This is a genomic window from Flavobacterium sp. FlaQc-47 (assembly GCF_044006475.1).
In the GTDB taxonomy this organism is placed as follows: domain Bacteria; phylum Bacteroidota; class Bacteroidia; order Flavobacteriales; family Flavobacteriaceae; genus Flavobacterium.
Genome location: NZ_JBIPCQ010000003.1, coordinates 749,730 through 807,400, shown reverse-complemented (window position 1 = coordinate 807,400; position 57,671 = coordinate 749,730). Strand labels below are relative to the sequence as shown.

Annotated in this window: 55 protein-coding genes and 1 other RNA gene (2 of these 56 cut by a window edge); 42 read left to right on the top strand and 14 right to left on the bottom strand. The window is 32.2% G+C overall.

The genetic code is table 11. From position 1 onward, the window contains the following. Together ACHRVX_RS13080 and ssrA are read left to right on the top strand one after the other, a co-directional pair. On the top strand, positions 1–102 hold the 3' portion of the coding sequence (locus ACHRVX_RS13080) for a serine hydrolase domain-containing protein (protein ID WP_395332902.1). The gene continues 1,101 nt to the left of window position 1, outside the view; the window shows 102 of its 1,203 coding nt (coding positions 1,102–1,203); its start codon lies off the left edge, out of view; it ends in the stop codon at positions 100–102. Positions 103–169: 67 nt separating this feature from the next. Further along, positions 170–565, top strand: a transfer-messenger RNA (tmRNA) gene (gene ssrA, locus ACHRVX_RS13075). Between the two features lie 309 nt (positions 566–874). Here the strand turns inward: ssrA and ACHRVX_RS13070 are convergent. Then, on the bottom strand, positions 875–1,747 hold the full coding sequence (locus ACHRVX_RS13070) for a hypothetical protein (RefSeq protein ID WP_395332832.1): 873 nt from the start codon (positions 1,745–1,747) through the stop codon (positions 875–877). A 39-nt stretch (positions 1,748–1,786) separates the two neighbouring features. Further along, on the bottom strand, positions 1,787–5,608 hold the full coding sequence (locus ACHRVX_RS13065) for a glycoside hydrolase family protein (protein WP_395332830.1): 3,822 nt from the start codon (positions 5,606–5,608) through the stop codon (positions 1,787–1,789). 417 nt (positions 5,609–6,025) lie between these two features. Here ACHRVX_RS13065 and ACHRVX_RS13060 point away from each other — a divergent pair, with 417 nt between their 5' ends. The 10 genes from ACHRVX_RS13060 to ACHRVX_RS13015 all read left to right on the top strand — a co-directional run bounded on the left by ACHRVX_RS13060 (position 6,026) and on the right by ACHRVX_RS13015 (position 13,359). Beyond that, on the top strand, positions 6,026–6,658 hold the full coding sequence (locus tag ACHRVX_RS13060) for a hypothetical protein (RefSeq protein ID WP_395332828.1): 633 nt from the start codon (positions 6,026–6,028) through the stop codon (positions 6,656–6,658). A 15-nt stretch (positions 6,659–6,673) separates the two neighbouring features. Continuing rightward, positions 6,674–7,339, top strand: a complete 666-nt coding sequence (locus ACHRVX_RS13055) for a hypothetical protein (protein ID WP_395332826.1) — start codon at positions 6,674–6,676, stop codon at positions 7,337–7,339. A 10-nt stretch (positions 7,340–7,349) separates the two neighbouring features. Next, positions 7,350–7,541 (top strand): hypothetical protein, encoded by a 192-nt coding sequence (locus ACHRVX_RS13050; protein WP_395332824.1) that lies wholly within the window; start codon positions 7,350–7,352, stop codon positions 7,539–7,541. Between the two features lie 157 nt (positions 7,542–7,698). Beyond that, positions 7,699–9,237: a hypothetical protein gene (locus ACHRVX_RS13045; RefSeq protein WP_395332822.1), complete on the top strand. Its 1,539-nt coding sequence runs from the start codon at positions 7,699–7,701 to the stop codon at positions 9,235–9,237. Positions 9,238–9,677: 440 nt separating this feature from the next. Beyond that, a complete protein-coding gene (locus ACHRVX_RS13040; protein ID WP_395332820.1) occupies positions 9,678–9,872 on the top strand; it encodes a hypothetical protein in 195 nt (64 codons plus the stop codon). Between the two features lie 58 nt (positions 9,873–9,930). After that, entirely contained in the window at positions 9,931–10,401 is a 471-nt protein-coding gene (locus tag ACHRVX_RS13035; protein ID WP_395332818.1) for a hypothetical protein, read from the top strand. A gap of 15 nt (positions 10,402–10,416) precedes the next feature. Continuing rightward, positions 10,417–10,974, top strand: a complete 558-nt coding sequence (locus ACHRVX_RS13030; protein ID WP_395332816.1) for a DUF6046 domain-containing protein — start codon at positions 10,417–10,419, stop codon at positions 10,972–10,974. Continuing rightward, complete coding sequence (locus tag ACHRVX_RS13025; protein WP_395332814.1) at positions 10,967–12,268, top strand: hypothetical protein; 1,302 nt, start codon at positions 10,967–10,969, stop codon at positions 12,266–12,268. Before ACHRVX_RS13030 ends, ACHRVX_RS13025 begins: the two co-directional genes overlap by 8 nt. Before the next feature lie 10 nt (positions 12,269–12,278). Next, positions 12,279–13,133, top strand: a complete 855-nt coding sequence (locus ACHRVX_RS13020; protein WP_395332812.1) for a hypothetical protein — start codon at positions 12,279–12,281, stop codon at positions 13,131–13,133. Positions 13,134–13,140: 7 nt separating this feature from the next. Then, positions 13,141–13,359 carry a hypothetical protein gene (locus ACHRVX_RS13015; RefSeq protein ID WP_395332810.1) on the top strand — a complete coding sequence of 73 codons (219 nt, stop codon included), beginning with the start codon at positions 13,141–13,143 and terminating at the stop codon, positions 13,357–13,359. An 88-nt stretch (positions 13,360–13,447) separates the two neighbouring features. Here ACHRVX_RS13015 and ACHRVX_RS13010 read toward each other — a convergent pair whose 3' ends face one another. Further along, on the bottom strand, positions 13,448–14,254 hold the full coding sequence (locus ACHRVX_RS13010; RefSeq protein ID WP_395332808.1) for a S24 family peptidase: 807 nt from the start codon (positions 14,252–14,254) through the stop codon (positions 13,448–13,450). Positions 14,255–14,538: 284 nt separating this feature from the next. Here ACHRVX_RS13010 and ACHRVX_RS13005 point away from each other — a divergent pair, with 284 nt between their 5' ends. The 24 genes from ACHRVX_RS13005 to ACHRVX_RS12890 all read left to right on the top strand — a co-directional run bounded on the left by ACHRVX_RS13005 (position 14,539) and on the right by ACHRVX_RS12890 (position 33,652). Further along, on the top strand, positions 14,539–15,114 hold the full coding sequence (locus tag ACHRVX_RS13005; protein ID WP_395332806.1) for a hypothetical protein: 576 nt from the start codon (positions 14,539–14,541) through the stop codon (positions 15,112–15,114). A 132-nt stretch (positions 15,115–15,246) separates the two neighbouring features. After that, a complete protein-coding gene (locus tag ACHRVX_RS13000) occupies positions 15,247–15,426 on the top strand; it encodes a hypothetical protein (RefSeq protein WP_394775416.1) in 180 nt (59 codons plus the stop codon). A gap of 297 nt (positions 15,427–15,723) precedes the next feature. Further along, positions 15,724–17,040: a DUF2586 domain-containing protein gene (locus ACHRVX_RS12995; RefSeq protein ID WP_395332803.1), complete on the top strand. Its 1,317-nt coding sequence runs from the start codon at positions 15,724–15,726 to the stop codon at positions 17,038–17,040. 141 nt (positions 17,041–17,181) lie between these two features. Continuing rightward, a complete protein-coding gene (locus ACHRVX_RS12990; RefSeq protein ID WP_035684757.1) occupies positions 17,182–17,607 on the top strand; it encodes a hypothetical protein in 426 nt (141 codons plus the stop codon). Between the two features lie 340 nt (positions 17,608–17,947). After that, entirely contained in the window at positions 17,948–18,292 is a 345-nt protein-coding gene (locus ACHRVX_RS12985) for a hypothetical protein (protein WP_395332801.1), read from the top strand. A gap of 40 nt (positions 18,293–18,332) precedes the next feature. Continuing rightward, the gene (locus tag ACHRVX_RS12980) at positions 18,333–19,307 is read left to right on the top strand and encodes a hypothetical protein (RefSeq protein ID WP_395332799.1); all 975 of its coding nucleotides are present in this window, start codon (positions 18,333–18,335) and stop codon (positions 19,305–19,307) included. A gap of 3 nt (positions 19,308–19,310) precedes the next feature. Then, entirely contained in the window at positions 19,311–20,051 is a 741-nt protein-coding gene (locus ACHRVX_RS12975; RefSeq protein WP_395332797.1) for a hypothetical protein, read from the top strand. Positions 20,052–20,169: 118 nt separating this feature from the next. After that, positions 20,170–20,631 (top strand): hypothetical protein, encoded by a 462-nt coding sequence (locus tag ACHRVX_RS12970; protein ID WP_395332795.1) that lies wholly within the window; start codon positions 20,170–20,172, stop codon positions 20,629–20,631. Between the two features lie 146 nt (positions 20,632–20,777). After that, a complete protein-coding gene (locus ACHRVX_RS12965; RefSeq protein ID WP_395332793.1) occupies positions 20,778–21,371 on the top strand; it encodes a suppressor of fused domain protein in 594 nt (197 codons plus the stop codon). A 19-nt stretch (positions 21,372–21,390) separates the two neighbouring features. Next, entirely contained in the window at positions 21,391–21,699 is a 309-nt protein-coding gene (locus ACHRVX_RS12960) for a hypothetical protein (RefSeq protein ID WP_395332791.1), read from the top strand. 26 nt (positions 21,700–21,725) lie between these two features. Continuing rightward, a complete protein-coding gene (locus ACHRVX_RS12955) occupies positions 21,726–22,037 on the top strand; it encodes a hypothetical protein (RefSeq protein WP_395332789.1) in 312 nt (103 codons plus the stop codon). Positions 22,038–22,057: 20 nt separating this feature from the next. Then, complete coding sequence (locus tag ACHRVX_RS12950; protein ID WP_395332787.1) at positions 22,058–22,516, top strand: hypothetical protein; 459 nt, start codon at positions 22,058–22,060, stop codon at positions 22,514–22,516. A gap of 385 nt (positions 22,517–22,901) precedes the next feature. Continuing rightward, positions 22,902–23,384: a M15 family metallopeptidase gene (locus ACHRVX_RS12945; protein WP_395332785.1), complete on the top strand. Its 483-nt coding sequence runs from the start codon at positions 22,902–22,904 to the stop codon at positions 23,382–23,384. Between the two features lie 3 nt (positions 23,385–23,387). Further along, positions 23,388–23,858, top strand: coding sequence for a hypothetical protein (locus ACHRVX_RS12940; RefSeq protein ID WP_395332783.1), 471 nt, complete (start codon positions 23,388–23,390; stop codon positions 23,856–23,858). A gap of 4 nt (positions 23,859–23,862) precedes the next feature. After that, on the top strand, positions 23,863–24,195 hold the full coding sequence (locus ACHRVX_RS12935; protein ID WP_395332781.1) for a hypothetical protein: 333 nt from the start codon (positions 23,863–23,865) through the stop codon (positions 24,193–24,195). A gap of 245 nt (positions 24,196–24,440) precedes the next feature. Then, the gene (locus tag ACHRVX_RS12930) at positions 24,441–24,728 is read left to right on the top strand and encodes a hypothetical protein (RefSeq protein WP_213306519.1); all 288 of its coding nucleotides are present in this window, start codon (positions 24,441–24,443) and stop codon (positions 24,726–24,728) included. Next, the gene (locus tag ACHRVX_RS12925; RefSeq protein ID WP_395332779.1) at positions 24,715–25,017 is read left to right on the top strand and encodes a hypothetical protein; all 303 of its coding nucleotides are present in this window, start codon (positions 24,715–24,717) and stop codon (positions 25,015–25,017) included. The genes ACHRVX_RS12930 and ACHRVX_RS12925 overlap by 14 nt, the downstream gene beginning before the upstream one ends. 168 nt (positions 25,018–25,185) lie before the next feature. Beyond that, positions 25,186–26,259: a hypothetical protein gene (locus ACHRVX_RS12920; RefSeq protein ID WP_395332777.1), complete on the top strand. Its 1,074-nt coding sequence runs from the start codon at positions 25,186–25,188 to the stop codon at positions 26,257–26,259. Positions 26,260–26,272: 13 nt separating this feature from the next. Then, positions 26,273–26,896 (top strand): hypothetical protein, encoded by a 624-nt coding sequence (locus ACHRVX_RS12915; protein WP_395332775.1) that lies wholly within the window; start codon positions 26,273–26,275, stop codon positions 26,894–26,896. A gap of 59 nt (positions 26,897–26,955) precedes the next feature. After that, on the top strand, positions 26,956–29,361 hold the full coding sequence (locus tag ACHRVX_RS12910; protein ID WP_395332773.1) for a fibronectin type III domain-containing protein: 2,406 nt from the start codon (positions 26,956–26,958) through the stop codon (positions 29,359–29,361). A gap of 161 nt (positions 29,362–29,522) precedes the next feature. Then, entirely contained in the window at positions 29,523–29,990 is a 468-nt protein-coding gene (locus tag ACHRVX_RS12905; RefSeq protein WP_395332771.1) for a phage holin family protein, read from the top strand. A gap of 200 nt (positions 29,991–30,190) precedes the next feature. Continuing rightward, positions 30,191–31,417, top strand: a complete 1,227-nt coding sequence (locus tag ACHRVX_RS12900; protein WP_395332769.1) for a hypothetical protein — start codon at positions 30,191–30,193, stop codon at positions 31,415–31,417. Beyond that, on the top strand, positions 31,408–32,436 hold the full coding sequence (locus tag ACHRVX_RS12895) for a hypothetical protein (protein WP_395332767.1): 1,029 nt from the start codon (positions 31,408–31,410) through the stop codon (positions 32,434–32,436). The genes ACHRVX_RS12900 and ACHRVX_RS12895 overlap by 10 nt, the downstream gene beginning before the upstream one ends. Before the next feature lie 166 nt (positions 32,437–32,602). Further along, positions 32,603–33,652: a hypothetical protein gene (locus ACHRVX_RS12890; protein WP_395332765.1), complete on the top strand. Its 1,050-nt coding sequence runs from the start codon at positions 32,603–32,605 to the stop codon at positions 33,650–33,652. Between the two features lie 43 nt (positions 33,653–33,695). Here ACHRVX_RS12890 and ACHRVX_RS12885 read toward each other — a convergent pair whose 3' ends face one another. The 5 genes from ACHRVX_RS12885 to ACHRVX_RS12865 all read right to left on the bottom strand — a co-directional run bounded on the left by ACHRVX_RS12885 (position 33,696) and on the right by ACHRVX_RS12865 (position 39,378). Further along, positions 33,696–34,952, bottom strand: coding sequence for an MFS transporter (locus ACHRVX_RS12885; RefSeq protein ID WP_395332763.1), 1,257 nt, complete (start codon positions 34,950–34,952; stop codon positions 33,696–33,698). Positions 34,953–34,971: 19 nt separating this feature from the next. Further along, positions 34,972–35,199, bottom strand: a complete 228-nt coding sequence (locus ACHRVX_RS12880; RefSeq protein WP_395332761.1) for a hypothetical protein — start codon at positions 35,197–35,199, stop codon at positions 34,972–34,974. Positions 35,200–35,205: 6 nt separating this feature from the next. Further along, complete coding sequence (locus ACHRVX_RS12875; protein ID WP_395332760.1) at positions 35,206–35,802, bottom strand: TetR/AcrR family transcriptional regulator; 597 nt, start codon at positions 35,800–35,802, stop codon at positions 35,206–35,208. A 206-nt stretch (positions 35,803–36,008) separates the two neighbouring features. After that, a complete protein-coding gene (locus ACHRVX_RS12870; protein WP_395332758.1) occupies positions 36,009–37,463 on the bottom strand; it encodes a glycosyltransferase in 1,455 nt (484 codons plus the stop codon). A 505-nt stretch (positions 37,464–37,968) separates the two neighbouring features. Beyond that, entirely contained in the window at positions 37,969–39,378 is a 1,410-nt protein-coding gene (locus ACHRVX_RS12865) for an APC family permease (RefSeq protein ID WP_395332756.1), read from the bottom strand. A 353-nt stretch (positions 39,379–39,731) separates the two neighbouring features. On the opposite strand from ACHRVX_RS12865, the gene ACHRVX_RS12860 reads away from it, so the two are divergent. Together ACHRVX_RS12860 and ACHRVX_RS12855 are read left to right on the top strand one after the other, a co-directional pair. Then, positions 39,732–40,169 (top strand): hypothetical protein, encoded by a 438-nt coding sequence (locus ACHRVX_RS12860; protein WP_395332754.1) that lies wholly within the window; start codon positions 39,732–39,734, stop codon positions 40,167–40,169. 69 nt (positions 40,170–40,238) lie between these two features. Further along, the gene (locus tag ACHRVX_RS12855; protein WP_395332752.1) at positions 40,239–40,643 is read left to right on the top strand and encodes a DUF5958 family protein; all 405 of its coding nucleotides are present in this window, start codon (positions 40,239–40,241) and stop codon (positions 40,641–40,643) included. A 60-nt stretch (positions 40,644–40,703) separates the two neighbouring features. Here the strand turns inward: ACHRVX_RS12855 and ACHRVX_RS12850 are convergent, their stop codons facing one another. The 4 genes from ACHRVX_RS12850 to ACHRVX_RS12835 all read right to left on the bottom strand — a co-directional run bounded on the left by ACHRVX_RS12850 (position 40,704) and on the right by ACHRVX_RS12835 (position 48,024). After that, a complete protein-coding gene (locus tag ACHRVX_RS12850) occupies positions 40,704–42,146 on the bottom strand; it encodes a LysM peptidoglycan-binding domain-containing protein (RefSeq protein ID WP_395332750.1) in 1,443 nt (480 codons plus the stop codon). 475 nt (positions 42,147–42,621) lie between these two features. After that, the gene (locus tag ACHRVX_RS12845) at positions 42,622–44,886 is read right to left on the bottom strand and encodes an aconitate hydratase (protein ID WP_395332748.1); all 2,265 of its coding nucleotides are present in this window, start codon (positions 44,884–44,886) and stop codon (positions 42,622–42,624) included. 46 nt (positions 44,887–44,932) lie between these two features. Continuing rightward, on the bottom strand, positions 44,933–47,713 hold the full coding sequence (locus tag ACHRVX_RS12840) for a bifunctional aconitate hydratase 2/2-methylisocitrate dehydratase (protein ID WP_395332746.1): 2,781 nt from the start codon (positions 47,711–47,713) through the stop codon (positions 44,933–44,935). A gap of 95 nt (positions 47,714–47,808) precedes the next feature. Further along, positions 47,809–48,024: a hypothetical protein gene (locus tag ACHRVX_RS12835; RefSeq protein WP_395332744.1), complete on the bottom strand. Its 216-nt coding sequence runs from the start codon at positions 48,022–48,024 to the stop codon at positions 47,809–47,811. Positions 48,025–48,450: 426 nt separating this feature from the next. On the opposite strand from ACHRVX_RS12835, the gene ACHRVX_RS12830 reads away from it, so the two are divergent. Together ACHRVX_RS12830 and xrtN are read left to right on the top strand one after the other, a co-directional pair. Next, complete coding sequence (locus ACHRVX_RS12830; protein ID WP_395332742.1) at positions 48,451–50,949, top strand: XrtN system VIT domain-containing protein; 2,499 nt, start codon at positions 48,451–48,453, stop codon at positions 50,947–50,949. Further along, positions 50,949–52,190 carry an exosortase N gene (gene xrtN, locus ACHRVX_RS12825; protein ID WP_395332740.1) on the top strand — a complete coding sequence of 414 codons (1,242 nt, stop codon included), beginning with the start codon at positions 50,949–50,951 and terminating at the stop codon, positions 52,188–52,190. The genes ACHRVX_RS12830 and xrtN overlap by 1 nt, the downstream gene beginning before the upstream one ends. A gap of 49 nt (positions 52,191–52,239) precedes the next feature. On the opposite strand, the gene ACHRVX_RS12820 is transcribed toward xrtN, so the two are convergent. Further along, the gene (locus ACHRVX_RS12820) at positions 52,240–53,193 is read right to left on the bottom strand and encodes a MoxR family ATPase (protein ID WP_213302119.1); all 954 of its coding nucleotides are present in this window, start codon (positions 53,191–53,193) and stop codon (positions 52,240–52,242) included. 79 nt (positions 53,194–53,272) lie between these two features. Then, positions 53,273–54,703: a peptidylprolyl isomerase gene (locus ACHRVX_RS12815; protein WP_395332738.1), complete on the bottom strand. Its 1,431-nt coding sequence runs from the start codon at positions 54,701–54,703 to the stop codon at positions 53,273–53,275. Between the two features lie 540 nt (positions 54,704–55,243). Here ACHRVX_RS12815 and ACHRVX_RS12810 point away from each other — a divergent pair. Both ACHRVX_RS12810 and ACHRVX_RS12805 read left to right on the top strand, forming a co-directional pair. Next, complete coding sequence (locus ACHRVX_RS12810) at positions 55,244–56,686, top strand: alpha-amylase (RefSeq protein WP_395332736.1); 1,443 nt, start codon at positions 55,244–55,246, stop codon at positions 56,684–56,686. Between the two features lie 156 nt (positions 56,687–56,842). Beyond that, positions 56,843–57,671 carry the 5' portion of a peptide chain release factor 3 gene (locus ACHRVX_RS12805; RefSeq protein ID WP_213302128.1) on the top strand. The gene runs 761 nt beyond the window's last position, so only the first 829 of its 1,590 coding nucleotides appear in the window; it begins with the start codon at positions 56,843–56,845; the stop codon falls past the right edge of the window.

Sequence of the window (57,671 nt, the reverse complement as noted above, 5' to 3'; positions counted from 1 at the left end):
ATTATTGCTTTATCAAATAAAATGACAACAAAAACGTATGCGGTTCGTAAACTGGCTCCTATTTTTGGCGATTATCCGTTTAAATTCAAGGATGAAGAATAATATTATTTTTCTGAAAATTTTATTACAAACATAAGTTCAAATAGTATAAATTTGCAAACTCATTTTTGGGGTCGACTGGTTTTGACAGCAAGTCGAATTGGAAAGTAAGCACGTCGAGCATTGAGACCTTGCTCGTAAATATAAGATCTTACAATTTTACACGGCGAAAATAACTACGCTTTAGCTGCATAATCTGAATTATAGTAAGATTAGCCACGTCCCTATCAGATAGGGAAGCTGGATTCTCCTTGAAAGCCTTGGTTTGTGGCGGTCAGTCCAGGAGAACCGTAAAAATAAACCTAGATTTCCATGAGCTTCGGGTGGATATCGAAATTAAGAAGATAAGTGTTGAGTGGTTGTTCCTGACCTAGCTCAATAACGAAAATCCAATCAGGAAATAAACGTGTAGAAAGCTCTTTAGTTGCTTGTTTGGACCCGAGTTCGATTCTCGGCGACTCCACAAAAAGGGATGATTGAAAAATCATCCCTTTTTTTTCGTTTTAATAACGAAGCTTTCAATTTTTCTATCTTCAAATTACCAGACATTCTGGTACGATTACTCCAAGTCTTTTACATTCTTCTCTTTATAATAATTACCGATCGCAGTGATAAAGTCACAGGAAACCATCAAGTTTTTAATCCTGAACTTTGGAGTTCAATGTAATTCTCTGATATATATTGGCGGACTGTTTTTTTACCAGTAAGATCTGTTCTCCCATAAAGATTCATTTCAGATCGTTTTTTTAGGACAAGACATCATCGATATCGAGAACTATGGTAAGTATAAGTACTCTTTATACTCTATTTTATTATTGCTGTTTTTATAAAAAATGTAATGATTTTCACCACCTTGAAAAATCATATCTATTTTTAATGTATCCCTTAATATCCAATTATAAATAATCTTCGCATCATTAGACTCTTGTTTAAAATTTTTCTGTGGTAATTTTTCCACTAAATCTTTTTTCAGGTAATCCGGTGATTCATTATAAAATATTTCATATGCCTTATTAAAAGTGCTTTCATTACATACACATGTTTTGTTTAAAGGATCATCGTATATGGATATTCCATTATCGTTTTCCTGGCATTTAAAAAGGAGTTGTTGATGCTTTTCATTTTTTTTAACAAACTGCATATATTTTCCAGAATACCAAACTACTAAATTATCTCCAAAAACGTATATTTTATTAAACGGAGGAGAGCACTTTGTGGTAATTGTTCCTCTGAATGTGTTTAACTCAATCTTAAATAAATCATAGATTTTTTTATGTAAAATTTTCATTTCATCTTTCAGTGTGTGATTATAAAAATGTCCCTCTACATAATATTCTAAGTTATGTATGGTATCAATTTCAAAATATGTATCGCAATTTTCATCACCTAAGATAAACTCACCATTTAATAATTCGAAATTATTAATTTGATGATTTTCAGAACTTGTATTTGATGATTTTTTAAGTTCCCATTTCCCTTTGTAATTTGATAAATTAAGGCGTTTGACCTTACCTTCATTATTTAAAAGATAGTTTACTTTGGTACTGTCATCTTGCTTTATAGTTAAAGTTTTACTATCATTATCCTGATGTTTACAGCTTACTAATCCAAGTAAAACTAGTAGTGAAATCTTTAATTTTTTAATCATTTTTTTTAATTTAAACGAAAATACATTTTTTTAAAATTACTAGTGCACTGAATCGTAAATTCCTTTTGAAAACATATCTCTTTCCTGTTTTCTTCTCTTAACATTTTGAGAACCAGTTTCTATCTCAGAAACAGCGGAAGCATAATTATTAGAATTAATATATTGTATTAAATTAGGAGCTTTAAATGCCGGACCTATATTATAAACATAACTAACCAAAGCATCGAATTCATACTGATAAAGAGGCATTTTTATTTTGTTTCTAACTGCTTTTTCAAAAATTAAAATATCTTTCTCAAATAATTTACTAGCCTCATTCTCAGAAACTCCATTTTTAAATTTATCTTCAGAAGCGCTGCCATCACATTTACCGTCATGTATTTTATGTCCATAACCAATTGTACAATTTCCTTCACTGTTATTATCTCCATCATTGTCATACATCTTCTTTTTAAACGATTCCCAATCTTTTATAAATTGTTTACCTTTATCACTTAGCCTTAGAGATTTTATTTCCCTTCTATCTCCTTTATTTATTTCAAATGTATTTTTATATCCTTCTAATAAAATATCAATTGAATCCAATAAGTCATCTCTGCGTTGAAAAGGTGAACCATTAAATTTATCTGTAAGCGGACTATTCAAATTTTCTCCCTTTTCAGCAGAAAAAATTTCAAAATGTAACATATATATATTTTGCCCTGTTATAACTGATTTTCCTTGTAATTTTCCTGTTTTTCCAATTACGCTTTCCTGCTTGATTATATCACCTTTTTTAACTTTAATACTATTTGGTTTTAATTCACCATATCTAGCAATAAATTTTCTTCCATCTTTCAATTTATGTAAAACTGTTACTTGATATGTTCCTGCATAAAAATCTCTAGCTTCCAGTACTTTCCCATCTGCAATAGCGACAACTTTAGTATTAGGTTCCGTATACAAATCTCTTGCCGCATGTTTTCTGTTCCCACTATCCCTATTAGAATCAAAGGTTGCTTGATTATGTCCATCATCATCTGTCCAATTATAGTTTTTACCCCACTTGGAATTAGTATCATTAATTGGTTTTTCTAGTAATGGAAAGATAATTTCCATATTCTTTTTGGGTTTAATAATAGCACCCACAACAGCATTCAACCCATTCTCCAAATAAAATTTAGATTCTACACCTTCTATTTCTACATAATACGAATCCGTCATTCCAAATAACGGAGTTATTGGACGCCATTTTTTGTCTAGAACAAATGTAATAGAAGCTTCTCCTTCGCTCTTAACAATAGTTTTCATTTTCAGTTGTGAGTGTTGAGCATCTCTTCTTCGAACTTTTAATACCACTTCGCTTCCTACCATGTTTAAGGTTTTAATTATTCCTTTTACGGTCGCTCCATAAGGTACCTGAATGAATGGATTCACACGAATTCCATCATACTCAAAATAAACATCAAGAATTTTGACATCAGTTGTAACAGATAAAACACTATCAGACTCGTAATTAGCTGGTGTTTTAAATAGATATGGCTTCCCATTTTGAATGCCTAATACTTTGAATCCAATTTTAGCATTTTTTCTATTTTGGAATCCAATATGTTTCCTGAAATCAGAATCAAATTTTATTTCCTTAAAAATCTCACCATTTTCATTGGTTATTACATCACAATAATAATTTGTTTTTATTGTATTTAAATAGAAATATATCCTAACAGTCTGATTACCATAATAAGGAATATTTGCTTTTATCCAATTGCTTTCCCCTGAAAAACCAGATTCTTGTTTTTTACTTCCGCCACTGAAAGTCCAGTAAGCTTCGGTTAATTGTGGTTGCTTTACTTCCAATTTAAAAACAGACTTCGCTTTGCTGCCTTTTTGAATGTCGCTGTAAGCTTCTACAATATAATGCCCCACTTTTTGTGGAATCGGCACATTATAATGACTCCATTGGTGGAGGTATACTTTTTCAGGATCATTATTTTTAGTCATAATTACAGATCCAGGAGAAAGATAGGGTTTATTATTAGCATCATAAATCATCCATTTCACATCTTCTTTTTCTGCATCTGTAGCAGGATTTATTTTAAAACTTTTAGCCTCTAACGTGATCGTTTTGCTTAGATCTCCCAATAAAAACACGTTATTGTTTGATGTTTTTTCGGCTTGAACAATACTCGTGACTTCATTTTTAATTACTGAAATTACAGATTCCTGTGTTAATACATATTGATCTTTACTAAATACTTTAATTTTATATTCACCTAAATCAGGCATTGTAAGTTTGATAATCCCTGTTGGGTCTAATTCTTGTTCCTCTGAAATTTTGGTTGCTCTATTGGCAGTCTTGTTTTCTAACTGATAGTAAAGTTTTAACGGATTTAATGTTTTTACTTTAGTGTTTTTCAGGGCTACTTTAAACAATTGCTCTTTTAAAGAAGCTCGTGTGACACCTTCTTTAAATGGAGATTTAATTACAATTTGCTGGGCAATTATTTCTAATTCTACAAAAGTAGATGTCGATGCACTTTTATTACCATTTATTGTAGGTTTGTAGCCAAAGGCATCAATTCTATAAACGCCAGCTGTATCAAAATTGTAATTAAATGAAGTTCCTTCGTTTTCAAAAACAATTCCTTTGTCGTTTTTGTTTTTAATATTACGGACAATCCAATTGATATTTTCCTTTTTATAAAGGTTTTGGTTTACAAATTTTTCATCAAGGAAAAACTCCAGACTTTCTCCAATAATAAATGACTTCGCAACAGTATTTTTAATTTTTAGCGCACCCTTATCTACGGCACTTCCTCGAATATCGTCATTACTTATTTCCCTCAGGAATACATAAACATCCTCTTTTCCTATCGAAGCATATAGTTTGTCTGCACTTAAATTTGGGTATATTTTAGTTTTAGTGGTTATTGTGATTGTATTTGGTAACTCATCTAATCCATGTACTTCTTTCAGCAATAAAAATAGCTCATCATATTGCTCAAAAAGGTTAGCAATATTCGTTGTATCGTCGCTTAATTGTTTTTTAATTATTTTCCAACGTTCTTTATTTACAGAAGAAATTTGGTCATTGAGTATGTTTGCATCAATTGACTCAATCATTTTTTTACGCACAACTTCCCAATTAAAATTTTGGGTCTCAGCTGAGGGATTTGATTGTTTAAGCGTAGCATACATTTGTGTAAATAATATATTATCTGGTTTATCATTAAAATCCTTAGCTGTTGCTCCTTCATCAAAAGCCTTTGAAATACTTGTCCAATACTCAATTCCAATACTATCATTTGCTTTTCTAGCAATATCTAATTCCTTTTTGATTGCTGCTTTAATAATTTCCAGAGTTGGTTCAACACTGTTTTGTTGAAATGTTTGAGGAATCGTGATAGTTTGCTGTGATGCAACACTCCCATAAGTTTGAGCCGTTGTGCCCCGACTAAAATTCAGTGTATTGTTTTCTACTCCTAAATTCGAAGGAGTAATACTGGCGAATGCAGAAGAACTGGTTGTTGTCTTTCCAATTATATCAGTAATGCCTCCTTCGATCAGGGCACTTGAATTTAAGTTGTTATAATTAATAGTTTTTCCCTCTGAATCCGAAGAAGTATTGCTGATCAATTTGATTGTTTTATCATTGGTATTGATAGCGCCTTCTCCGGATAAGGAATTAAAATTATTTGCAAAAAGAGCAGCATTTTGATTTTTTTGCTCCTGCCACATTTGTACGATATCTTTTTGCTCACTCATTTCTTTTGAGACTTTAGCTAACTCTTTTATAATTGTTTTAGTTAAGTCTTCTGAGCTTTTTATATCAGCAGTATTTTTTATTGAAAGATTAAAATTGTGAATTGAATTTTTACTCATCGCTAGTTGTTTTTCTGAGTGTAAAAGTACTATCAAAATTTGCGTTTTCTAAATTTAAAACTGCTTGTATTCAGTAGTTTCAGTAAGTTTTCATTCTGCTGAAACTACTGAATTCACAGGGCTTTTTTTTGTTCTTTTTCTATTCTTCCAACTTACTTTTACACTCTCAAAAAAGTAAAAATTATGCAATCTTAATTTGCAAATACTGCTGGTATTTAAAAAAAAAACAATCACCACTTTATATTAATCACACTAAAACAATAGCCATTATGGATAATTTATCTTCAAAAGGCATAAGAAAAATGCCTAAAATTCCTGACAAGACATTCTCCTATTTTGGATCAACCAATAGAAAAATCCAATTGAGGGAATTCATTAAATCAATAATTTAATTATACAATTTAAAAGCAGAAAAAAATGTCTATACAAAAATTAAACACTATAAAACAATGGTTTAGAACCGGATTAAAACCAACAGAAAGTCAATTTTGGGATACTTGGGATTCTTTCAGACATAAATATGACAAAATTCCCGTAAAAGATATAGAAGGGATTGATAATCTATTAGAAGGAGATAAAATTATTCCGTCTGGACAATTTTTAATCTTTAAAGTTAGTCCAAATACAGCTGATGAATTAGAAATTGGTGATAGTGTAATTGGATATTGTGAAGGTAATTTCCTGAGCGAAGCAACGTATTATGGCGGAGATACAAGTTTGATGAGCAGTTTTACTAACTCTAAAAATACTGTAGGGAAAATTATTTCATTCAAAGCTAACACTCAATATTACGGTGATGTTATTACTTATCAACTTAATCCTGAAGTATTACAAAGATCTTATAGCTGCGGTGCATATAACGGAATTTTTATCCTGTATAAAAGACCCGGAGAGCTCGATTTTTCAAGTTCATGGCCTAATGGCTCATATCCGGAACTATGGGTATCATGGTTGGAATTAACTCCAGGTACTATTATTAAATTAACAGATACTCTGGGTGATTTAGACGATTCTATAGAATTTATAATACCAAACGAAAAAATAAAATAAATATTAAAAAGCAAAATGAAGAAAGCAATTATAATATGCATATTAGTCATTGGGATGATGGCAAATGCACAAACCAAAAATCAGATTACAACTAAACCATTACAATTGAACACAGTAAACAAAGGCTTTACCAACGATAGTATACTTGTATGGGGGGAAGATAAAGTTGTGAAATTTATACCTAAAAGTGAATTTAGTTTAGGAGCCACTCCAAACATTGATCTGGAAGAAATGATAACTAAAAATGGTACTGTTACCGGAAAGCAAACTTTTAAATTAGAGAGTAATGATCATATAACTTCAACCTATATGACGAATAATGAGATGGGATCACAGAATTCATCTGGAAAAGTTTATTTAAGAAACAATGCTTTGTCTTTTTCTTCAGGAGGTTCCTGTATTCAATTATCAAAATCTACAAATCAAAGACCAAGCACACAAACCTTTGTGACAATGCCAGATAACAACGGACAATTGGCTTTAAGAGATGAGTTTGCGTATGACAGTTCTGCCACTAAAGCAATATCTGCAACAAATTTAAATTCAGACTTTACAAATGCCCCAAATGGTTTTAAAGTTAGAACGCAAATTGAAGACCCATCTGACCCATCAAAATTTATCATGTATGAAAAGACTTCTACAGGATGGATCCAATACTCCTTTAAAACAGTAAATCCTTAAAATCAAAAATATGAACAAAACAAAAATTGCAGTAATCGTGAGTTTATTAATTGTCTTAACAGGATTCATCGACACGAAATTGGATCTATTGAAAGAAGCAGGATTTTCATTGGTAACGATCAATAGAATCAAATTACTTGGATTGTTTCTATCAGCCGCTTTAACTGGCATTACCCCTTTATTTTCGAAAGAAAAAAAGTAAAACTGATTACAAAATGAACGAATAAAAATTTAAAAATTAACCTAATCTTTATTTAAACAAATACGCTCAAAATTTTAAAAGAATAATTTTTTCTAAAAATCTTGGGTGTATAGAAAAATATTGAATTTATCTATTAAATATAATTAAAGACAAAAACATGGCAATACAAACATTAAATACAATAAAACAATGGTTTAGAACTAGTTTAAAACCAACACAAACTCAATTTTGGGATACTTGGGATTCCTTCCGTCATAAAGACGACAAAGTTCCCGTACAAGATATTGAAAATTTGAGCGAATTGCTTTCAACTAAGACTGAAAAGAATGACTTTAAAACCATTAACGGCCAGCCAATATTAGGATCTGGAGATCTGGTTATTAGTAATCAAACCTCAACTTTAAATGAAATTTTAGCTTCCGGAAATGACGGATTTGACAAAACAATAAGCCTTTGGAACGGACAAGATCAGGTTACCGGTATGGCGGGAGGATCAGCAAATTATAGCTCTATCTCTTTTCAGAAAACTGGTGGCATGTCATTTAATGAAGTTTATTTTCAAGATTATAATAGTAGATCACAATTAAACTTTGGAATTAATGGTGATTACAGTGGTAGAATTGGCATTACAAATCTTGATGCAGCTGAAGGAGAATATTCTTCCTTTAATAAAGAAACTACAATAAATTTAAAGTTGGGAGATAATAAAGTTAACTACACTTTTAATAACATTAACAGACCTGCGGGATCTTACGAAGTAGCCACATTAAGCGATATAGCCGAGGGAACACCCGTTTCTAAAACAAAGTCAGGTATTATTGATAATACATCTTTGCAAGAACTTGGAGGCGCTGATAAATTAATCAACGGCGTTAGAATTGGTCAGGGCGAAGGCACCGGAACTTCCAATACTGTTTTTGGTGTTAATGTGTTATCTGGAAATACGAGTGGTTCAAGTAATACCGGTATTGGTTTTGGAGTATTAAAAACAAACACCACCGGAGAATCAAATAGCGGATTAGGAGAGTCCGCCTTAAATGCAAACACAACCGGATCTTACAACGATGCCTTTGGAGGATATGCATTGAACAAGAATACCACGGGTTATGCTAACACTGCAGTTGGTGGATACGCATTAACAGAAAACCAAACATCTCAATTCAATGTCGCAATTGGTTGCAATGCTTTATCAACTATGGTTTCAGGATTAGGGCAATCTACTGCAATTGGAGCATATTGTATGTCTGATGCTACAAGTACAGATAAAAATGCCGCTATTGGTACCTACGCTTTGCGTTACAATACAACAGGATTTTCTAATACAGCTATTGGCCATACTGCCATGGGACTTAATACTTCTGGAAATTCAAATAATGCATTTGGTAACTATTCTTTGGGAGCTATAACGACAGGAGCAGCTAATATTGGTATTGGAAAAGCTGCAGGAAGATATATAACAACAGGAAACAGCAATATTTACATAGGATCAGAAGGAGTTTCAAGTGATGCTCAAGCTTCGGGAATCATCAATATCGGAAATAGATTCATTTCAAAAGAATCAAAAATATCTCTGATTGGTACACTAAATTTAGGAATTACACCGGTTTACGAAAATAACTCAACTGCTTTAGCAGGCGGTTTAATTAAGGGAGATGTTTATCGTACACCAACAGGAATATTAATGATTGCCTATTAATTTTTCTATTGATGTAAGAAAATAAAAAATAGTTTTATATCATAAATCATATTCCTTTCTATTGATACATCGAAGTTTACCAAAGTGCTTAAATGCTCTTTGGACTTCGATGTATTTTTATTAAATGCGAAATGCAAATTATTTGAAAGCGTAAATGTTAAAAGATTAAACCAGACTTCAACTTAATAAAAATTAACAGTAATCAACTAAAAAACAAACACTTAACCATATTTTGTTTCTACTGAAACTACTGAAAACGAAGGTTCAGTTTTTCGTTTTTCACACTCTTCTGCCCTATTTTTACATACTGTAATTTTCAATAATAGCCTCTGTTATATACACGGAAATTACCTCATACTTTCAGAATATTCAGAAGGTCCAAACCTCAACTTTAAGATCATTCTTAATTATCATATTAACAATTAAACATTTAACCAATCATGGATTATACACCAAGAGATTTAGGAGAAACACCTAAAATACCAGACATGAGTAATTTCAAAAATCCTTTGGGACAAACATCTAAAGCAAGCATTTTTATAGAGAGCTTCAATATTACACCTCTAAATGGTTCCGAGAAAAGTGAAAGCCTTTCTGAAGCCATAAGAAAAGAAAGCAGGGATAGCGCTATTTAAATATTCAGGAAATCATCAAACTTATTTCAGCTTAAACAAATCTTTAAAAACTATAAAAATGCCAGACGAAATAGCCATCCAAAAATTAAAAGAAAGATACGGTACGGTTTTAAAACTTACTTCAGATGACCAATTTATCACTACTTACTGCAAAAAACCATCCTTTAATACCTTTTTAAACTACCAGAATAAATACAAGGATAATCCGCATGAAGCGATCTTGTTTTTATTTAAGGAATGTGTATTGGATAATGAAAATTATGATGACGACTTCATGCTTTCTGCCGGAAATTCTATTGTAAACATAATTAAAAAGGACAGTGAATTCACAATTGATGCAACGCCCCAAAAAGATGAATTCAAAAAATCAGCAGCACTTATCAGATCAGCTTTTCACTTAGATCCTTATCAATTATCCATAGATGAGTTTTATAAGTTACTCGAAGAAGCACTTTGGTTACAAAAACATACCGAAAAAAGAATGGAGAACACGCTTATGACTGCATTTGCACAAACATTTTCAAATTAAATAAAATAAATAATTATGAAATTCAATTTTAACGTAAACGAAATTTTAAACACTAAAGAAACCGAATATACCGGAATTAATTATAACGAATCAGAATCGAAAGATTTTATTATTGATAAAACCGGAGGCGAATTTAACCTGAGGGTTTTTGCTCCTTTAGTTTTTGAACCTCTTGTAAAAAGCGATCTTAATTTACCAAGTCTTCGCATCGACGCTGTTACTGTAAATCTAAATCGTTCAAAAATCATTAAAAAAGAAGGAGTTGAAGGAAGAGATTCAACAATTAAAGAACATATTACAAATGGCGATTTTAGTATTTCGATAGAAGGATTAATCGCTAATGAAACCGGAGATGAATATCCTAAAGATAAACTTTTCCTGTTGAAACAATTCTTAAATGCCCCCTATTCTTTAAGAATTACTCATGCAATCCTGAACCGTTTTGGTGTTTATGAATTAGTGATTGATTCCTATTCAATTCCTTCTATTTCAGGGACAAAAAATATTCAAAAATTCACTGCCAGTGCCACATCAGATGAAACTGTAGAACTAATAATCAGAGACAATGCTTAAACTAAATGCCAAAATTAGAGTTTACGAAACCATAGGACTTATCCCCACGCCTAAGTTTTATGAATTCACCTATGTGAAAAATGTAGAAATAAACAGTTCGTACAAATCCCTTACCGATACGGCAACTATTGTAATGCCTCAAAAAGTATATACTGATACAAAGGGATTTGATCAAAGCTTATTTGCAAATGCAAGCGGTGAACAAAAAACAATTCACGACTTTTTTAAACTGGAAAATTTTATAGAAATATTTCTGGGTTATGATGGCAATTACAAACCTGCATTTAGAGGTTATATTACAGGAGTGCAATCAGATACAAACGCAACCATATCTTGTGAAGATGCGATGTACGCCTTTAAAAAAGTAAAAGCGGTAAAGAACGATGATGTTCAGGACAAAAATGATGTTTTGAATATTGTGTCAACAAATCCAACTACAAATGTTGAGAATTTTAATCCTAAAACTTTCTTCGAAAGAAGAATCAAAGAACTCAATTTACCTTTTAAAGTAAATGCCCTTGACGAAGAATTAGGAAATATCATGATTAATAGAAATCATAGTCTGGCTCAGGTTTTTGAGATGCTAAAAGACAAAGGAATTTACACGTATTTCAAAATCGAGGATCTAGCGCCAGTACTTACGATTACCAATAATCCGCAAGAACATACAATATCTGAATTAGCCGGTTTTATTGATCGAAATTTCATTAAAAGTCCGTTAGCAGGCACACTTGTCAAAAAATTAATTAATCAGGGACTTAGTCTTTTAAGTTCTAAGCTAAATAAAATTGTTCAAACCGTTACCGGAGGTTTTTTAGGAAGAGCCACTTTTAGATTTCGTTATAATATTATCGAAGACAAATTAGTAGTTGTAAAGGAATCCACTAAAAACACCCGCATAAGAGTTGAAAAATACTTTAAAAATTCAAATACACCAATTTATATTGAACTGGGCGATCCAAATGGTCAATTAATAAAAACACATGTTTTGCATAATGATTCTGATGATTTACCTAAAGATCCTACAGCTTTTGAAAATGCAGCAACTAAAGTAGCCTCAGAATTGTATCAATATGCCGCTTTAAGGGCAATGGAATCTAAACCTAGCGGATTTGAAGGCTCTTTTCTCACATTTGGCGAACCGTTTGTGCGTCCTACAGATAAAGTAATTCTTGAAAACGCAAAGGATAAAGAAAAAAACGGAACATTTCAGGTGGAGAAAGTTGAACGAAGCTACGGCGAAAACGGCTACAGACAAAGGATTTTTATAGGCAGAAGAGTAGAAGTAATCTAAAAAAACACAAATGGGAAATATAACAGATTTAATAAAAGATGTTGCCGGTAAAAATCAAATTATCGAAACTTTTGCGGCAAAAGTCATCGAAATAAATAAAGAAACAGAATCACTTCATAATCCGGAAGATGCGTACACTGTAAATATTATGCGAGCTGATGGTGCAATCATTAAAAATGTACGATTGAAAGCTTCAATTCTGGATCTGGAACAAGGAATTGTTACTATTCCTAAAAAAGACAGTTGGGTGTTAGCCACAATTATTGATGGAGTCGAAACGAGAGCTTTTGTTTCGCAGTTTTCTGAGGTCGAGCGTACTTTTATTCGCTTTAAAAATGAGCAGAATCAATACCTGGAAATCAATACTAATGCAGATAAATTTCAAATGTTATTCAAAGACAAAGAAGATTCTACTTCAACTTCGACACCTGAATACAAAAATATTGCGCAACTGGAATTTAATGGCAATCGATCAGATTCAAACATTAGCACAACATTTTATGATGCTGATGGTAAAGAAATTTCTAAAAACATCTTTACTGTAAATGAACAAAAAATTAGTATTAATGATGGAAAAACAATCTTTAATTTAAAAGATAAGGAAGCCAAAATCACTATCGAAGATGGTTTTGAAGCTATAATTTCCGATGTTAAAACTTCATTTAAAAAAGACAGCTTAACTTTTGAAATGGATGATAAATTTAAGATTGATGTTGGCGGAAAAAGCTTAAAAACAAAACTGGAAGAACTGATAGATGAAATAGGTAAAATCACCGTGACAACGCCGGTTGGACCATCTGGTCCTCCAATTAATTTACCTCAACTTACACTATTAAAAGGAAAACTAACAGAACTTTTAAAATAATAAAATTATGGCTTTAAATAAATCACTTTTAGAACAAGCAATAAAATCTTTTTTAATTGAAGAGAAAACAAAAAAAGATGATGGTGCTTCATCCATAGACAACATTGCAGCAAAATTAGCCACTGCTATTGACACATTTGTCAAATCAGGAACCGTCACGACCACAGTAACCACAACTGGTTCGGCATCAGCGCAAACCGGAACAGGAACCGGATCTATTTCCTGAATATTTTTGAATTAGTGTTAAAACCCCTCTTACTTAATCGCAAGAGGGATTTTTTATTTTACAGCAAACGGCAATTTTTTTACAAATCTTAATTCAGCTTCTTCCTCAAAGCCTCTTCCATTTCATAGAATTTACTTTCGAGATCATGAATCTTTTCATAAATATTAATTGGATCGGGCATTTGCTTAGACGCGTACATACTTGCGTACCAAACTTCCAGAATATCTTCGGCATAAATAGAATACATGGGGTAATTTCCGTCTCTGTTATCTGATTTCAGGATTAATTTTCCGCTTTCCCTGATTCGGTTTAAAACTCTTTTTACCACCACTCCATCATTCTTGCTGATGATAACATAAATTCTTCCGTCGAGAATATCATCAAAATTATCGACATATTTTCCAAACAGATAATCGCCGTCATGTATTGTAGTTGACATCGAATTTCCTTTTATTTCAAAACACCTAAAAGTTCCGTTTTTTAACATTGGCATACTAAAAGATGGAAGACTCTCCATGTATTCCGGATCAGCATATCCGTCTAAATAACCGGCTCTTGCTTTTACTCCAACAAAATTAATATTTTCTTCACCGTCTTCATTTACGGTAATAATCTTTGGAAGCTTTAAACCAACTTCTGTAGTAGTTACTGCCTGATTGATAAACATTTGATCACTCTCTCCAAAAAAATAATCCGGATTTACATTACAATGAGTGATTATACTTTGAAGCAGGTCAAAACCTGGTTTGGTTTTCTTTCTGTCTCCATCTGCCTGCAATCTGCCAATTGTGATACTATCTATTGTAGTACTGGTTACTCCTATCAACTTTGCAAATGAGTTATTATTTAAATTCATCTCATCTATAATACGTTTTATCTTAGTATGTATTTCCATGTTGTATTGCTTATATTTTTATTGTGTAATATGTTTTGATTAACATAAAACATTCCACTATATGTTGCAAAATTAAATAATATATAATAAATAATTGCAATCTTTTACAATTATTTTACAAAATACCTGATATTCAATACATTTGTAATTAGTTTCTTATTGAATTACTTTAATATCGAATCAAATTAAATAAATCATATTACTGAAACTATTGCATTTTTTAGTGTAATATGTTGTATATTTTAAAACATATGTTGTATATTTGTAAAAAAATAATCCATCATATGATTCTAAAAGACTTTTATACCGAAAAGAAGATCGCAATCGAAAATGAGCTTTCTACGTTTGCACCAACCGTACATTTATACAGTGATGCTATTTTTAAAACTGAAATTACTGCACCTGTAGTAATGTTCAAATACGATACAATAACATGGGAAACATCATCTGAAAAAAACTATAAAGCAGATGTCGCTTTTTGCCTTTATGTTGTACTTCCTGTTGGAACTATTTCATCAACAAGTTATGAAAATGTATTTGAAATTGCACACAGGATTGACAAAGCCGTCTTGTCAAATACCGCAAGTAATTCATTTATAGATACAAATTCAACATTTAAAGTTAGAGAAAAGCAATGTAATAACGATGATGTTCATTGGGATAAAAACGATTACTTTATTTGGGAGATAACATACAAAACGACGTTAATAGAAAATATCCTAAAAAAGAAATATATCCTATTTAACAACGGATTAAGTAATGAAGCTCTTGAAGAACTTGGATATAATTTGACATCAGACATAATAGCAATAAACCCTAATCAGGTTGAAGGCACTATAGATTTAAATACCACAAAATAATCCGGTTAAAATAATGAATTAAAATTGTCAAACTTAAATACCACACTTTTAAAAAATATGACATAAAACTACAGACTCAAACAATACCACCTATTAAAATAAATCAAACCATACTTTTTTAAAATCCCAAACATGAAAAGAAGCAGAACACTATTAGACAAAAGGAGAGATTATGTGATCAACTACCTAAATAGAAATCAAGCTAAACAAATGAAAGTTGTAGTATCTGAACTTTCGGATAGTTTGTTCCTTACAGAACGCACTATTTATACTATAATTAATGAAGGGCTTGCTACAGAAGCCAGAGCTTAAAGCACTGAAACTACTGGTTTTGAGAATAAAAAAAATTGGAAAAAGCCATCTTAAGACTTAAATTTGTACACGATGGGAAAAGCAAATTTACGTCTTGGCCAAGAGTAAAATCCAATTAAAAACCAGCTTACAAAAAACGTCCAAAAATACCAATCTGCTTTTTGGATTCTACAATACGAATACTTTTTCAACACATTAAAAATTAGCAACAACTACAAGTTTAACCACTTGTTACAGCCAGTCTTTTGTCATTTTTTAAGCAAAAACAAATTTTAAACATTTAAAACAATTTATATTATGAGTACATTAAACGATGTGGTAATTACCAAACTATCAGGCGGATTAGGAAGAAGAAATCCGGAACAAGACATGGTTTCAGGATTACTTTTTGACGGAGTTGCCACTACAAAATTAACAGTGAACAAAATTGAGCGTTTGGTTTCATTAGAAGATGCTGAAGCTTTAGGTATTACTGCTGATTATGATGTAGTTGGACAATCTGCTTATTATCAAATTCAGCAATTTTTCAGAATGAATCCTTCCGGAGATTTGTATATTATGGCAACTACAGGAAGTTCATATCAGGATATCGCGGAAAAGGCGATGAATATGCAAGAGGAGGCAAATGGTAATATTCGCCAAATGGCAATTATTTTTAGTGGCGAAACATCATTTGAAGCAACAAAGGCCACAGTTACAAAAGCACAAACGCAAGCATCTCTTGGTTATAAAGATTATATGCCTTTTGAAGTAATTTTAGAAGGAAAAGGTTTTGATGCTGATACAGCTACAAGTTTAGCCGAATTAAATGCAGAAAATGTATCTGTAGTGGTAGCTATGGATGTCGAGAAAGCATTTGAACAGAAGTTATTTAGAGAAGACGATAATACAGTTTACAATCTCGCTCCCGGGGAAAAATTGGCACGAATAGAAGATACAAATGTTTTTAACGTGATTACTACTGAGGGCTACAAAGAAGAAGATGGCGCTTTTCTTCAATTTCTTTACAAAGAGGTGTACAAAAACACAGCAGCAGTTGGATTAGCTTTAGGAGCTGTATCAAGAGCAAAAGTATCTGAAAACATTGCATGGATCGAAAAATTCAATCTTACTGGTGAAGGTTTTGCAAAAGCAGGTTTTATTGGCGGACAGGAAATTAAAACTCTTGGAACTTTAAGCGAATTAAACGAGAAAAGATACGTTTTCACGAAAACACATACTGGTTTGGCTGGTGTTTATTTTAATGACAGTCACACTTGTACAACCGGTACATCTGACTTTGCTTATGTAGAGAACAACCGTACAATCAATAAAGCAACTCGTTTATTGCGTACCGCTTTATTGCCAAAATTAGCTTCTCCGGTTTTAGTTGACATTGATGGTAAATTGCCACAATCTGTTTCTAAAAACTTTGAGGGTTTGTGCAGAAGTGCTTTAGAAGGAATGGTTGCAAATCAGGAAGTTTCTGATTTTGATGTGTATGTTGATCCAAAACAAAACATTTTAGCCACTTCAGAATTAAGAGTAAAAGCAGAAATTACTCCTATTGGAACTGCCCGTAAAATTATGGTTGATTTAGGATTTAAAAATCCTTTTGGAATCGACAAAGCATAATTATTAAGTCCAATATAATTTTCAAATAAAAATAAAAATTCACCAATTATATCGCCACAAATTCATTTGTTACAAACGCAAATGATTTAAGGTGATAGTTCCTGAACGTTATCGGGATTTCTAAAAATAAAAAAACTACATATGAATAAATTACCATTAATTAACGGACAACAACACAGCTGGTCATCTATTGAAGTAAGTATTGCAGGTAATATCGTTACCGGAATTACAGCAGTAAACTATAGCGATTCAGTATCTAAGGAAAATCATTACGGAGCCGGAGATATGCCTGTACACAGAGGTAGAGGAAAATATGAGGCAAAAGCTTCAATCACTTTATACAATTATGAAGTAGAAGCAATTTTAGCCGCTTTACCAAAGGGACAAAGATTGCAGGATATCAATCCTTTCAGCATCATTGTGAGCTATCTAGACGACAGCAATGAAGTAATTACACACACGGTTAGAAACTGCGAATTTAACTCAAACAGCAGAGGAATTAGCCAGGGAGATACTAAAATCGCGGTTTCTTTTGATTTGATCTGTTCTCATGTTGAGTGGAACTAATCTGCATAAATTACCACTACTAAAACCATAATACCCATTCCCTGTATCTAAAACCGACTAAAAAGAGAAAACCATTATCAATTGCGTCATGCAAAAAGGAGTTCCAGGAACATGATTTTTGTTTGCAAACTTATTATACAAGCTCTTTATTAGTCCGTTTTTAGTCAGGGAATCTTCTTCAGGAGGCTGCTTCGAGAATATTCAACTCCAAAACAATAACTCAGGCAGTCTCTTTTTTTATCATCCAGTCAACGAAATAATTCTCATTTCAAAGACTTTATAAAAACATCATTACATCAGAATTCAACTCTTCAATCATAAAAAATAAAACCGTTTTAAAATGGAAAAAACAATCTCAAAAACCGTAGATGTTCTTGACGGAAATATCACTCAGGCTCAGTTAAATCAATGGAAATACAAACACAAAAAAGTAGTCAAACTCACGATTGCAGATGATGATGAAACTATTTTATTTGCGTATTTCAAAAAACCGGATATCGCTATTCGTTCGGCCGTATTACAAGCTTCAAAAATGGACGAATTTAAAGCTCTCGAAGTATTATTTAAAAATTGTTATTTGGGCGGCGATGCCAAAATTGAACAAGAAGACGATTTACGTCTTAATATTACCACAGCATTCTCAGATCATATTCAGCCAAAACCTGTTAAAGTAGAAATACTATAATAAACACCTTTTTTTATCCTTTTTCTGTAAAACCAAAATCATGATTAAAACCCATAACATAGAACTAAATGACACAAGCCCTTCAGAAATGACAAGGTTTAGACAAATTATGCTCAACATTTGGCGACAGCAGATTGAGGATAATAGGAATGCTGTAGAGATGGAGAAGTTTCTGATAGAGCGATATGAATCTCCTAATTTACTCATTAATAATTCAAAAGAAGGAAGCCCCATATATGGGCTTGACGGTGAGTATTTAGGAATAAATCTAAACACTCCGAAAAATAATGATTCTGCTTTTCTAGGAGAAAAAGATGGTAAAGACGGATTTAAAAATCTTCGAAAAATTACAGACAATCATACTAAATTCATACAAAAGGCATCAACTGTATATGGAGAAAGTTCTGCTTATAAATCAGACATGACAGAAGATTTAAAGAAGGAAATGTTTGCAATTGCTTATGTTTTAGAGCGAAATACTGTTGCATATGGAGAGAATAGCGAATTAGCCAAAAAATTCAGATCTACTTCAAAAGAAAAAAGAAATGGAACTAAAATGCAATGTGGGATAGCTGCAGAAATAAATGTTTTAATTAATGGATTTGATTACAGTTCTGATGCTGATGCATGGGATGGTCAAGAACAAGCTTTGTTTAATTCTGAAGATTATCGCTTTTCAACAGGAAAATTTGAGTTACATAAAAATACACTTGGATGGAAAATTTCAGAGGAACATTATAAAATATGGTCGAAAAATATTGGCAGGAATTTTGATGCTCCTCAAATTAGTTTTACGGCATATTTTGACAAGACATCTGCCACGGAATTTGATAAGAGATTTATTAAAAATCATAAAAATCATAAAGAAGGCAGAATTAATCTTAAATCTACAGCTGTATATAACAAAACTATTTTTTGGAAGACTTTAAAAGGTAAAGATATAATAAAAGCTTACCCTTGGAATATTCCAAATCTCCCAGCCGAGCCTGGATTTTTAGATAATTTTAAAAAATAATTCATGAAAATTCAAAAACTTCTCTTTCTCCTAATTTTAGCAACAATCATAAGTTGTAATAAGACGGTAAAAAAAGATGAATCTAAATCTCTAGACAAAAAATCTACAGTAAAAAAACATTCTATAATTACTTTGACTATAGACAATGAAAAGATATGTGATTATTATTTTGATGAATCTAAAAAACTAGTTAAATTTCAGGAGCGCAGTAGCAATGGAAAATTGTATCAAGAAATTAATCTAGAATATAAAAATGGTAAATTTGATTACGCATTTTTCGGATCTGATAAAAAGGAGAAAGATGACTGGTCTTCCAATTACTATTCAAATATTGAATCATATAATGATTTTTTAACTACAAAAAATATAAAAATTGATAATCCTTTTATGCTTTCTAGTGAAGTAAGTGATATTGAAAAGTTAATGGCCAATATCGAGAGTTTTCAAAAAATAAGCAGAAATGATCAAACTATTTTCAAATCTAAAAAACTAAATCTCAATATAAGATTTAATCCATCTAAAATAACACTATTTATTCCCCTTAATTCTATTATAAGTAATTTCGAATATTTACTAGATAAAAATGGATATTTGATCAAAGAAACTATTATATTTAATGATGGTGTATTAACTGTAAAGTATTTTTACAACAACCAAAAGATAAATAAAATTATTTATTCTGTAAGATATAATGATGGAGAAATGTTAGTGTCAAATCAAAATTATATTTATCTAAAAAGCTAATGAACCTAAAATAAATCAAATGTAAAAGTTTTAAATAGATTAATTTATATACTTAATGAACTTAACAGAAATTCAAGAATATTTTTCAAATAGTTTGGTAGTATTCGCAAACAATGATATGATTAATCAGTATGTTTCAAAAGAAACATCAGATATTCTATACAATATTGGATTACCGAATCACACTACCTTTGGTGGAGATTATGAGTTTTTTGGAAATGTCGAATTATTAGATAAAAAGTTTTTAAAACTTGGTACTAAAAATACTTTTATTAATGAGCCATTCGGGTTATGTGTTGACATTGAAACTCAGGCAATAATAGGGAGAACCCATTATCGTACTGTAGGAATAAGAACATATACTATAAACAAGAATCTAAAAACATATCTGGAATATTTATACACATACATACGCTTTAGAAGTGAAGTGAAAATTCCTCAAACATTGGGACAATACCATTTACATCATGAAAAATATGCTCTGGAATTAAAAAACAGATTAATGGCTGTAGATAAAGATGACGTTAATACCGATTTTTGGTATAGTTCTATTGGAGAAATGGAATTGGGAGTTATCTAATAATTTTAAATACAAAATTTGGGTTTCAACTATTCTAAGTAATTCGAATTTGTGCTCAAAATCTCATGTATTTAAATAAATTCATAAAATAAAATAAGGCACTATGAATAATTTGCTTAATCTGGATTTTTTATATTTAAAATTTAATGAAAACTAAAAAATCTCAAATAAATATTAACCTTGCAAGAGCAATTGCAGAAGCTATAGGACTTAATCCGAAAGTTTACCCTCATTTTGATGATAATAATTTAAACAGTATAGATATCCTGGAATGTACTGATCCTTTAGATCAAAAAAAAAGTTTTTTTTGTACCATAGGTCTTTCAGATATTCCTGTGAAAATTCTAAATGATGAGCAAGATTTTGGTATAGAAATATTTATTGTTGCTAAAGACAAAAACGAATTTGCATCTACATTACTTTCGTCATGTTCTTTTTTTATTGGTAAAGATAATTGGGAAGCCAGACCCGGAACTATATTTAATGATCTCATAACATTATACGACAAAAACTTAGAGATGAAGCATATCTATTTTACAGAACCATTTTTATGGCAGGATAAATTAGAGCAAATATCATCTAAAATAAAAGAAAAAAATGTTTTGTTTCTACTCGCAGTTCCCATTTCAGAAAGTGAATTATTTTACAAAAATAAAAATGGAGATGAAGAATTTGAAAAATTACTTTTCTTAAACAATGATATTGATTTATTTGATTTCAACAGAAAATCTGTTATCTAAAAAACAAACTGCTTAATGAATGAATACAAAAGAACAAGTAATTGAAAACTTAAAAAGCTGGTTCAAAAAAACGAATGTACTTACCTACGACAAAGACATTGGCTTAAACTATAGAGAAAAAGAATTAAAAGGATTAAGAGACGGTAGCGAAAAAGAAGTTTTTATTGTCTCTTTTAAAACAGAAAGTGATATAGAATTTAATGAAAATGGTGAAATTACTTCATTATTCGAAGGAATGTATTGTTTTGCTTATTTTGATGCAGAAACATTAGAGTTGCTTTATATAATGAAAAAAGCAGGATACATAGAAGTTGATGGTTCTTATTAATCAAGCATTTAGTTTATGATATAATTATGAATACAAAAGAACAAATAATTGAGAACTTAAAAAATTGGCTTAACAAGATAAACGTAATTTCATACGAAGAACGTATTCCCTTAAATTGTTGGGACAAAGAATTAAAAGAATTAAGAGATGGAAAACAAAAAGAAGTTTATGTAGTAACTTTTAAAACAAAAAGTACCAATATAGAGTATGATGAAAACAATAAAATTATTTCATTTTTCGAAGGAATGTATTGTTTCGCTTATTTTGACGCATACACATTAGAATTGCTTTACATTAGTAAAAAAGATGGATATATCGAAGTTGATGGTTCTTACTAGTCTTTTTAAAAGAATAAAATATGGGAAATCATTTATACGAAAACGGAGACTGGATATTTATTAGTAATTCAACTATTAAAGAAAAAACTAATAGGGATTTCTATCCTGTTGATTTAGAATCTAAAAATAGAAAATGGGGAAGTAATAAAAATTTAGACTTAAAATATTCTATCGTTTTAGATCTATTAAAAGAAGTTGTTCCAGAAAAAGTTAATAAAAAAGGAATAATAGATATTGAATTTTCGAGGGAAGAAATTTCAGAAATAAAGACAATCTTTGAACGTGAAATAAATCACTTATTATCTATCAGAAAACTTGCAAAAGATGGATATACTATAATAGTTTTTAATAAAGAAATCAAAGTTGACACAAGAAATCAAGCTCAAACAGATGGCCGCCTAGTAACTTTTAATGATATTTATTTAATTGCAAAAGAATGTCTGGATAAAAACAAGCCAATGTATTTAAGTATTGATTAAATTCTATTACAAAAATATAATCCATTACAAACCCCTTTTTCAACTCTAGAAAAACGGGATTTTTTTGTCATTATCTTCTTTTCAAGCTATAAAACAAAGCTACAAAAAGTAAAATTTCTTCTACTGAAACTACTGACTTACAGCTCCCTATTATTTTTCAAACACGCTATTTCGGCGTATTTTTACAGTGTTCTTAAAGCTTATGTCACTTCTTAAATGTGATTCATAAAAAGAGGCTTTCTCGATTTATTTACCCGTTTTTCTTAACCGTAAATAAATCCTAAAACATAAATAATCTTACCTAATAATAAAAAAACCTAATTGTCTTTAAACAATTAGAAAGGCTTTTTATTCTCAAAATTTGAAATCATTAATACATACAAATATGGATCAAACAACAAAAAAACACATTGATTTACTTCATCCTTCGGTCAGGGACGAAGTTGCAAAAATCATCGAGGAATGCGATCTCGCTTTAACCGGAAAAGCAAAAGTTCGCATTACGCAAGGACTCAGATCTTTTCAGGAACAAGAGGATCTTTATGCTTTTGGCAGAACAAAACCAGGAAAAAAAGTAACGAATGCAAAAGGCGGTCAGTCCATTCACAATTATGGATTTGCCGTAGATATTTGCCTCATTATAGATGGAAAAATAGCTTCGTGGGATACGGCAAAAGACTGGGATAATGATCAAATTTCGGATTGGCAGGAATGTGTCGATATTTTCAAGAAATACAACTGGAGCTGGGGCGGCGACTGGAAAACTTTTAAAGATCTTCCGCACTTTGATAAAAAAGGGTACAGCGACTGGAAAGTGCTCAGTAAACTAAAACGCGATAGAAAGAACTATGTAATCTTATATAAATAACTGATGAAAGATTTAAACTTAAAACCTCTTGCCCTATTAATTGTCTTTTCTTTTGCGATTTCTTCCTGCACCTCAACCAGAACAGCCTTATTCGATCAATATTCTTATGAAAAAACAATTGAGTTAAAAGTTGAAACAACAAAATTAATCAATAAAGCGACAACGCCTTATGATTCTCATAAAGAAGAAATTGAGAATCTATTCCTGAATATCGAAAAATTAGCCGAATATGAAAAAAATAAACCCAATAACGAGATCACATTTGAGATGTGGAAAATTTTAACTGATAAGGAAAAAAAACTTTTGGCTGGATTGTTCAAACACTGGCAAACAAAAGGAATTTTATCTCCAGTTTTTCTGGATGAATCCAAAAAACAGGTTTTAGATGCTTTGGATTTATTGATTCAATATGAAAGTAAAAAAGACAAAGAATCTAAAGATGCGCTTTTAGAATTAATCAACCTCAACACCTAAAAACATGAATAACGATCTATTATTACAAGAACTAAAAAGTAAATTAAAAACTATTATAACAAAAAGTTATAAAGATATTCAACCCGAATTAGAAAAAGATCTAAATGTATTTTTAGAAACATCCAGAGAAAAACTGGAACGCTGGATTTTTCTTTTTTCTACCGGCGATATAACGGAAGAAGAATTAGAATGGCTCTTAAAAAGCCAACTTGATCTAGTCACATTGCAGGCATTACAAACAACAGGAATTTCAAAAATAAAACTGAATGCTCTTAAAAATAATATTTTAAAAACCCTTTTTAAAATTATCCTGGAACTAATAATTCCGGTTGTTTAATGTCATAATCCAAAGACTAAAAACAGGAAAAAAAACATCACAACAAACTGATTACGAGGTGATTTTAAAAAACACTAACTTACTGAAACTACTGATTAGCAAGCCTTAAAATCTTGGTTAAGGACAAATCATAGCGTATTTTTACAGTATCAAATAAAACATCATCTTTTTATTATGGCGCACTAATCTAAAGGTGATATTACTAGAAAAAGCATCTCATAAAAACAACAAATAATAAACGATATATGAAAGATTTTATCATCGAGGATGACTTGTTAATTATAAAAGGAGATTTTGCAATTAATGATGCAGATCAACAAAACATTGAACATTTACTATTAACTCAAAAAGGAAGTTATAAAGAATTTCCAATTCTTGGTGTTGGAATCAAAAAATACATCAACAGTCCGGATGCTACATCCAGGCTTAGACTAGAAAACGAAATAGACAAACAATTATCGTATGACAAATTCTATGTAAAAACATTAGATGTCAACGATTTACAAAACATTAAAATCGATGGGAACTATTAAACCACAGGAAAACCAAAACATTTTTGACATTTCTTTACAAGAATATGGAAGCATAGAAAAGGTATTTGACCTTTTAGAAGACAATGATCAATTCAATCTTACAGAAGATCTTTCTGTTTATCAGGATTTAAAAATAGGCAGAGAAGCCTTTAAAAAGGATATTGTTGAATATTACAATTCCAGAAAATTAAAACCCGCAACTGCTATTACAGACGAGGAACAATATTTACTGGATAATTTCTCCGGAATTGATTATATGATTATTGAAGATGATTTTATCATTTATTAGTCGATAATTTTTTAAATATCCCGAAAATCCCGGTTCTAAACTTCTTCTTTTTAGAAATCTCTAAAAGATAAACTACGCTCTGTAGTATTCACAAAAAAAAACATAAACAATTATCTATAAGCATTTTACACATGTCTTACAGGCTAAACTATATTAAAAAATTAAAATATGGCACGTACAATTGCTGAAATACAGAATGAAATTCTGGAGGAAAAAAAGAAACAATCCTCTTTAAGCGGCTTAACTGAGTCAAAGACTGCGATTTGGCAACTTTGGATCAATATTGTAGCTACTGCGATTTGGATTCATGAAAAAATAGTCGAAAAAAATGCGCTGATATCAAGACCTCACACGTTAAACTGGTATCGGGAACAGGCTTTAAATTTTCATTATGGAATTTCGCTTGATCCGGATATAAGTAACGGAATTTCGCTGATCTGGAAAGAAGGTTCTTATCAGTTTGACACTACAGGACTTACAGATACAGAAATAGAAAATTCTAAAATAATAAAACATTGTGCAGTAAGTGAAATTGACTTAGAAACGGTACTAAAACCTAACGCAAATATTGAAGAAATTTTCTCTGATTATTTTCATAATAAAGTTGGGGTCGTTTTTATAAAAGTTGCTACTGTAAGAGATGACAAAATTTCGAGAATTGATGTTCCAAACGAACTTTTTGCCTTTAAGGAATATATAGCGAAAATTAAAGATGCAGGAAATCAAGTTTATATCACATCTGATCAGGGTGATAATCTAAAATTAAGTCTGAATGTTTACATCGATCCTTTAAGCATTTTTATCAATCCAAAAGACATAGGATATTATCAGTTAAAAAGTTTAAGCAGAGATTTAAATGCAGAGGAACAAATCAAATTATCGAAATACGAAGAGGATCTGGCTGTTGATCCGTTAGATACAAGAAACGGTTCCTTAATCTTAAACAATAAGGAATTTCCAGTACTAAATGCTGTCAAAGACCATTTAAAAAATATCGAGTTTAATGGTGCTTTTGTCAAAACATATTTGGTTGATGCGATTCAGAAAGCAGAAGGAATTAAAATTCCAATATTAAAAAAGGTTGAAACCGGATGGGCAACTAATCCTAGTGATGAACCAAAGACTCTTACAAACGTAACAAATATTGAATATTTCATTCCAAACGCAGGTTATTTTGATATGGATACGCTTCAGGTTGAAGTAAACTATATTCCGTACACATTCTACCGAGATAAACAATAATCTAATATAAACAATGAATAAATACACCGTTTTAAAATGGGAAAAGCTATTGTTATGGCTCATCCCTCCTATTCTTAGAAAAAAAACCCATGTTGACTGGCTCGATGTTTTACTGACTCCGCTTCATACTATTTACGGAGAGATTCTTTATAAAATGCAGCATACAGGTCAGGTCATATATCTTGAAAAAGTACTGAACGATACTTATAATCCAACAAAAATTTACAATCCGAATTTAAGTACTGAACAAAAACGATTAGAGGAGTTAATATATATCGATGAATCGGTCAAGCCAACTTTACAATATGTATTTCTCCACAAAGAATATTACGAACCGGATGGAACTTTAATGATTCCGCAATTGAAAGTATATAAAAATCGTGAATATAAAAACAGAAACAAAAAGCCTGTTTATCTCGCTCATCTTAAAGATTATACCAAAATAACGTATGCCAATTTCAGAGTCTTTATTCCGCAAGCTCTAATAGCAAACCTAACGATCGTTGTAGAACCTAATAAAGATGGAACCGGACAAACTGAAGCTATTAAAGTAGCCAATATAGAATACCATAATCTGCTGAACTTCTATAAACTGGCTGGTAAAAGCTATGAAAGTTATTCTTATTCAAAAGAGTAAGATCAGAAGTAAACATTTGACATTCTAAGTATAAACAACAGACATTAAAACACATAAAAATGAAACAAATAAATTTTAGTCACGAAGGAGGATTTCCTCTGGAACAAGAAACTTTAGAAAGACTTCAAGCCGCTTACAGATCTGAGTTATTTGGAGCTTTAAAAGCGCATTTAAGCATTGACAATTATCAAAATTATATTGTAGCTCACGCAACAAACTCCACAAAAGGCTGGGCTATTATTCAGGAAGACGAAACTCAACTGCAGGATTCAGGAAGAGCATTGCCAATAACAGAGGGAATATTATATCCTGTTGATAAAGGCGAAAACACCGGATATCTTAAAACTACCAGAACAGGAACAAATTTAGTATATGGAACAGGAGTATCTCAAATTGCATATTATGACTATGAAGCAGCATATATAAGTGAATCTGAATTTGTGAGTGGAGTTTCTCAGGATAGCGATGCTCTAAAAATCTCTTATCATGATTTAGGAAATTTCAAAATAGTCAAGGATCTTAATGCAATTGAAGAAATTCTACAAGCAATAGAAGTTAACATTGATGCGATCGAAACAAACATCAATCAAATTGAGGCAAAAATTACTGAAATCGAATCTGATATTAATGTGATAAATCAAACGTATCTTCCGCTTGACGGCTCAAAGGCCATGAAAGGAGATTTAGATTTAGACGTTTATAAATTATCTAAATTAGATACAAAAGAAAGCGGTTTCGCAATTGTACGATCTGCCGATTTTAGATTGGGATCAATAACCAGAAAAGGGAAGTTAAATCCCAGCGATTCTACTGGACGAGCTTTATCAGACACTAGTGACGAATCTAAAACAAGTCTTTCTTTAAATTATCAATCTGATTGGCAAAATACAATTATTGGCGGAAAAGTACATTTAAATGATATAAACACATCAAATTCAACTGGTTCTTTGTTAGTTGTAGATGGGTCAAATCAGGTTACTAAAAGCAATTCGCTACTAGAGTTACTAAATCGCATCACAGTTTTAGAAAGTAAAATATCGACCGCAACAGCATTCCCAATTGGAATGATTGCCATTTGGGGACGTCCTGCAAACGAGATTCCTGATGGTTGGGAAGAGTATGTGCCATTAAGAGGAAGAGTACCTGTTGGGGTAGATATTTCAGATCCTCTTTTAAACAAAACCAGAAATCAAGGAGGTAGCAAAAACGCAGTTGTTGTTTCACATGATCACACTATTTCCAACTCAGGAAACATAAACGATGGGAAAACTGGTGATGAAATAACTGATAAAATAGCTAGGTGGGATCGAGGTAGTGGCTCTCTGTTAAATGGAATTGTATCAACAGTTGGTGAATCCGGAACGAATAAAAATATGCAACCATACAGCGTTGTTTATTTTATAGAATATACAGGAGTCGCAAGTGATAAAACACCGCCAACAACACCAAATTTAAAGCTATCAAATATTACCAATACAAGTGTAGATTTAAGTTGGACAGCTTCAAGTGATAATGTTGGTGTTACTAATTATCATATATCTATAAATGGCGGTTTATCATTTCCTGTAGGTAATGTTCTTACTTATAATGCTACTGGCTTATCGCCCAATACCACGTATAATTTCTATGTTATAGCACAGGATGCAGCAGAAAATTTCTCAGCAAATAGCAATATTGAAAGCGCAACTACAACAATAGTTTTTACTCCAACAATTCCCTTAAATATACAAGCCTATTCAGAAGGTCAAGGTCAAATAGGTGTGGAATGGGGGGCTTCAACTGATAATGGTGGTACGGTCAGTTATGAATTATTTAGAAAAACGATTGGCGGAACTTACAAGACTATTAAAAAAACAAATAGTACCTTTTATATGGATTCGGGTTCACCAAACACAACATATTATTATCAGGTAGAAGCTATAAATCTCCAAGGAGTTAGATCTGGCTTTGATGGCGAAGCATATGTAACTACAGATCCACCAGCAAGCTCATGTTTTGATGTAGAGTCATTGGTAACAATGGCATCAGGACAATCAAAAAAATTAAAGAATATTGTGGTCGGTGATAAACTTCAGGCATTTTCTTTTGCTAATCAAATCGACGAATCCGAAGGAGATTATATGTTATGGAGCGGAAAACTAAATGAAGCGACAAAAACAGAAGTTATAGTTGTAAACAAAACAACAAGTATACAACCCAATTATTATGAAATTAAAACCGCAGATACTACATTAAAAGCGACTGAACAGCATCCTTTATTAGTTACTGAAGATGGTGAAAATGTACAATGGGTATGCATCAAAAATGTGACCGAAAGTATGTTTTTAATTGATAAAACTGGGAAAACTAAAGCAATTGAATCAATCCAGTTTAAAGAAGAACCTCTTGAAGTTGCACTTTTAGATGTTGAAACTGTAGATAATTATATCATTTCAGGTATTGTTGCTCATAACAGTAAACCATAAATAAAATAATTAAAAATCTCTTGGGGTATAAAAACCCCAAAAGATTTCTTTTCAAAAAAACTATTAAAATCAAAAAACAATACACGAAAATTGCAAAATATATTTTTACAAGTTCAGCATTGCTTTGGCTATTAGATTAATAACAAATAAAAAAAATGATGATGGAAAAGATTTCAGAATACTCAAACGAAATGAAACTATTGCTGTATGGAATTTTTATTTACTTAGAAATTGATATAGAAATTGTTAAAGTGTTATTTTACCTCATGGTAATTGATACCTTTTTAGGCATTATCAAAACCATAGTATTAAATAACCCATTCAGCTTTAAAAAATTGGCACTCGGATTTGTATCCAAATTAGCCGTATTACTTATACCTACTGCTTTGGCATTGATGAGTATAGGACTTAATTATAACTTTAAATGGTTTGTAACCATAGTAATGGACTTACTTATTGTTAGCGATGGGATTTCAATTATCAGCAATATTATTGCTATAAAAACAAAAAAAGAAGTAGAAAATTTCGATGCCATGACATTGATTCTAAAGTCGGTTAGAGATCGTTTGATACAGCTTTTCAAAAGGCTTTTAATTACAATAGATCCTAAACTTCATATAGAAAAATAGATGAAAGAAGATGAAAAGTATAATTTCCCCAAGCCAACGCCAGAAAATCGTCTAGTGTTGGCTTTGGCATGTACATTATTTAAAAACACACACACAGTAACAAATTTAAATTACAATTTTCTATGAATTTTCTTGTTTTTAACAATCATATTGATAGTTTTGCGTTCTAGAAACAACCTCAAATTTAACCTACAAACCTTATGAGAAAAACCATTTCTTACTTTTTACCTTTTGCAATCTTCGCAGGTGTACTTTTTAGTTGCAGCGATGACGATTCAAAAGGTGATGACTACCAACCCAATTATTTAGCAACCATTGATGCCACTGCTTTACCACCGGAAAACCGCCCAATGAGTATGTTTGCAGACGACGAAAGTCCTGCTAAAATGTATGATAACAAAGACCGTTGGTTTCGTGTAAATGAGCCCATGCAAATCATCCAGAAAGGAAAAGATTCTGTACAAATTTCCCTTTATTCCCCAGTTGGACTTAGCAATGTAAAAGTCTATGCCAAATTAGCCAATTACGACAAACGTTTTTTAATGTTTGAGTTTTCAAAAGTTCCTGCATTTCATCGTTCTTTCCATCAGATTCCTTTGGTTGCGGAAAAACATGATTATATGTTAGAAAACGGAAAAACTGTCACTATTGATAAAATTGAAGGTTTTTCTTCAGGAGCAATCGAATTTTCGGTAGAATCTGATGATCCTTTATTTGCTAAATTCAAAAAAATAAAATCGGCGAGATTAGTTCAGTTCAGCGATCAATATCATAAAAATGAATATGGTAAATATTTACCTATGAATCCTGTTTTGGCTAAGGAAGCGATAACCATGATTATCAACTTTTCCTATGCTATAAGTCATCCTTTGTACTATGACACTTTCATGAATTTTGACCGATACAAAAAAGAACAGGCAGCAACCGCAGGAGCAGCTATAAATGGTGCATTAAATTGGCACGGAAATGCTGATGACGTCGATGGCGTTTACGATTATCTGACCAAAGCCCAAATTGAACAGGCTTATAATACCTACATTGATAGCCGAACTTTGAATATGGCAATGGTTGGCGGAGATTCTGCCTGGGGCGGAGGTCCTCTGGCATCGCAATGGGAATCAGATTATATAACCGGACACTGGAAAGGCGAAATGTCAATATGGTCACACGAATATTCACATCATAGCGGCTATAACCACAGCAGTAATTTAGCTAATAGTGGCGAAGGCGGTGGTCAACAGGGAATGTTAACTGATTTTTACAAATATCTTATAAGTCTTAATGATCTTCCTTTTACAGATCCTGATGTATTAAAAGGATATACAAAGACAACGTATTTAACCGGTTCTTATAAAAAACCCGTTTTTACAATAAATCCAAAAAACCCGTTTTTATTAAAATATAAAGGAGAAGGAAAATGGAACTAACCTACAAAACTATCATGAATAAAATACCGTTTTTACTATTGTTACTTTGCCTTTTTACCAATTGTAGTAAAGATGCAGAAAGTGAAGAACCAACGACTTACGATTATTTTTACCCAACAGATGAAGCATCGATTACGGCTGCTCAAATTGGAACCGGAACCGGGACTTTAGACCCGAAAGGAATCGCAATAGCAAACGAAAAATTATATGTTGCAAATGGTAATGTGCTTGAGATTTTCAATGCGGTAACTCTGGCACATATAAAAACAATCACTGAATATAAAAAAGGAACCACTACCATTCCTTTAACCGAAATTACTTCTGTTGCTGTTGATAATGGAAGAATTTACATTGGAAGTCGCGAATCCAGACTTTTTGTAATAGATGAAAATACAAATGCCGGAATCAGTACTGTTGGAAACGGTCAATGGTGGCAAACTTTTGTGCACGTTTTTGATGTTGTAGTAAAAGATGGATTGGTTTTCGTTAAGGAAAAAGAAACGTCGATTAAGGTTTTTGAAACTTCGCAAATAACGGAAACAAGCGACTGGAAATTAAATCCTATTGCTAAACTAAATACATTAGAGGGGTTTGATCAAATCTATTCAATGGATGTAGAAGCAGGAAATCTTGTTGTTGCAGGAAGAGATGCAAAAAGCTATTTGTATTATGACATTGCTGCTATTAAAGCGAATGCTGCAAGTTCACTTACCGAACCCATAAAGCCTGTTTCCTCTACTTTTATTGCTAAACCTACTGCCATTAACTTTAGCAAGGATTTTGCTGTAACTTCAGAAAACTCAGGAAATGTAAATTACCTTCGTTTATATCCTAAGGCTGATTTCATGACGCGTAATTATTCGGCTAGTGTAAATGTTTCTGATATTATGGGTAAAAATCCTTTCGGAAGCATTGTAGGTATTGCACAACTTAACGATCGTCTGTTTTTATCTGATAACACCAATAAAACAATCAGAGTTATAAAGCTTAACAAATCGACAATTGCTGAGCAGAATTAGTTATTCTGAACCTAAAAATAAACCTCTGAAGTTTCGGCTTTGGAGGTTTTTTTATGAGATTATAAAGCCTGAAAAATTGAAACCGAAAGTATTTTATAAATGATAAAATTCATTTTAAATTTCTACTTTTAAGAAGTATATTTTTTCAATATATTTCACAAAGCTTATGCTAAAAAAATACAGCGCTTTACTTTTATTTACTGCAATCGAAATTTGTATTGCCTTTATAAGTTTCAATAATTACATCAGGGATAATTCAGTTTTACAATCTGTTTTTACTGCTTTATTTTTAGTTGTACTACCTGCATTTTATTATTTTCTAACTCATAAAAAAGAAACGGAATTTACTTTCTGGTTTGTTTTTTATTCTGTTTTTAAGCTTACTCCTTTTATATTTCAGATGGAAAATAATTTTTTTGAAGTAATTTTTCAGTTGAAAATTTATTTCAACATTGCTTTTCTGATTTTCTTAGTATGGAAAACTTTTCAATTTATTCGAAATTTCAGAAAAGCAATCAAACAAAAAGATACTATTGAACAAGACGAATATTCTATTATTTCAGAATCTCTAAAAGAATCAATTCCATTCAAAAAATTAGGAAATACAATTGCTTTTGAAGTCTGCTCTTTCTATTATTGCTTTATAAAATGGACAGGAAATAAAAACAATCAAAATAATTTTTCAGGATATCAGGAAAGTGGTGTAACTGCTCTTTATATTGGTTTGATGCTGGCTTCGGTTTTTGAAGCGATTGGTGTACATGTATTTTTAATTTCGCGAAGTAAAACTGCTGCGCTTCTTTTGCTTGTGCTTCATTTCTATTTAATTATAAATTTGACAGGCCACTTAAAAGCTATTTTCTTCAGAAATCATCTTATTTTATCTCAAAAAATCGTCATTCGTTACGGACTTTTTGATACTTTGGAAATCCCATTAGATTCGGTTACCTCAATACAAAAATTTGAAGGAGATTATGAAAAAAGTAATCAGCTTGTAAAATTTGCATTATTAGGAAAATTAGAACCTCATAATATTTCGATTGAATTAAAAAACAATATTAAAGTTCATTTACCATTTGGAATCACAAAGCAACCCAACAGAATATTATTGTATATAGACAACGCGAATGACTTTATTAAAACTATAAAAACCAATACAGAAGAGAACGAAACTCTTTTTAAAACAAAAACGCTGCAAATAGAAAAAAGCATGTAAAATTACTATTTCACATGCTTTTTATTTTTAATCCACAACTAGTTTAGATTTTTATTTCTTTGGCAGCAGCATCTTTCTTTTTTGCTAACTGATTTACTCTCCACATTAATAATATGGTCGAAAGCGTAATAACAGCAATAACATATCCTAAAATATCATAGTTTTCTAAGGGAGATGATTTTGTTTTTTGATGTACAATAAAACCTGCACAAACAGCTGCGATTCCGCCTGCAATTTGCTGTAATGATGAGGTAATTGACATATATGCGCCGCGATCTTTCATTTCAGGAATAGCAGTATTTAATGTCGTTGCCGGAATCATACGACTCATAATTCCCATAAATAAAATCATATTGATGACTACAATTTCCCATAACGGAATTGGATTTAGATTCGTGTAAATTAAAATCATAATCACAGAAATTACAGATCCTGCGGCAAACAATTTAAACTTGCTTACCTTATCACTTAATTTCCCTACTAAAGGCATGATAAAAAGTACCGATAGTCCGGTAAAGAAGAATACCATTGGTAATTCGAGATGGCTAATATGAATATTGTTGACTAAAAAAGCAGTTCCAAAAGGCTGTAACATAAAACCTCCAACAGATAAAAATGCAATAGCCATAAAACCTATCTGATAGTGTTTATTACTCAGCGTATGCCAAAGATGTAAAAAAGGACTTTTATCTGATTGTAACTCTAAATGTTTCGTGATTGGCTGCATTTGGGTAATAATAGCAATTAGAATAAAAACTCCTAATACGGCAATCATAATAAAGGATGAATGCCATCCCCAGTGATTTGCAAAATACAATCCTACGGGAATTCCTAAAATCTGACTTGTTGCAAACGCCATCTGTATGAATCCCATAACGCGTCCTCGTTGATGAATCACAAACAAATCAGTTACGATTGCTAAGGAAACAGAGCCAATTACGCCACCAAAAAGTCCGGTAACTATTCTTGCCATTAGCAACATCATATAACTGGAAGAAAGTGCGCAGAAAACGGTTCCTATAATAAAACCGGTATAAAAGAAAATCAGTAATTTTTTTCGGTCAAAACGATCTGCAAAACCTGCTGCAAGTAGTCCCGAAATTCCGGCACTAAACGCATAAGCTGAAACAGCAAAACCAAAGTTGGCCGTTGTCATATCAAGGGTTTTCATTAAGATATCTCCTAACGGAGAAATAACCATAAAATCAAGTATTACAGTAAACTGTAAAAGAGCTAAAATTGCAATAATGATTTTTTGGTGAAAAGTAAAAGCGGAGCTGTCACCTATTGTTTTTTCCATATGGATGGTTTATTTTTTATTAATTTAATTCCTGGCATTCATGACCAAATTTGTTGATCATACCAATAATTGTTTCCGGTTTAAGCACGTTTGAAACAACGCGAAGTACACAATCGACATCTTCATGATCGATACTCCATTGCTCAATATCCTGATGGTCATCCAGCGTTTTGCGCATCTCGCAAGCCGGATCAATATTTGTAATATTCGTTTTAAAAACGTAGATTGAGTTTAAATCTATTTCCATAATTTTTCATGGTTTTAAGGCTTTTATGGTTCGGCTAAAAGCTTCTTTCATAATTTCTTTGGTAAGTGTAAACGGTTTTCCTCCCATACTCTTACCCTCAGTATGCAAGTTTAACAATGTGTATAACGGTCCATAAGCCACAGCCCAAAAGGCTTCAAATGTCATGGGGACCAATTGTTTATTACGATGTCCGTTATCGATAAACTCAGTCATAATCTTTCTAAAATCTGCAAACTCCTTAATAGATTCTAAAATAATTTCTGAGTGAGGCGAATGTTTGACAATTTCAAAAAAAGCAACTTCCTTAGGGTATTTCATGGTAAATGCCGCACGGTTTTCCCATTGCTTCCATAATCCGTCTTCAAACGACATTGTGGGTGAAAAATCTTTTACCGTACCGGTAAAAAATTTAAGTGCAATCACTGCACCTATCTTTTGTATTAAATCATCTTTGTCTTTGTAATAAATATATAATGTTCCAACAGAGATTGAACAGGCTTTCGCCAGCTTATTCATACTGAAACCCTGAAATCCGTCCCGAACGATTTGATCAATTGCGGTTGTAATTACCAGTTTCTCCTTATCAATATCCCGAATTCTCATATTGTATTTTTTTACAAAGATAAATTAATAAATGAATGAACATTCTTTTATTAATTATTTTTTTTTAAAATTTATTTTGATTGGCAAACTTGTCGGGTTTAATATCAGTAACGAAAATTCATTCCATAAAAAAACTCCTGTTCAAAGTGAACAGGAGTTTCAAAAACAAATCTAATTTCTATTTCTAATCTAAATTTTCTATTTAATTATGCTAAACCACGTGTTAACCAACCACTTTTATTGGCGGTAACAATAGCATATGGAGTAATCCAAAATAAGCTGAACGTGTAAAAAAGACTGTATGAATACGCCCAAAGCGAATCTGAAAAACTATATCTTTTAGCATAAAACAAAACCGGAAAACTTGAAACAATCAATATTCCCAATAATGTTGAACTTAAAAACAATAACGGATGCATTGCAATAAAAAGAAACATGAAAATCATAAATGGATACGCCATAACAATTTTAAATGCTTGATTTAACCATAAAAGTCGTGCTCCAAATTTAGATTCTTTTCTAAAATCTGTAAAAACATATTTTGCCATTGCAATATTTTCACGCACATTACTTCTGCTCCATCTAATAAACATTTTGTACAATCCTGTATATTCTTCCGGCACGTTAGTAAGTACATATGCATTTCTTTGAAATAATACATGCTGACCTTGTTTCAAAATCATATTCGTCATGGCACGATCTTCACCAATATCAGATGGCTGCCCCATAAAAGTCTGGTTAATCCACTCGTCAAGACAAGCAAAAACGGCTGTTTTACGATATGCTGCTGCTGCTCCCGGAGTACAAAGTACAGAGCCTAATTGACTTTCGGCAGAACGCATGAATTCAAAACTCATTACAAAACTTACATTTAGCATTTTAGGCAATATTGCCTTTTTACTGTTCAATACATGAACATTTCCGGCAACTGCACCACATTTTTCATTTACCACAAACGGACTAACTAAGTTACGAAGAGTATCTTTTTTCACAATTGAATCACTATCAACTGTTACAAAAATTTCTCCCGTTCCCAATTCAAATCCACGGTATAATGCGTGACGTTTTCCAGCGTTTACAGGTTGTTGAAAAATCGTTAAACGATCTCCTAATTTTATTTTGGCTTGCTGCATCCAGTACCAGGTATCATCCTTACTACCATCATCAACAGCTAATATTTCTAATTTATGTGCAGGGAAATCACTATCTGCCAGACTCAATAAAGTATCCCAAACCAGTTTTCCTTCGTTATACGCAGGAACAATAACGGTAACTGTTGGCAACATTTCATCCGAAACAGATTCGATAGGTTTGTATTTAAAATATAAATATAAATTATAAAGAAAAACTCCAGTCTGAAAGAAAAATAATAGTCCAGCAACGATCAAAAACGGAAGTCCCCAGCTAGAGTTCATTCTGTCAATTTGAAACTGATCAAAATCAGGCTGCAAATGATATACGGAGTAAGCCCCAACGAACATTAAGACAAATGTACTGACAAGCACAAATAATCCAAACTTACTTTTGGTACGCTCGTTTACTTTTTTGGCTGATACGTTTGAATTGCTGATACGAAAAATAGAACTATTTAAGGCTTGTTCACTATTAAGATCTGGATTTGAAGTATAAAATTGGTCTGTTGTTAGGGTTTCACTTTTCATATGACACTTACTTTTTGATTGCTTTGTATGGCTTTTATTTAATTTGCTTTCCTCCCGATTCTTTATTTCCATTTATCGTGAGGTTTTTTACATTATCCCATTTTGCAATCCTTGTGCCATTATGATTTTTTATTGGTTTCTAGCAGTTTAGCTATTTCACGCACTTGCCATGTGTATAATATTTATACATTTTCAGGATACAGTATACAATATTTGTTGAGGTTTCTTAAGGTTTTTATATAAGAGCGTGCAATGATTTTTTTGCTTATTCATCTTAAAATTGCGATTATTCGGGTAGATCATTTACAGTATCTTTTTGTTGTTTTCTAATTGATCCATCTTCCTATAACAAAAAAAATGCCTTACTTAGAGCAAGACATTCTTTGTTTAATCATTTACGAAGTAGTAAAAAGTTTAAAGAAACAGCAAAAACGAGTTTAATCCGTTAACCTATGGGCAATTCCACAAGCCACCATCTTAAAACTTTAAACCCAAAACTAAACTTTTAATCTTTAGGCTTTGTTAAATAGTATACCGGAATTCCCGTTAACATAATCAAAACTCCCCAACCGCAGGTGGAGAATTTGGTCAGTAATAACGAAATACAAACCGCCGTTGCAATCACAATGTACAACATTGGTAAAAATGGATATCCAAAAGCCCTGTAAGGTCTTTCGGCATCCGGCATTTTTTTGCGTAAAATGAAAATTCCATAAATGGTTAAAATGTAGAATATCAAAACGATGATGATTACGAAATCTAATAAATCACCATATTTCCCTGTCAAACACAATGCCGAAGCCCAGATACATTGTGCCCAAAGTGCCCACGCCGGAACACTTGATTCATTTAAAATGGCAGCTTTTTTAAAAAATAAACCATCTTTTGCCATTGTATAATATACTCTCGCCCCTGCCATAATTAATCCGTTATTACAGGCAAAAGTCGAAATCATAATCATAATTGCGATAATCAAAGTTCCTATATCGCCAAAAATATATTGTGAAGCCACAACCGCTACTCTATCCGATTTTGCCGTTGCGATTTCGTCTAGCGGAATTACAGCCAAATACATCAAATTCGTCAAAACATAAATGATAGTCACAATAAAAGTTCCTAAAAACAAACTGAAACCAACATTTCGTTTAGGGTTTTTAATTTCTCCCGCAATAAACGTAACTCCGTTCCAGGCATCACTGGAAAATAATGATCCAACCATTGCAGCCGAAATTCCGGTAATCAAAGCCGTTCCGCTAATGGGCAGCCATGATCCTGTATCTTTATTATAAGAACGGGTTGTCCAGGCATCAGCCCAGTTTGCGTCCCAAACCGAAGCTTTTGCCGCTAATGTTAATCCAAAAACGATTAATCCCAACAATGATAAAATTTTAATAATCGTAAGGACTGTTTGTAGAATTTTTCCATTCTTCACACCACGGCTATTAATATAGGTCAATACCACAATCGTAAAAATTGAAACAATCTGTGCAGCGTTAAGTTTAAAGGATCCCAACTCATACAATATATTTTCATCGCTTAGTGGTTCATATAAATAAGCCGCAAACTTTGAGAAAGCCACACCAACGGCAGCAATAGTTCCTGTTTGAATTACAGCAAAAAAACTCCAGCCGTACAAAAAGGCTATTAATTTATTATACGCTTCTTTCAGGTAAACATATTGCCCGCCTGCTTTTGGAAACATTGCGCTTAACTCGCCGTAACTTACAGCAGCAATAATAGTAATCAATCCTGAAATCAGCCAAATTAGTGTTAGCCATCCTGCAGAACCTACTTGTCTGGCAATATCGGCACTTACAATAAATATCCCTGATCCAATCATAGAACCAACTACAAGCATGGTTCCGTCTAATAATCCGAGTTCTCTTTTAAAATTTTCCTGGTCGTTTTCCTGCATGGTTTTGTTTTTTTGGGTTGGCTAAAGATATACTTTTTTTAGAAATTTTAGAATTTAGATTATTGATTTTCGATTCTGTTGAAAGTTATAATTTTTAGGTTTAATACGGTTATCAAATTAAACATTTCAATATAAAAATCTTTTGGGCGTATCCCTTCGGGTCGGGCTTTCGGCTTTATCTTTTACATCGCTTCACTGGTAAAAGGATACCGCCTCTATCCCTTACGCAAATCTCGTTTATATTATAAATTCTTTAATAATCATTTACATTATGGATTTCCATAAAATTATACTTTTTTGTCTGTTTACATTTGAATAACATTTCAATTATTAATTAAATCAAAAAAAAAAACATGAAGTTAATTATTACTATTTTAATTTTTCTTCTTAGTATTAGTTGTAAACAAAATGAAGAAAAAAAAATTATTATTGAAGACCAAATTCAAAAAACAAACAAAGTCGAAGAAGTATATTTAAAAAACTTTAGCTACGAAGATGTTGCAAGATATACTATGGCATCAATCATGTCACAAAAACCAAAAATAATTACTGCTATCAAAAAAGACAAACTATATCATGTGTCCTATATTAGGAAATCAGATAGACAGAAATTTGTTTATAAAATAAAGTTTAAGGGTAATAAAATTATGTGGGGAAATATGGATGGAAGATGGAGAGATTCTCAATATGATGAAAAGCTTAGTTTTATAGAAGTTAATAATAAAATTTCTATAATTCAAGTTTTTAGTGATAGTTCTGAAGATATTCAAGAATACAAAAAAGGAGAATGAAAATTAATTTATAAATAATAAAAAGGTATTTTATATTTTAGCTTTTGATAAAACTTTTGAATTTATTTTATGCCAAATCAACAACAAGAAATAATCAACAAAGTCGCACAAGATAAAATTGATTTAAATTTTGGTTTAAAACTTTTATTAGAAGATTCTGAATTCAAATTTCAAGAACTTTTTGCAACTTTAAAAAATTACATTTTTAACGCTATTCCAGATAAGACTAATTATAATACTAAAACGTATCAAGATGCTATCAATACAATTCCTTTAAAAGCGACTTATACTCCAGTTGTAATTTTAAGGTCTTTTTCTACAAAAATTGCTTTTAATAAATTAGCAGAACTTCCCAAGAATGAAAATGAAAAAATAATATTCTCTTTACTTTGGATTTTTAAAGTTACAGACACAGAAAGGAGAAATACAGAATGCAAAAATGGCTGTGGACATTTTTGGCATGAAATTGAATAAAAGTAATTATTTCAGTTTAAAAGCTTAAAGCAATCATTTTAGTAAAGGCAATAAGTATTACTATTGCAAAATACGATTTACCTGTGAAAAGGTTCTTTGATAATAAGCTTCTTTGGTAGATGAAATCATAACGCCTCCATGAGTGGAAGAATGAACAAATTTAATTTCTCCATCTGCTACTTCTACAACCATTCCAACATGATTGATTTGGCTGCGTCCGTTGGTTTTAAAGAAAATTAAATCTCCTTTTTGTGCTTCGTCAGTATCTACTTTAGTACCAATTCTGGATTGTTCGATCGAACTTCTTGGCAATTTAATATCAAAATTATTAAAGGTACAGATCATTAAACCTGAGCAATCAAAACCTGCTTTTGTAGTTCCGCCGGATCGATAACGTGTCCCTATATTTCCTGTCGCATTCATAATCAGTTGATTCACTAAATCAGAATGGTTACTTACTCGAAATATTGTAGTAGTATCTCTTTTAATTTCTGAATTATCTGCGACCTGAGTTGGAGTTGATGAATTATTTTCTAATTCAGGACTAGTAGGGTTTAACGCTTGTGCTGCCTCAGCTTTTTCTTTTGATGTATTTATTTTCAATACATAACCTACCGGCAACTTTCCTTTAATAAATGGATTTTGTCGTTCCAGTTCGGCAACTGTAAGACCATATCTTTTAGCAATAGCAAATTTTGTTTCTTTTGGCTGGACTTCAACAACTATATCAACATTGCTGTTCGCAGATACTATTTCAGGTTTTAATTCACCGTTTTTAATTGTATTTTCTGAAGTTACGACAGCTTTATCCGCCACCTGATTTTGAGTTGTATTTAATGCCTGTGCTAGATCTGCTTTTTCTTTTGAAGTCTTAATTTTTAAAACATATCCTACAGGTAATTTTCCTTTGATATACGGATTTTGACGTTCTAGTTCTGCAACAGTTATTCCGTATTTTTTGGCAATTAGATATTTTGTTTCTTTTGGTTTTACTTCAACTACAACCTCAACATCTGTTGAAGAAATTAGTTCTGGCTTTTCTATATTTTGGTTTTTATTTGTAGTTGGAGTCAATGCGATAGTTTTAGACGCAATATTAAGCTTCTGCCCTATTTTTAAACCATCATTTTCTAAGGAAGGATTTGCTTTTTTTAAATCATCAACAGAAACATTGTATTTTTTTGAAATGGACCAAAGCGTTTCCTTTTCCTGTACTTCGTGTATATCTGAACTTAGTGTTGCTGTGGGAATTGTACTTGCAACTGTTTCAGTTTTTTTTGTCGTGGACTTTTTGTTGACATTCGGAATGAGTAAAACCGAATTTAATTTTAAAACTTTTGGAGCGTCGGGGTTGGCTTCCTCAATATCTTTGGTTTTTACGCCATATTTTTTAGCAATTACAGATAGGTTTTCTCCTTTTGATATTTTGTGCCTGATAAACTTTTCCTGAGAAAAAACGCCGACACTGAAAAAAAACAACACTATAATTAATCTGACAACCATACCTATTAAAGTTTAATGAATACTTCTTTAAGTTTAAATAATATAACTTTTAGCCTGAATGATATAAACTAAAGAAATGTAAATATATTATATAAAAAGCGAATTTAACTTTTTTAAGTAAAAGACACACGTTTTTTAACAACTAATTTACCTCAACTTAACCACGTCAATTTAAAAACAGCGCAAACACTTTGAAAATATGCATTTTAAGAATTAGCGTTACTGGCTTTAAACATAACTAACTTTAAACAGAAAAAGTATTAAAAATCATTTTTATTTTGAGTTTAAAAGAAAACAAATGTTTGAAGTGGTCGAAAAATAATCTTGTAATGAAAACGAGTGTCCTAGCCCAGATAGGAACGATATCCTTTTGTGGCAGGGTTCGCCATAAAAGATATAGTGTATAGCTGGATTAGCTTCTAATAAAAAACGCCCTGTTTTCACAGAGCGTTTCCAGTATAATGAATCTTAAAGATTAAGCTTTTCCGGCAGCTATTAAGTTTAATGCTGAACCTGCAACGAACCAACCAATTTGTCCGGCGTTGTAAGTGTGGTTTGCTAAAATAATATCTTTTGTACCATCTGCGTGAACGAACTCTAATGTTAAGGGTTTTCCCGGAGCGAACTCAGTTAAATCAGTAAAATTAATAGTATCGTTTTCCTGAATTTTATCGTAATCTGCTTCGGTTGCAAAAGTCAATCCTAAAAGACCTTGTTTTTTCAGGTTTGTTTCGTGGATACGGGCAAAAGATTTTACTAATACCGCTTTAACTCCTAAGAAACGTGGTTCCATTGCAGCATGCTCGCGTGATGAACCTTCACCATAATTGTGATCTCCCACAACGATAGACGGAACTCCAGCTGCTTTGTATGCACGGGCTACAGCAGGAACTGCGTCGTAAGTACCTGTTAATTGATTTTTAACAGAGTTTGTTTTTTGATTGAATGCGTTTACAGCACCAATCAACATATTATTAGAAATGTTATCTAAGTGTCCGCGGAAACGTAACCATGGTCCTGCCATAGAGATATGATCTGTCGTACATTTTCCGAATGCTTTGATCAACAATTTAGCGCCTGTTATGTTTTTGCCATCCCAAGCGTCAAACGGAGCTAATAATTGTAAACGCTCTGATGCTGGATTTACCGCAACCTGAACGCCTGAACCATCAGCAGCAGGAGCCTGAAAGCCAGGATCTTCTGCATCGAAACCTTTTGGAGGCAATTCGTCTCCTGTTGGAGCGTCTAACATTACTTCTTCTCCATCTTCGTTGATTAGAGTATCCGTTAACGGGTTAAAACCTAAATCACCTGCAATTGCCATAGCTGTCACTAATTCCGGAGAACCTACGAAAGCTAATGTATTTGGGTTACCATCTGCACGTTTTGAGAAGTTACGGTTGAAAGAGTGAACGATTGTATTTCTTTCTTCTTTTTCTGCTCCTTCTCTGTCCCACATACCAATACAGGGTCCGCATGCATTAGCAAAAACTGTTGCGCCAATTTTTTCGAAAGTTTCGATAAATCCGTCTCTTTCAATTGTATAACGTACTACTTCAGAACCTGGAGTAATGGTGAATTCAGATTTAGTTTTTAAGTTTTTAGCACTTACTTGTCTTGCTAAAGAAGCTGCACGTGCAATATCTTCGTAAGATGAATTGGTACAAGAACCTATTAAACCTACCTGAATTTGTAATGGCCAGTTATTTTTGATCGCTTCTTCTTTCATTTTAGAAATTGGAGTAGCTAAATCCGGTGTAAAAGGACCGTTTAAATGTGGTTCTAATTCGGTTAAATTAATTTCGATTACCTGATCAAAATATTGTTCCGGATTTGCGTAAACTTCCGGATCTCCTGTTAAGTAAGGAGCTACTTTATCTGCAGCATCTGCAACATCTGCTCTGTTTGTAGAACGCAGGTAACGGCTCATTGAATCATCGTAACCAAAAGTTGAGGTTGTAGCTCCAATTTCGGCACCCATGTTACAAATAGTTCCTTTACCGGTACAAGACATAGAAGTTGCGCCTTCACCAAAATATTCAACGATAGCACCTGTACCACCTTTTACAGTAAGAATACCGGCAACTTTAAGAATTACATCTTTAGGAGCAGTCCAACCTGATAGTTTACCGGTTAATTTTACTCCAATTAATTTAGGGAATTTTAATTCCCAAGCCATACCGGACATAACGTCTACGGCATCAGCTCCACCAACACCAATAGCGACCATTCCTAATCCACCTGCATTTACAGTATGAGAATCGGTACCAATCATCATTCCTCCAGGGAATGCATAATTTTCAAGTACTACCTGGTGAATAATTCCTGCTCCCGGTTTCCAGAAACCAATTCCGTATTTATTAGAAACTGATGATAAGAAGTCGAAAACTTCATTACTTTGTGTTTTTGCTCTCGCCAAATCGGTTTTAGCATCTACTTTTGCCTGAATCAAGTGATCACAGTGTACCGTTGTAGGAACTGCAACTGTTTTTTTTCCGGCGTGCATAAATTGTAATAATGCCATTTGAGCTGTTGCATCCTGACATGCTACACGATCCGGTGCAAAATCAACATAATCAACTCCTCTTCCAAACGCCTTAGACGGATTTCCGTCCCAAAGGTGATTGTACAAAATTTTCTCTGTTAAAGTAAGTGGACGACCAACAATCTCGCGTGCTTTATCAACACGACCAGGCATGTTTTCATACACTTTTTTAATCATTTCTATATCAAATGCCATATCTCTTAATTTAATTATTATACATTATAACTTGTTAAAAGCCTTATTAAAAAGTGCTTTCCAACAGTTTGTGAGAAGGTGCAAATCTGGTTAAATGAATTCCTTCTACTGCAGCTACATATTCCTCTATTGTAGGAGTTCTTCCAAGTATTGTAGACAAAACTACAACCGGTGTAGAAGAAAGTAATGATTCTCCTTTTTTACCTTCTGTATCTTCTACGACTCTTCCCTGGAAAAGACGTGTAGAAGTTGCCATTACAGTATCTCCTTTTGCAGCTTTTTCCTGATTACCCATACAAAGGTTACATCCCGGACGCTCTAAATACAACATGTTTTCATATTCTGTACGTGCTGCACCTTTAGGAGCATTATCGTCAAATTCGAAACCAGAGTATCTTTGTAAAACTTCCCAGTCACCTTCGGCTTTAAGTTCATCAACAATATTATAAGTTGGCGGTGCCACTACAAGCGGCGCTTTGAACACAACCTGACCTTGCTGATCTTCTATATTTTTAAGCATCTGAGCAAGAATTTTCATGTCGCCTTTGTGAACCATACATGAACCAATGAATCCAAGATCTACTTTTTTCTCTCCTCCATAAAAAGACAAAGGTCTGATGGTATCGTGAGTATATCTTTTAGAAACATCAGCATTGTTTACGTCTGGGTCAGCAATCATAGGCTCAATAATCTGATCAAGATCAATTACTACTTCAGCATAATATTTAGCATTTGAATCCGGAGTTAAGGCTGGTTTCTCAGCTGATTTTATCTCGGCAATTCTTTTATCTGCTTTGTTAATCAATCCCTGAAGAACTTGTTTTTGATTGTCCATTCCTTTGTCGATCATGATCTGGATTCTGCCTTTTGCGATATCTAATGATTCAATCAAAGTATCATCTTCAGAAATACAGATAGAAGCTTTTGCTTTCATTTCTGCAGTCCAGTCAGTAAACGTAAATGCCTGGTCAGCAGTAAGGGTTCCAATATGAACTTCAATAATTCTACCCTGGAATACGTTTTCTCCACCAAATTTTTTAAGCATTTGAGATTGTGTAGCGTGAACCACATCACGAAAATCCATATAGCTTTTCATTTCTCCTTTAAATGTCACTTTAACAGATTCCGGAATTGGCATTGAAGCTTCACCGGTAGCAAGTGCAAGAGCAACTGTTCCTGAGTCAGCACCAAATGCAACACCTTTTGACATTCTTGTATGAGAGTCACCACCAATAATGATAGCCCACTCGTCTATTGTGATATCGTTTAAAACTTTATGAATTACATCTGTCATTGCATGATAAACTCCTTTAGGGTCACGCGCTGTGATAAGACCAAAGTTGTTCATGAAGTTCATTAATTTCGGAATGTTTGCCTGAGCTTTTTTATCCCATACCGAAGCTGTATGACATCCCGATTGGTATGCACCATCAACGATTGGAGAAATTACTGTAGCAGCCATAGATTCTAGTTCCTGAGCAGTCATAAGACCAGTCGTATCTTGTGAACCTACGATGTTAACTTCTACACGAACATCTGAACCTGCATGTAATACTTTACCCGGAGCAATACCAACAGCATTTTTATTAAAGATTTTTTCTACTGCTGTAAGTCCTTGTCCTTCAATAGAAATTTCTTTTGACGGAGCAAATACAAGAGGCGCTTCAATATCTAAAATTTTAGCTGCTAATGTTTGTAGTTTTTTACCAAATACAATTGCATATGATCCTCCGGCTTTGATAAATTCCATTTTTTGAGGCGTGAATGCCTTAGAAATATCTATTAGCTCCTGATCGCCATTATAAAGTTTTTTTGTTTTAGTATTTATTGTAAGTACAGTTCCTGTAGCAACAGAGTATGTTTCCTCAAGAACAGGATCACCACTTTCATTACGAATAACGTTACCATCTGAATCCAGTTTTTTAACCCAGTTTTGAAGATCTAAACCAATACCACCTGTAACGTCAACAGTTGTCAGGAAAATTGGAGAAATACCGTTTGTACCAGCAACAATTGGAGCAATATTAACGAATGGAATATATGGGCTTGCTTGTTTACCTGACCAAAGAGCCACGTTATTTACTCCTGACATTCTTGAAGATCCAACACCCATTGTACCTTTCTCTGCAATTAACATTACACTTTTATCAGGATGTTGTACTTGCAACATCTTAATTTCGTCCTGTGCTTTAGGAGTAATCATGCATTTACCATGAAGTTCACGGTCAGAACGTGAGTGCGCCTGGTTTCCGGGAGAAAGCAAATCTGTCGAAATGTCTCCTTCACCAGCGATATAAGTCACTACTTTAATTTCTTCAACAACATCCGGTAGTTTTGTAAAAAACTCCGCCTGAGCGTAACTTTCAATAATTTCTATAGCTGTTGCGTTACCATTTTTAAAGGCTTCTTTTAAACGGTCTGTGTCTGCCTCATAAAGGTAAACTTGCGTTTTAAGTACATTTGCAGCTTCTTTTGCTATAGCAGCATCGTCACCAAGAGCTAAATCAAGCAGCACTTCAATTGAAGGTCCGCCTTTCATATGTGACAATAACTCAAAAGCAAAAGCAGGTGTAATTTCATTTACCACTTGCTGACCAAGAATAATTTCCTTTAAAAACTTAGCTTTTTCACCAGCAGCACTTGTTGTTCCCGGTATTGTATTGTAGATAAAGTATTTTATAGAATCTTCTCTATATTCGTTATCTAAATCTTTAATTTGTTCAATAATTACGCTTAATAAATCAGCGCCATCAATTGGTTTTGGATGAAGTCCCTGAGCTTTACGTTCTTGAATCTCTTTAATATAATCTGCATAAATATTATTCATAATAGAAAGTCTTTTTTTTTTTAATGTTAAAAGCAGATTGGAGATAATCCGTACTGCCGTTTTTTGTTTACCAGTTTGCTTAAATTAAATAATTTCTAAGCTGTTACAATTTGAAATGCAACACGATCCGGAGCAAATTCAACATAATTTACACCTCTATTAAGAATTGGAGAAGGCATTGAATGCCATAGGTGATTGTATAATTTTTTTTCTATTAAAGCAAGTGAGCGACGAATCAAATCGTGTGCTTTATCAACACGGGTTGTCTTATTTTCGTACACTTTTTTAATCATTTTGATATCAAAAGTCATAGCAATTAGGTATTTTATTTTTTTTGTACGCAAATTTACGTATTAAAGCCGACAATTAAAAAAAATATAATAGAAGTCGCCTTTTCAAAAATTATTATTGTTAAAAAACGATTTTCACTGCTTGTTTTTGCCAAAATATCAGTTTTGTATTAAAAAAATGAATTATTAACATTTTAAAATCTTTTCTTTAACAAAGTCGGAATTTGATGTTATAATTGAAGTCAGATTTTACTTCGTTTTTAACTAAGAACCTTTCTAAATTAGCTTCTATAACGTTATAGTTTGTGCAATTTCATCTTATATCTACTAACCAATTATCTATTTCAAACTTAATTTATAGCATTCAAAAATAAATGAAATAAAAAACCGGTAATTCATTTTTTCTCATAACTTTGCAATTCAAAGTACTTTTAAATAATTACAATCATGAAACACAAATCAGATTTTTTAGAATATTATATTCAAAAGCCGGGAGTTGTATTTAGTCTAATTATAACGATTTTTAGCAGCGTTTTGCTAATTGGCACACTTGTCTCCAAAAATATTCATTTTGACTATTTTATTGGTATAGCATTAATGGGTTTAATATGTGAATTTATTTATGGTGTCGGTCTTTCTTTTGTAATTCTTAGAAAAAAAGAAAAATACATTCATTTAACTCCCTTCTTAATTACAAATTGGTTGATTGGGTGTTTCTGTTTAAATACTTTTATTCCCCTGTTTCATGATTTACCAATATGGGTTTACCTCGCGACCCTTGCCTTTTGTTTGTCTAATTTTTTTATTTACAGAAATTCAGATGAAAGTCGCGAAACCAGCATTTCCTTCTTTATTAACGGTTTGTCATTTGCCATTATCTTGTATTTTACGATTTACCTACTCCCGCTTATGCCATTTTCGTTTGTAGCAATCTTAGCCTTAGGATTAGGCTTTTATGGTTTAGTTCCCGCGCTTGTTCTTATAATTCATATCATAACAATTATACGCCATTTGACCACAAACAGAATCAATTACATTTCGTTTGGTGCAGGATTTTTAATTGTAATAACTGGTCTCACTGTTTTTACAATCGGCCTAAGTATCGAAAGCAGAAAAATAGCTGAAAGCGTTACTATGCAATCATTTGATCAAAATGATAGTCTGCCCAATTATATTGCGATTTCGCAGCGTTTAAAGCCTAATTTTTTTAATGAAATTCTGCTAAAAAAAGATATTGTTTACATTCCGCTTCACGACATATTTGCCTTAGGAGGTTTTGACTCTTTTGGCAGTAAACAATATAACGAAAGAAAAATACACAATCCAATTGTTTCTATTGCTTATTTATTTTGCCAGGATCTTAATTTAGATAATGATGATAAAATCAATATTTTAAAGTCAAACTTTGACAAACGATTAGAAGCAGAAGAGCAATTATGGAGCGGTCAGGATTTAATTACCAAAAATATTAAAGAAGATGTAAAAGTATATCCTGAATCACGTTTGGCTTATACTGAAATTTCAATGAAAATTGAATGTACTGAAGATTCGTGGAGAGATCAGGAAGCTATTTATTCTTTTCAATTGCCGGAAGGTTCTGTCGCAACTTCACTTTCATTATGGGTGAACGGAATTGAACGAAAAGGTGTTTTGACGACCAAAGAAAAAGCCAAAGCTGCATACCACCAAATTGTGGGAGTTGAAAGCCGCGATCCATCATTAATGCAATGGAAAGAAGGAAACAAAGTGGTAGTAAGAGTTTTTCCTGTTAATCGCAAAAATCCGCGTACCTTTAAATGTGGTTTTACAACTCCGCTAAAAGTCGAAGATAATGAAATGAAATACCAAAGTCTTGCTATAAAAGGTCCTAACATTTCGAATGCCGAAACTATTTCAAGAATTCAAACAGTTGGAAACACAAAAATAACTACCAGCAAAGATTTTGAGCTTAAAAACAATTTCTACATCAATCAATCAAAAGGTTTAGAAAACTGGGAAGCTCTTATGCCTTTATCCAAAGTTTTGCCATCAAACTCATTTGCATGGAAAAATAAACTTTATGAAGTTAAAGACATTCAGAAAATAATTATTCCGTTTACACCTTCAGAGATTATTTTAGATTTAAACAGCAGCTGGACAACAAAACAAATTGAATCTTTTATGGATTTAAACAAACAAAAATTGTTTGTGTATGTCAATGGAGAAAAAAAGGAAATCAATAAAGAAAACTTTAGAGCTGTTGAACAGGATTTTGAAGATTTACACTATTCGTTATTACCTCTTTCCAAGATTTCTGAAAACAGTTTGATAATTACAAAATGCGGCACTTTTTCTGCCAATTTTGAAGAACTAGAGCATTCTGATTATTTAAAGAAGATCAAAACCGCAACAAAACAGAGAAACTTAAAAGTCATTAATATTTCGGCAGATATAAATCCGTTTTGGCAGACCGCGAAGGAACAAAAATATGTAACGTATTTTCAGACGAGTTTAAAAAACAGTTTGAAATTGATTGAACAAAAGCAGTTCATTGTATTCAAAACCGATACAAATGCTGTGAATATTGAACCTGCAAATATCTCTATTGTTGAAAGGCCGCAAAATAATAGTTTAAAAAGTAATGGACCTAATCATATTTACAGAATGTACGCTTTTGGAAAAGTGCTGGAAGAACAGGTTAAAATCCAAAATAACACTTTAGTCCAAAATCAATATGTTGAATTAGCAAAAGATGCCAATATTGTAACTCCAATTTCATCATTAATCGTTCTTGAAACAGATGAAGATTACAAAAAGAACGGAATCGAAAAAAATGTTGATACTTTAGGAAATGCTTCAATCAATAATGACGGCGCAGTTCCGGAACCACACGAATGGTTATTAATTATTCTGGGCTCAGCAATACTTTTCTTTTATTACAGAAAAAATAAAAAGCAAACTACCTAATGAAAAGATTAACGCAGCATAAAAAAGCAATAATTTCGTTTGTTTTAGTTTGCCTTTTGGTGATAAACTACCCTATTATACTAACCGCTTTAGACAGTAATTTTTTCGGAATTATATTCTCAATCGTATTATTTATTATTGGCGGCAGAAAAACGAATCTTAAAATGAGTTATCCGCTTTTAGCAATGGTGATTATTTTAGAATACATTAGCTATCAATTGCATACTAAGTCCGTACATTTTTTAGCTTTAGCAATATTGGTTTGTTTTGTTTATTATAGTTTTACCGGAAAATTTTCGTTCATTGCTTTTATCTGCGTTATATTATTCTCTTCTCTTTTTAATACTTTTTTCAATTATTTAACCGTCGAAATTAAGCAGACACTTTGTTATGGCGTTTATTTAACTTTAAAAAACTTCATTCCGATTACTAAAATTGAAGGCGTTAATTTTTATATCAATAATGCCAAAATTACAATCGACACTGCTTGCATGGGATTATCAATGTTTAAAACCGGATTACTTTTTGGCGCATTTTTATTGACATTAGAAGAAAGAAAACAACAAAAGCATTTCAATATCAAACAAATTTTCTTATTCTGCATTTTAATAATTGTACTGAATATAATTTCTAATTATTTCAGAATCATAACTTTGATTCTATTTGATTGTACTAAAGAAAACACTTTACATTATACCATTGGTTTACTTTGTTTTGTATTTTATCAGATATTCCCAATCTTGTATTTAATCCGTTTTTTCAAACCACAAAAAGAAGATTTGATCAACACTAATCCTTCACCCTTTTCCATTATATCCATCATAACAGGATTCGCAATAGTATTGGTGACAAGTTTCGAAATTAAAAAAGAACAGCAGCACAACTTACTTAAAAATCTGGATCCCTCCTATGATATTCAGCAAGGAATCTGGGTCAATTCCGAAGTTTTTAAAATTGCAACACCGGAAAAGCTTGTATATATTAAAACTCCCGCACACAATCCTTTGATTTGCTGGACTGGGACTGGCTATAAAATAATTGAATCAAAAATTATCATCCGAAATAATGAGAAAATATCGTTCGTAAAAATGGAAAAAAATGGCGTTCAATATTTTTCGTATTGGTGGTATGAATGTGACAATAAAAAATATACTTCACTTGTTGAAGTTCTTTTGATAAAACTTTTTCACAATAAATCTGCCCGACTAATAAACGAAACAAGTAAAATAAAATTGACATAAAAAAGCCTGATATTTAATTATCAGGCTTTTCAATTTATCTTGTTGTCTATTACATCAGTTTCTGAATAATAATTTCTTCTGTGATTCCTTCAGCGTCTGCTTTATAATTTTTAATAATTCTATGTCTTAAAATTCCGGTTGCAACTGCTTTTACATCTTCAATATCCGGTGAGAATTTACCATTGAAAGCAGCATGAGCTTTGGCTGCCAAAATTAAATTTTGTGATGCTCTTGGTCCTGCTCCCCAATCTAAATAGTTTTTTACAAATTCGTTAGACAATGCATTGTCCGGACGTGTTTTACTTACCAGAGTTACGGCATATTCAATAACATTATCAGCTACAGGAATTCTACGGATTAAATGCTGAAAATCGATAATTTCCTGCGCCGTAAATAATGGATTAATGGTTGTTTTTACGTCTGATGTTGTACGCTTTACCACTTGAACTTCTTCTTCAAAAGTTGGATATTCCAGTTTAATGGCAAACATAAAACGGTCTAATTGCGCTTCCGGTAAAGGATAAGTTCCTTCCTGCTCAATTGGATTTTGAGTTGCTAATACAAAATAAGGCAAATCTAATTTATAATTTTGTCCTGCAATTGTAACGGAACGTTCCTGCATTGCTTCAAGTAAAGCTGCTTGCGTTTTAGGCGGCGTTCTGTTGATCTCATCAGCTAAGATAATATTAGAAAAAATGGGGCCTTTGATGAATTTAAACTGTCTGTTTTCATCTAAAATCTCACTTCCTAAAATATCGGATGGCATTAAATCCGGCGTAAACTGAATTCGTTTAAAATCTAAACCTAAAGCAAGTGCAAGAGTATTTATCATTAAGGTTTTTGCCAAACCGGGAACCCCTATTAAAAGTGCATGTCCGCCAGAAAAGATACAAAGTAAAATTTGGTCTACAACTTCATCCTGGCCTACAATGATTTTTGCTATTTCGGTTTTTAATTCATTTCTTTTTTGAACTAAATTATGAATTGCTGCTACGTCAGACATTTAGATATGTTTTTAAAAATTGAAAAGAGTTAGCTCTATGAACTCATAAAACTAACTCTTTTTATTTATTTAATAAAAATTATTTTTTCAACCAGTTGTACACAAAATTACAATCTCTATACTCTCCAATAATTTTAATGTAAGTATCTTTTATTTTGGAATCAAACCATTTTGCAATTGTTGTGATCTGTTTTTCTTTTAATGCTAATTCTTTAATTTTAGTATAATCTTTAGCATAATCAGCAGTATGTGAATCGATTCTATTAGTGATCGTAATTAACTTGTATGTTTTTTTGCCTTTATCGTCAGTATTTAAAAGAGGCTGAGAAATTTCATTATCCTTTAGGTTAGAAACCTGGCTGTACAATGTAGGATCCATTTTAGTCAACTCAAAACGAGTATCCTGAGTATTAGGATTTACTAAAGTTCCTCCGTTTGCTCTTGTTTCTTTTTCATCAGATTCTGTTCTGGCAGCTTCGGCAAAAGTAATTTCTTTGTTTTCTATTTTAGCTCTAATATTATTAATTCTTTCTTTAGCGTCTTTTAAAGCCGTTTCAGAAACTGTTGGTGCAATTAATATATGACGTAATTCTACTTCTTGCCCTTTTATTTTATCAACCATAATAATATGATATCCAAAGTTCGTTTTAAAAGGCTCAGAAATTTCCCCTTCTCCTAAACTAAAAGCAACATCCTTAAACTCTTTTACAAAAGGAGTTTTTCTTGTCATTTTATAAAAACCTCCGTTTGGAGAAGATCCCGGATCTTGTGAATATAGTACTGCTTTTGTTGCAAAACTGGATCCTTCAAGAACATCTTTTCTAATAGCGTTTAATCTGTCTTTTACCTTTTGTTCATCTTCTGCAGAAACTTTAGGTTCTACAACAATTTGTGCCACTTCCATTTCAGCTCCAAAAGTTGGCAATTCGTCTTTTGGTATTTTTTTAAAGAAATTACGAACTTCTTCCGGCGTAATTTCTACAGCATCAACAATTTTCTTAGTCATTTCTGATGCTAATTTTTGCTCTTTTAATATATCTGCAAAATAAGTTTTAAACTCTTCTACTGAATTCTTTTTATAATAAGCAACCACTTTATTGATGTCTCCAACTTGCTGAATCATATAATTCAATCTGTCGTCCATCATACTTCTTACTTCAGCATCACTTACAACAATACTATCCTGAATTGCCTGGTGCGCATATAATTTATCTTCTAAAAGTTTACCAAGCATCTGGCATCTTGTAATATCTTTTGTAGAACCTCCCTGAGCAGTAATTTCTAAATATCCTTTATCAATATCTGAATCTAAAACAATATAATCCCCAACTGTAGCAATAATACCATCAATTTTTTGCTTTTGTCCTGAAGGAATTTCAACTGGTTTTTTAATCACAGTATCTTTAATAATTTCCTGAGCTGAGATAATTGAGGTGAAAAAAAATAAAAAACACATTGTCAACATTAACTTGTAATCAATTGTTTTTAACTGTAATTTTTTTAATAACATTATTTTAAATTTAATTTGAATGTAAAGATCTTGCTTTAGAATTTTCGGTTTAAACTACAATCATTTTAAAATGCATTTTCAATTTATTTAATGGAAAATACTAAATAATTAAGATCTAGTTCTTTTTAACTTATAACGAACAAAAATAACAATTCAATTACATAATACAACTATCGTCTATACTATTAACAAAAAATTATATGGAACACCGTTAAATTTATTAGAAGCGACCGAATTATAAGAGATTTACTTCTGTAAAACTATATAATGTCCTATCTACAAAAAGTACAGATAAAAATTTAACCGTTTACTAGTTCAACTCCAAATGATTCACTTGCAATGCAATAAAAAAAAGTTATCAATACTACAACGTTTTCGTAAGATAAATATTTTCTTATAAAAAACAATCAAATGAAAAATTATATACTTTCGATTAATAATTGATAATTTATTGGCCTTTAAATTACGAATAGTTCTTTTTTATTTCAAATAAATATCAAATTACAAACTTTATTATCTAACCTTAAACCAAATCTCATTATGAAAAAACCTATTGTCAAGATTTTTCTGCTTGCAGCAATCACATCATTTATTTGTTCATGCTCCCAAAATGAATCAAACGAAGTAGATTCAAAAGCTGAAAGTCAGGAATTTAAAATTATTAATGTTACGCATCACGACGGAAAACCTTTTAGTACAGGAATTTCCAATTCATCCATAACAGGAAAATATGTTGATAATCCCGGCGGAGGTGTAATGATGCAGGCCTTTTATTGGGATGTTCCTGCCGGAGGAAATTGGTGGAATACTGTAAGCGGGAAAGTTACCGCCTGGTCAAATGCCGGAATTGGATCTATATGGCTTCCGCCAGCTTCTAAAGCTCAAAATGGAGCATTTTCTATGGGATATGATCCAACGGATTATTTTGATTTTGGAGATTATAATCAAAATGGTTCTGTAGAAACCAGATTTGGTTCAAAAACCGAATTAGTAAATTTAATTACAAATGCCCATACCCAAAACATGAAAGTATATGCCGATATCGTAATTAATCATAATAGCGGTGGACAATCAGAAGCGAATCCGTTTACGGGAACAAGCACCTGGACTAATTTTACAGGAATAGCTTCAGGAAAATTCAAACGTACCTATAATGATTTCTATAAAAACAGCTACGGAAATAATGATGAAGGCGCTTTTGGCGGATTTCCGGATCTGTGCCACCAAGTTCCTAATGTACAAGATTGGTTGTGGCTAAGAGCTGACGGAGTTGGTAAATATTACAAAAATACCATGAAATTTGATGGCTGGAGATTTGACTATGTAAAAGGTTTTGCTCCGTGGGTTGTAAATTCATGGAACGCAAATGTAGGCGGATTTTCGGTTGGGGAATATTGGGACGCTAATGTAAATACGCTTGAATGGTGGGCAAATAATGCCAATAGTTCCGTGTTTGATTTCGCTTGTTATTATAAAATGAATGATGCTTTTGATGGAAATAATCTTGTGTTATTAAATGATGACATGATGTGGAAGAGAAATCCATACAAAGCTGTGACTTTTGTGACCAATCATGATACTGATGAAATCTCCAGTAAATTATTAGCCTATTCTTATATTTTAACGCACGAAGGATATCCAACGATATTTTATAGAGATTACGAAGAATGGCTGGATAAAAACAAATTAAACAATTTGATTTGGATTCATAATAATAAAGCTACCGGAACAACTTCTATATTATATTCTGATAATGATGAATATGTAGCCCGAAGAAATGGATATAATGGAAACCCAGGATTAGTGGTTTATATTAATAATTCAAGTTCATGGCAGGAAAGATGGGTTGAGACTAATTGGGCAAATACGCAAATTAAGGATTTTACAGGAAACTCAACTTGGGTTCCAACAACTCAAGGAGATAAATGGGTAAAAATTCAATGTCCGCCTAAAGGATATACTGTCTGGTCAATTAACCAATAATTTAAAAAACAACAATTTCAGGGCTGTTCACGTAAAACAGCCCTTTTTTTTGTTTAAAATTTATCTTTAATAAAATGAAAGACTTCCTAATTTAAGAAGTGAATATTTTTATTAAGCCGTAATTAGTAGTACTTTTGCAACCTATTTATACGAAATATGAGCTTTTTAAAAGAAATACAACGCAGAAGAACATTTGGAATTATATCGCATCCTGATGCCGGTAAAACAACTTTAACTGAGAAATTATTGTTGTTTGGAGGAGCTATTCAGGAAGCAGGTGCTGTAAAAAACAATAAAATTAAAAAAGGAGCAACGAGTGATTTCATGGAAATCGAACGCCAAAGAGGTATTTCGGTTTCAACATCTGTGCTTGCTTTTAATTATCAGGACAAAAAAATCAACATTCTTGATACACCAGGTCACAAGGATTTTGCCGAAGATACTTTTAGAACTTTAACTGCTGTTGATAGCGTTATTGTTGTTATTGACGTTGCAAAAGGGGTTGAGGAACAAACAGAAAAATTAGTGGCAGTTTGCAGAATGAGAAACATTCCTATGATTGTTTTCATCAATAAATTAGACCGTGAAGGAAAAGACGCTTTTGACTTAATGGACGAAGTGGAACAAAAACTTGGTTTGACAGTTACTCCTTTAAGTTTTCCTATTGGAATGGGTTATGACTTTCAGGGAATTTATAATCTTTGGGAACAAAACATCAATCTTTTTAGTGGAGACAGTCGCAAGAACATCGAAGAAACTATTGCCTTTTCAGATGTTAAAAGCCCTGAATTAGAAAAAATAATTGGTCAGAAACCAGCGGATAGATTACGTGAAGAATTAGAATTAATCGATGAGGTTTATCCAAAATTTGATCGTCAGGATTATTTAGACGGAAAACTTCAGCCTGTATTTTTTGGCTCTGCTTTAAATAATTTTGGAGTTCGCGAATTGTTAGATTGTTTTGTGAGCATTGCTCCATCTCCAA

What these genes read in the sequence shown, in the direction of transcription:
- ACHRVX_RS13070 (WP_395332832.1), bottom strand. Translation starts at nt 1,747, where the DNA reads ATGATTAAAAAATTAAAGATTTCACTACTAGTTTTACTTGGATTAGTA.
- ACHRVX_RS13065 (WP_395332830.1), bottom strand. Translation starts at nt 5,608, where the DNA reads ATGAGTAAAAATTCAATTCACAATTTTAATCTTTCAATAAAAAATACT.
- ACHRVX_RS13060 (WP_395332828.1), top strand. Translation starts at nt 6,026, where the DNA reads ATGTCTATACAAAAATTAAACACTATAAAACAATGGTTTAGAACCGGA.
- ACHRVX_RS13055 (WP_395332826.1), top strand. Translation starts at nt 6,674, where the DNA reads ATGAAGAAAGCAATTATAATATGCATATTAGTCATTGGGATGATGGCA.
- ACHRVX_RS13050 (WP_395332824.1), top strand. Translation starts at nt 7,350, where the DNA reads ATGAACAAAACAAAAATTGCAGTAATCGTGAGTTTATTAATTGTCTTA.
- ACHRVX_RS13045 (WP_395332822.1), top strand. Translation starts at nt 7,699, where the DNA reads ATGGCAATACAAACATTAAATACAATAAAACAATGGTTTAGAACTAGT.
- ACHRVX_RS13040 (WP_395332820.1), top strand. Translation starts at nt 9,678, where the DNA reads ATGGATTATACACCAAGAGATTTAGGAGAAACACCTAAAATACCAGAC.
- ACHRVX_RS13035 (WP_395332818.1), top strand. Translation starts at nt 9,931, where the DNA reads ATGCCAGACGAAATAGCCATCCAAAAATTAAAAGAAAGATACGGTACG.
- ACHRVX_RS13030 (WP_395332816.1), top strand. Translation starts at nt 10,417, where the DNA reads ATGAAATTCAATTTTAACGTAAACGAAATTTTAAACACTAAAGAAACC.
- ACHRVX_RS13025 (WP_395332814.1), top strand. Translation starts at nt 10,967, where the DNA reads ATGCTTAAACTAAATGCCAAAATTAGAGTTTACGAAACCATAGGACTT.
- ACHRVX_RS13020 (WP_395332812.1), top strand. Translation starts at nt 12,279, where the DNA reads ATGGGAAATATAACAGATTTAATAAAAGATGTTGCCGGTAAAAATCAA.
- ACHRVX_RS13015 (WP_395332810.1), top strand. Translation starts at nt 13,141, where the DNA reads ATGGCTTTAAATAAATCACTTTTAGAACAAGCAATAAAATCTTTTTTA.
- ACHRVX_RS13010 (WP_395332808.1), bottom strand. Translation starts at nt 14,254, where the DNA reads ATGGAAATACATACTAAGATAAAACGTATTATAGATGAGATGAATTTA.
- ACHRVX_RS13005 (WP_395332806.1), top strand. Translation starts at nt 14,539, where the DNA reads ATGATTCTAAAAGACTTTTATACCGAAAAGAAGATCGCAATCGAAAAT.
- ACHRVX_RS13000 (WP_394775416.1), top strand. Translation starts at nt 15,247, where the DNA reads ATGAAAAGAAGCAGAACACTATTAGACAAAAGGAGAGATTATGTGATC.
- ACHRVX_RS12995 (WP_395332803.1), top strand. Translation starts at nt 15,724, where the DNA reads ATGAGTACATTAAACGATGTGGTAATTACCAAACTATCAGGCGGATTA.
- ACHRVX_RS12990 (WP_035684757.1), top strand. Translation starts at nt 17,182, where the DNA reads ATGAATAAATTACCATTAATTAACGGACAACAACACAGCTGGTCATCT.
- ACHRVX_RS12985 (WP_395332801.1), top strand. Translation starts at nt 17,948, where the DNA reads ATGGAAAAAACAATCTCAAAAACCGTAGATGTTCTTGACGGAAATATC.
- ACHRVX_RS12980 (WP_395332799.1), top strand. Translation starts at nt 18,333, where the DNA reads ATGATTAAAACCCATAACATAGAACTAAATGACACAAGCCCTTCAGAA.
- ACHRVX_RS12975 (WP_395332797.1), top strand. Translation starts at nt 19,311, where the DNA reads ATGAAAATTCAAAAACTTCTCTTTCTCCTAATTTTAGCAACAATCATA.
- ACHRVX_RS12970 (WP_395332795.1), top strand. Translation starts at nt 20,170, where the DNA reads ATGATTAATCAGTATGTTTCAAAAGAAACATCAGATATTCTATACAAT.
- ACHRVX_RS12965 (WP_395332793.1), top strand. Translation starts at nt 20,778, where the DNA reads ATGAAAACTAAAAAATCTCAAATAAATATTAACCTTGCAAGAGCAATT.
- ACHRVX_RS12960 (WP_395332791.1), top strand. Translation starts at nt 21,391, where the DNA reads ATGAATACAAAAGAACAAGTAATTGAAAACTTAAAAAGCTGGTTCAAA.
- ACHRVX_RS12955 (WP_395332789.1), top strand. Translation starts at nt 21,726, where the DNA reads ATGAATACAAAAGAACAAATAATTGAGAACTTAAAAAATTGGCTTAAC.
- ACHRVX_RS12950 (WP_395332787.1), top strand. Translation starts at nt 22,058, where the DNA reads ATGGGAAATCATTTATACGAAAACGGAGACTGGATATTTATTAGTAAT.
- ACHRVX_RS12945 (WP_395332785.1), top strand. Translation starts at nt 22,902, where the DNA reads ATGGATCAAACAACAAAAAAACACATTGATTTACTTCATCCTTCGGTC.
- ACHRVX_RS12940 (WP_395332783.1), top strand. Translation starts at nt 23,388, where the DNA reads ATGAAAGATTTAAACTTAAAACCTCTTGCCCTATTAATTGTCTTTTCT.
- ACHRVX_RS12935 (WP_395332781.1), top strand. Translation starts at nt 23,863, where the DNA reads ATGAATAACGATCTATTATTACAAGAACTAAAAAGTAAATTAAAAACT.
- ACHRVX_RS12930 (WP_213306519.1), top strand. Translation starts at nt 24,441, where the DNA reads ATGAAAGATTTTATCATCGAGGATGACTTGTTAATTATAAAAGGAGAT.
- ACHRVX_RS12925 (WP_395332779.1), top strand. Translation starts at nt 24,715, where the DNA reads ATGGGAACTATTAAACCACAGGAAAACCAAAACATTTTTGACATTTCT.
- ACHRVX_RS12920 (WP_395332777.1), top strand. Translation starts at nt 25,186, where the DNA reads ATGGCACGTACAATTGCTGAAATACAGAATGAAATTCTGGAGGAAAAA.
- ACHRVX_RS12915 (WP_395332775.1), top strand. Translation starts at nt 26,273, where the DNA reads ATGAATAAATACACCGTTTTAAAATGGGAAAAGCTATTGTTATGGCTC.
- ACHRVX_RS12910 (WP_395332773.1), top strand. Translation starts at nt 26,956, where the DNA reads ATGAAACAAATAAATTTTAGTCACGAAGGAGGATTTCCTCTGGAACAA.
- ACHRVX_RS12905 (WP_395332771.1), top strand. Translation starts at nt 29,523, where the DNA reads ATGGAAAAGATTTCAGAATACTCAAACGAAATGAAACTATTGCTGTAT.
- ACHRVX_RS12900 (WP_395332769.1), top strand. Translation starts at nt 30,191, where the DNA reads ATGAGAAAAACCATTTCTTACTTTTTACCTTTTGCAATCTTCGCAGGT.
- ACHRVX_RS12895 (WP_395332767.1), top strand. Translation starts at nt 31,408, where the DNA reads ATGGAACTAACCTACAAAACTATCATGAATAAAATACCGTTTTTACTA.
- ACHRVX_RS12890 (WP_395332765.1), top strand. Translation starts at nt 32,603, where the DNA reads ATGCTAAAAAAATACAGCGCTTTACTTTTATTTACTGCAATCGAAATT.
- ACHRVX_RS12885 (WP_395332763.1), bottom strand. Translation starts at nt 34,952, where the DNA reads ATGGAAAAAACAATAGGTGACAGCTCCGCTTTTACTTTTCACCAAAAA.
- ACHRVX_RS12880 (WP_395332761.1), bottom strand. Translation starts at nt 35,199, where the DNA reads ATGGAAATAGATTTAAACTCAATCTACGTTTTTAAAACGAATATTACA.
- ACHRVX_RS12875 (WP_395332760.1), bottom strand. Translation starts at nt 35,802, where the DNA reads ATGAGAATTCGGGATATTGATAAGGAGAAACTGGTAATTACAACCGCA.
- ACHRVX_RS12870 (WP_395332758.1), bottom strand. Translation starts at nt 37,463, where the DNA reads ATGAAAAGTGAAACCCTAACAACAGACCAATTTTATACTTCAAATCCA.
- ACHRVX_RS12865 (WP_395332756.1), bottom strand. Translation starts at nt 39,378, where the DNA reads ATGCAGGAAAACGACCAGGAAAATTTTAAAAGAGAACTCGGATTATTA.
- ACHRVX_RS12860 (WP_395332754.1), top strand. Translation starts at nt 39,732, where the DNA reads ATGAAGTTAATTATTACTATTTTAATTTTTCTTCTTAGTATTAGTTGT.
- ACHRVX_RS12855 (WP_395332752.1), top strand. Translation starts at nt 40,239, where the DNA reads ATGCCAAATCAACAACAAGAAATAATCAACAAAGTCGCACAAGATAAA.
- ACHRVX_RS12850 (WP_395332750.1), bottom strand. Translation starts at nt 42,146, where the DNA reads ATGGTTGTCAGATTAATTATAGTGTTGTTTTTTTTCAGTGTCGGCGTT.
- ACHRVX_RS12845 (WP_395332748.1), bottom strand. Translation starts at nt 44,886, where the DNA reads ATGGCATTTGATATAGAAATGATTAAAAAAGTGTATGAAAACATGCCT.
- ACHRVX_RS12840 (WP_395332746.1), bottom strand. Translation starts at nt 47,713, where the DNA reads ATGAATAATATTTATGCAGATTATATTAAAGAGATTCAAGAACGTAAA.
- ACHRVX_RS12835 (WP_395332744.1), bottom strand. Translation starts at nt 48,024, where the DNA reads ATGACTTTTGATATCAAAATGATTAAAAAAGTGTACGAAAATAAGACA.
- ACHRVX_RS12830 (WP_395332742.1), top strand. Translation starts at nt 48,451, where the DNA reads ATGAAACACAAATCAGATTTTTTAGAATATTATATTCAAAAGCCGGGA.
- xrtN (WP_395332740.1), top strand. Translation starts at nt 50,949, where the DNA reads ATGAAAAGATTAACGCAGCATAAAAAAGCAATAATTTCGTTTGTTTTA.
- ACHRVX_RS12820 (WP_213302119.1), bottom strand. Translation starts at nt 53,193, where the DNA reads ATGTCTGACGTAGCAGCAATTCATAATTTAGTTCAAAAAAGAAATGAA.
- ACHRVX_RS12815 (WP_395332738.1), bottom strand. Translation starts at nt 54,703, where the DNA reads ATGTTATTAAAAAAATTACAGTTAAAAACAATTGATTACAAGTTAATG.
- ACHRVX_RS12810 (WP_395332736.1), top strand. Translation starts at nt 55,244, where the DNA reads ATGAAAAAACCTATTGTCAAGATTTTTCTGCTTGCAGCAATCACATCA.